Origin of the sequence: Streptomyces sp. NPDC046261 (assembly GCF_040646235.1) — a bacterium.
Taxonomy (GTDB): Bacteria; Actinomycetota; Actinomycetes; order Streptomycetales; family Streptomycetaceae; genus Streptomyces.
Genome location: NZ_JBEYZU010000005.1, coordinates 115343 through 171217 on the forward strand (window position 1 = coordinate 115343; position 55875 = coordinate 171217).

Below are 55875 nucleotides of genomic sequence, written 5' to 3' on the forward strand. Positions count from 1 at the left end.
CTGCGAGGCCGTCGGCCAGATCATCGACAAGCACCCGCTGGACCTGCTGCGGTCCGTGGTCGAGCAGACCCACGCCGACGAGGTGATCGTGCTGACCGCCCCCCACCTGGTGGAGGAGTTCTTCCACCGCGACTGGGCCTCGCGCGCCCGCCACAAGGTCGGCGTGCCCGTCCTGAAGCTCTACGCCCACGCCGACGAGGACGAAACCGGCGAGGAGTAAGCCCGGCCCGACGCCCGGGCACCACCACCGCGACCCCGGCCGCCAGCTCCACGCCCGCGCGCCGCGCCATGGCCCACCAGGGTCACCACCGGCCGCACGGCGGGCAGCGCGGCCCGGCCCGGCGCGACCGCGCCGGCCTCGGCCAGGCCCCCCGCGTCCGGGCGTGGCAGCAGTCGCCGCCACCGCCCGTGGCCCCGGAGGCCGGGCCTCGGCCTGCCGTCCGACGGGCGCGGGCGCCCGCCGGGCAGCGCGCCGGCGACGTCCACGCGCCGGTGCCCGCCGCCCGGCAGCTGAAGCGGACGAGGACTCCGTCGGCCCGGCGGGCCTGACCGACTCCAGCGGTGGCGCCGTGCGCCCGCGTCGACAGCCGCACCGCAGCCGACGCGGCGCGCCTGCGCGTCCCCGCCCCGAGGTGCCCTCTCGGCCGGCCGCACTGCGGTCGGCGCGGCGCGGCGCGGCCCCGCCCGGCGCCCCCGCCCCGACGCGCCCCCGACCGCCTTGGCCACGCCCCCCGCGTCCGGGCGCGGCAGCGTCGCCGCCTGCCCGTGGCCCCGGCGGCCGGGCCTCGGGCTGTCGTCCGACGGGTGCGGGCGCCCGCTGGGCAGCGCGCCGGCGGCGTTCATGCCCCGTGCCCGCCACCCAGCAGCTGAAGCGGACGAGGACTCCGTCGGCCCGGCGGGCCTGACCGGCTCCAGCGGCGGTGTGCCGTGGCGCCCGCGTCGAGAGCCGCACTGCGGCCGGCGCGGCCCGGCGCGCCAGCGCCGCGTGCCCGCCCGGGCCGTGGTCCACCAGCGTCACCGACGGCCTGCCGGGCAGCGCGCGGCGACTGCCCGGCAGCTGAAGCGGACGACGACTCCGCCGGCCAGAGCGGGCCTGACCGACTCCAGCGGTGGCGCGCCGTGCGCCCGCGTCGAGAGCCGCACTGCGGCCAGCACGGTCCGGCATGGGCCGGCGCGGCGCCCCCGCCCCCACGCGCCCCCGCCCGCCACGGTCACGCCCCCCCCGCGTCCAGGCGCGGCAGCGTCGCCGCCACCGCCCGCCGCCCCGGCGGCCGGGCCTCGGGCTGGCGTCCGACGGGCGCGGGCCGTGTCGGCGGTGGCGGGTGCGACAATCGGTGGGCTGTAGTCGCACCACGAACCCCAGGGAGCACCGCATATGGCACCGGCCGTCCCCACGACGATGGACCGACCGCACTTCATCGGCATCGGCGGCGCCGGAATGTCGGGCATCGCGAAGATCCTCGCCCAGCGGGGCGCGGCCGTCGCGGGCAGCGACGCGAAGGAGTCCGCTACCGCCGGTGCGCTGCGCGAGCTCGGCGCCACCGTGCACATCGGGCACGCGGCCGGCCATCTGGCCGAGGACGCCAGCTGCGTCGTCGTCTCCAGCGCCATCCGCGCCGACAACCCCGAGCTGGCCGCCGCCGCCGAGCGCGGCATCCCGGTCGTCCACCGCTCGGACGCGCTCGCCCGCCTGATGGACGGCCTGCGTCCGATCGCCGTCGCCGGCACGCACGGCAAGACGACCACGACGTCCATGCTCGCCGTCTCCCTCGACGCCCTCGGCCTGCAGCCGTCGTACGCCATCGGCGGCGACCTCGACGGCCCCGGCTCCAACGCCCGGCACGGCAGCGGCGAGATCTTCGTCGCCGAGGCGGACGAGAGCGACCGCAGCTTCCACAAGTACGCGCCCGAGGTCGCGATCATCCTCAACGTGGAGCTCGACCACCACGCGAACTACGCGTCGATGGAGGAGATCTACGAGTCGTTCGAGACCTTCGTCGGCCGGATCCGTCCCGGCGGCACGCTCGTGGTCTCCGCCGACCAGGCCGGCGCCCGTGAGCTCACCGAGCGCGTCTCCGGCCGCCACGACATCGAGGTCGTCACCTACGGCGAGGCCGAGGACGCCGACGTCCGCGTCCTGAAGGTCAACCCGCGCGGCCTGGCCAGCGAGGTCACCGTCCTGCTGAACGGCAAGATGCTGACGTTCGCGGTCTCCGTCCCCGGCAGCCACTACGCGCACAACGCCGTCGCCGCCCTCGCCGCGGGTGTCGCCCTCGGCATCCCCGCGCACAACCTCGCCTCCGCCCTCGGCAAGTACACCGGCGTCAAGCGCCGTCTGCAGCTCAAGGGCGAGGCGGGCGGCGTGCAGGTCATCGACTCCTACGCGCACCACCCCACCGAGATGACCGCCGACCTCGAGGCCATCCGCGGTGCCGCCGACGGCTCCCGGGTGCTCGTGGTCTTCCAGCCGCACCTGTTCTCCCGCACCCAGGAGCTGGGCACGGAGATGGGCCAGGCCCTCGCGCTCGCCGACGCCTCCGTGGTCCTGGACATCTACCCGGCCCGCGAGGACCCGATCCCCGGCATCACCAGCGCCCTGATCATCGACGCGGCCGAGAGCAGCGGCGCCCAGGTGCGCGCCGAGCACGACATGGCCGCCGTCCCGGACGTCGTCGCGGGAATGGCCCGCCCCGGCGATCTTGTTCTGACCATGGGAGCGGGCGATGTGACGGACCTCGGTCCGCGCATCCTGGCCCGCCTGGAGAGCTGACACCGGCAGGACACCAACAGGAACGGAAGGAACGCGCGACATGGCGTACGAGGTCGAGAAGACGGACGAGCAGTGGCGCGCGGAGCTGACCCCGGCGGAGTACCAGGTACTGCGCCGGGCCGGCACCGAACCCGCCTTCCGCGGTGAGTACACCGACACCAGGACGGCCGGCGTGTACGCCTGCCGGGCCTGCGGCGCGGAGTTGTTCCGGTCGACCGAGAAGTTCGAGAGCCACTGCGGCTGGCCGAGTTTCTTCGACCCCAAGGACAGCTCCGCCGTCGAGCTGGTCGAGGACCGCTCCCACGGCATGATCCGCACCGAGGTCCGCTGCGCCCGCTGCGGCTCGCACCTGGGCCATGTCTTCGAGGGCGAGGGCTACCCCACCCCCACGGACCAGCGGTACTGCATCAACTCCATCTCCCTGCGCCTGGAGCCGGCGGAGAGCTGAGCCGGCGCCCGGCGCCGGGCCGCGGGGCCCCTACTTCACTGCCGCCAGGCCCTTCTTCAGGTCGTCCGCGTTCATCACCGGGGACAGCTCTATCTCGGCCTCCATCTCGAGGAAGAGCTGCTCGCAGATGGCGGGCAGCTGCGAGGAGTCCTGCATGTCGAAGACCATGAGGCAGGTGCGGCCGCCGTCCAGCGGTGCGAAGTAGGCGGCCTCGGGGTGCAGCTGCTGCATCAGCCCCTCGACGACCTTCGACAACGTGCCGTTGCGGTACGCCTCGTTCCCTACGTGGGTGTCCATCCGGGCCCGCAGAAGTGTGCGCATGACCCTCACTCCTTCGGCGCGGCGCGCCGCACCCGGCGCCGACGGACCAGCGCTCACGAAGGAGCGGTCACGCCCCTTCCAGCGTCCCCCCGGCCCTCGGGGGGACGCAACCGCCCACCGCACCGCAGCACGGCGGCCGACTCCGCCGGCAGCGTCAGCACCCCGTCCCCGGCGGGGAGGTCCACCGGCCGCCAGGCGGCCAGGACCTCCGTGCCGGCCGGGCCGGTGCCGGCCGGCACGGACGCGGGCCGCCCGCCGAGGTTGACGGCGACGAGCAACGGGCCGCGCCGGAAGGCGACCGTGCCCTCGTCCGTCACCGTCAGCGACCCGTACGCCCACCGGGGGTCCGTCAGCGCCGGCTCCGCGTGCCGCAGGGCGATCAGCCGCCGGTGCCAGTCGAGCAGCGCGCGGTGCGGGGCGCGCTCCGGTTCGTCCCAGTCCAGGCAGGAGCGCTCGCGCGTCGCCGGGTCCTGGGGGTCGGGGATCTCCTCCGCCGGCCAGCCGTGTGCCGCGAACTCCCGCCGCCGGCCCGCCCGTATCGCCTCGGCCAGGCCGGGGTCGGTGTGGTCGGTGAAGTACTGCCAGGGCGTGCGGGCGCCCCACTCCTCGCCCATGAACAGCATCGGCGTGAAGGGCGCGCACAGCACGAGCGTCGCCGCGCACGCCAGCAGCCCGGGGGACAGGCGGGAGGACAGCCGGTCGCCCAGGGCCCGGTTGCCGATCTGGTCGTGGGTCTGGGCGTAGCCCAGCAGCCGGTACGCGGGCGTGGTGCGGGTGTCCAGGGGGTGCCCGTGGTGGCGGCCCCGGAAGGTGGAGTACGTGCCGTCGTGGAAGAAGCCGGACCGCAGCGTCTTGCCCAGGGCCCCGGCCGGGTCGGCGGCGAAGTCGGCGTAGTACCCGGCCGACTCGCCGGTCAGCGCGGCGTGCAGGGCGTGATGGAAGTCGTCGTTCCACTGGGCATGCAGGCCCAGGCCCCCGGCCTGGCGGGGGGTGGTGGTGGCGGGGTCGTTCAGGTCGGACTCGGCGATCAGGAACAGGGGCCGCCCCAGCCGCCCGGCCAGGGCGTCGACCGCGCCCGACAGCTCCGCGAGGAAGTGCTTGGGCGAGGTGTCGGCCAGGGCGTGCACCGCGTCCAGCCGCAGCCCGTCCAGCCGGTAGTCGCGCAGCCAGGCCAGCGCACTGCCCGTCAGATACGCGCGCACCTCCGCCGATCCGGGCGCGTCGAGGTTGACGGCCGCACCCCAGGGCGTGTGATGGGTGTCGGTGAAGTACGGGCCGAAGGCGGGCAGATGGTTGCCCGACGGGCCGAGATGGTTGTGCACCACGTCGAGGACCACGCCCAGGCCCAGCCCGTGGGCCGCGTCCACGAAGCGCCGCAGCCCGTCCGGGCCGCCGTACGGCTCGTGCACGGCCCACGGCGCCACACCGTCGTACCCCCAGCCGTGCCGGCCCGGGAACGGGCAGACGGGCATCAGCTCCACATGGGTGACGCCCAAGTCCGCCAGGTGACCGAGCCGTTGGGCGGCGGCGTCGAAGGTGCCCTCGCGGGTGTACGTGCCGATGTGCAGCTCGTAGAGCACCGCGCCCTGAAGGGGCCGGCCCGGCCAGTCGTGCCGCCAGGCGAAGCGGGAGAAGTCGACGACGGCGCCGGGCGCTTCGGGGCCGTCCGGCAGGCGGCGGGCGCGGGGGTCGGGCAGGACGGGCCCGCCGTCCAGCGCGAAGCCGTAGCGGCTGCCGTCGCCCGCCGGCGCCTCGCACCGCCACCACCCGCGGCGGGCCGGGTCGGCCGTCATGACGTACGTCCTCGCGTCCGCCCACAGCACGGCCTGCCCGGCCTTCGGTGCCCACACCTCGAACAGCACGGTCGGCTCCTCTCGACGAAAGGAGTTTCCCCCGCGTCGCGCCGGTTACGGCACCAGGTCGATGCGTTCCTGACTGACGGGGTAGCCCGCCCGCGCGAACGCGGCCGCCATCGGGAAGTTGCCCTGGTCGGTCGCGGCCGCGATCCGGGCGGCGCCCTCGGCCACCAGGTCATGGGTGCACTCCACGAGCAGGTCGTAGGCGTAGCCGTGGCCGCGCTGCCCGGGGAGCACGCCGATGTAGCCGACGCACGGCCCGTTGGGGTTGCGGGCGGGCACCTGGATGCCGACCGGCTCGCCGTCGGGCGTGAAGGCCAGCTTCCACCACTCGCGGGGCGAGGGCAGCCAGCCGAGGAAGCCCATGGCGTCGTCGAGGGCCGCCTCCAGGCCGCGCTCGGCGATGTTCGTGCGATCGCGCTCGTCCAGCGTGCCCTCCATCGTGCGGCGTACGACGTCCCGTACGACCGCGTCGTCGGGCTCCGGCCGGAACACCAGCCGCCCCGGGCGCGCGGGCAGTCCGCACTCGGGCGTCCACTCGTAGCGGTACCGCTCGACCAGGGGCCTCAGCCCGCCCGCGGCCGCCGCCGCGAGCCGGCCCTCGGCGGCGGCCCGCAGCTCGGGCACCTCCCGCCACCCGGACGGCACCAGCAGGCTGAACTCCGCCCGGAACGGCGCGGTCCGCAGCAGGTGGGCGGCCGCCTCCTCCTCGCCCTCGGCGAAGTCGAACCAGTCGAGGGCCTTGGGTGAGACGTCGTCCGGAGCGCCCCACCAGGCGGCACGGGCGACGACCCGGCCGTCACGCAGCGCCACCCAGGTCCAGTCGGGGCGGTACTCCCCGCCCTCGTGAACGGGCACATAGGTGTGACCGAAGGCGGCGCGGCCGACCAGGCCGGGGTCGGGCAGGGAGGAGAAAAGCGCGGTGTCGTGCTCGGTGAGCGCGCGGACGACCAACTCGGGCATGAAGCTCCTTAGGAGGGATGGCTCCGGCACCGTAGGCCACCCCACCGCCCACGTCGAACGCTTTTACGGCGCACCGCGGTCGGCGGCGCGCCGCCCGCTCACTGCTGGTGCAGCCCGCGCCCGGCCAGCGACAGCATGACCTCGCCGACCGCCTCCGAGAGGGTGGGGTGCGGATGGATGTGCTGTGCCACGTCCGCCGCCTCGGCGTCCCAGCCCACGGTCAGCTGACTCTCGGCGATCATCTCCGACACGTGCGGGCCCACCAGATGCACGCCCAGCACCCGGCCGCCGTCCTCCTCGGCGACCACCTTCACCACGCCGCCCTGCCCGTGCACCATGCCCTTGGCGACGGCCGTCAGCGGCATCGAGTTGACCCGCACCGCGTGACCCCGCTCGCGTGCCCCGGCCTCCGACAGCCCGACGGAGGCGGTCTGCGGGCTGGAGTAGGTGACGCGCGGTACGGCGGCGTAGTCGACGGGGCGCGGCGCGAGCCCGGCGAGGGTCTCGGCGACCAGCAGCCCCTCGGCGAACGAGGCGTGCGCCAGGCCGAGCGAGGGCGGCGGCAGCAGGTCGCCGACCACGTGGACGCCCGGCACCGCCGTCTCCAGCCGCGACCAGTCGGCGGGGACGACGAAGCCGCGCGCGTCCGTCGCCAGCCCCGCCGCCTCGAGCCCCAGCCCGTCGGTGACCGGCACCCGGCCCACCGCCACCAGCAGCCGGTCCGCGCGCAGTTCGCGCGCCTCGCCGCGTGCGGTGCGCACCGTGGCCCGTACGCCGCCGGCCACCGCGCGCGCCCCCTCCAGCCGCGCGCCCACCTGGACGTCGATGCCGCGCTTCTTCAGACCGCGCGTCAGATAGCGGCTGACCTCGGCGTCCTCCAGGGGCAGCAGCCGCTCGGCGGCCTCCACCAAGGTCACCGCGGCCCCCATCGAGCGGTGCAGCGAGGCGTACTCGACGCCGATCGCCCCACCGCCCAGCACCAGCACCGAACCCGGCAGGCCCGGCGCGAACAGCGCGTCGTCGCTGGTGACGACCCGGTCGCCGTCCGGCTCCAGGCCCGGCAGGGTGCGCGGCCGCGAGCCGGTGGCCAGGACGACGCCGCGCCGGGCCCGCCACCGCGTGCCCGCCTCCTTGCCCGACTCGACGCGCACGCTCCGGGCGTCCGTCAGCGCGGCCGAGCCGCGCACCACCCGCACCCCCGCATGGGAGAGATGGCCCTCCACCCCACGGTGGTTGCGGGAGACGATGTCGTCACGGGTCGCGGTCAGGGCCGTCCAGTCGATGGAGTCGAGGGTCGCCTTCACGCCCCAGCGCTCGCGAGCCTCCGCGATGCCGTCCACCAGCTCCGCCGCGTGCAGCATGGCCTTGCTCGGTATGCAGCCGCGGTGCAGGCACGTACCGCCCACCAGGTCGCGCTCGGCGAGGACGACGTCCAGGCCGAGGGCGGCGGCGCGCAGCGCGGTGCTGTACCCGCCGGTACCGCCGCCGATAACGATGACATCTGTCTCATGCATGTCCTCACCCTCCGCCCGCCGGGGATCATGAGTCCAACGCAATGTTTCGATCGAACCGATGAAGGCTCTTCATCGGTTCGCGAGGTGGGGGAGGGGCCGTGAGCCTGCGGCAGATGGAGTACCTGGTCGCGGTCGTCGAGGAGCAGTCCTTCAGCCGGGCGGCCCGCAACCTCAACGTCACCCAGTCCGCGCTCTCCCACCAGATCAAGGCCCTGGAGCGCGCCGTCGGCGGCACGCTGCTGGAGCGGCTGACCCGCGGCGTCGGGCTGACCCCGATGGGCCGCGCCTTCCTGCCGCACGCCGAGCTCGCCGTGCGCAGCGCCGGCCAGGCCCGCCGCGCGGCACGGGCCGCCGCCGGGGCCGAGGGCGGCGAGCTGCACATCGCGACGCTGCACGCACTGGCGCTCGGCGCGCTGCCACCGGTGTTCGCCCGCTGGCAGCGGGAGTTCCCCGGCGTCCGGCTGCGCCTGCACGAGTACACCACCACCGATGAGCTGCGCGAGCGGATGGAGCGCGGGGTCGCCGACGTCGCCCTCGGGCCGCGGCCGGAGGGCTGGCCCGGGCCGGTCGTCTCCCTCGGCCAGGAGGAGATCGTGCTGGTCACCTCCGCAAGCGATCCGCTGGCGGAGCGCACCGGGCCCGTGCGGCTGGCGGAGCTCGCCGACCGGGCGTGGGTGCGGTGCGCGCTCGAGCCCGTCATCGAGGGCCGGCGGTGGCTGGACTGGGTGTGCGAGCCCCACGGATTCACGCCGGTGACGGCCGTGGAGACCGAGCACGCGTCGACGGCGGTACGGATGGCGGCCGCCGGCGCGGGGATCGTGGCGGCCCCCGTCCATGTGGCCCGCACGACGACGGGCGCGGTGGAGGTGGCCGTCGATCCGCCGTGGCGGCGCGAGCAGACGGCGTTCTCCCGGGTGGAACTGACGGGTGCGGCGGCGACGTTCGTGGACCGGTGCGGTGGGATCTTCGCTAAATCCAGCCCGTCCGGCGTTTGAGGACACGGCACAGTCAGCCCGTCCGGCGATTGAGGACAAGAAACGGTGAAAGGGCGGGCGAGGGGAGAGTCTCAAGCTCGCACCAGCAGCGCCACCGGTGACGCCCCCAGCAGCTCCCCCAGGGCCGCCCGCCCCTCCCACACGTGTCCCGTCAGCAGCTCGCGCCACGCCCCCTCACCCGGCAAAGGAAGAACGGTCTCCCGCCACCCTCCGGCCGCGTCCAGCCGCCGGGGCAACCGCGTCACGGCCGCGACGACCTCGCCGGCCCGCGCGAACGCCACGCAGTGCTCCGCCGCCGGCCCGAGCGCGGCCAGCGGCTCGTAGGAGCCCGAGGGGGCCCGGAACCACTCCGGATGCGCCCGCCGCAGGCGCAGCGCGGCACGCGTGAGCCGCGTCTTCTCGCCGGACAGCTCGTCGGGGGCCTCGGCCGGGAACGTGGGCGGGCGCCGGTTGTCCGGGTCGACCAGGGCCCGGTACGTACGCTCCGTCCCCATGTACAGGTCGGGCACGCCCGGCATCGTCAGGTGCAGCAGCGTCGCGCCGAGCACGTTGGCCCGTACGGTCGGCGCCGCCTCGTGGGCGAGGGCGGCCAGCTCCTCGTGGGCCGGGCCGCAGGGGCCGGCGGCCACGAAGGATTCGACAGCGGCCTCGTAGGCGGCGTCCGGCTCGGTCCAGGTGGTCAGCAGTGCGGCCTCGCGCACGCTCTTGAGGACCGCCGGGGCGAGCCGGCGCGGGTCGGGGACGCCGAGGCCGAAGGCGCTCTGCCAGGCCGTCCACGCCACATGTGGGTCGGGCGCGGCGGCCTGCTGCCACAGCCGGTCCATCAGGGCCGCCCACCGCCCGGGGTACTCGCTCAGCGCGGCGATGCGCGCCCGGGCGTCCGCGCTGCGCTTGGTGTCGTGGGTGGAGAGCACGGTGCCGCCGGCGGGCCAGTCGCGCCGCAGGCGGGCGCAGTAGGCGTGGAACTCGGCGGGCGTGAGCGCCGGCCGGTCCGGGGTGCCGCCGACCTCGGTGGCCGAGATCAGGGGCGCGTAGCGGTAGAAGGCGGTGTCCTCGACGGACTTGGCGCGCAGCGCGGAGGCGGTCTGCGCGAACCGGGCGCAGAAGTCCCGCTGGTCCGGCCCGTCCCCCAGCCGCCCGAGGGCCGCGTCCCGGACGAACTCGACGGCTCGCGCCTCCTCGGGCACGGCGAAGGCGGTACGGGCCCCCTGGGCGGCCTCGTCCAGCAGCGCGGCGTCCGCCGGTGCGGGGGGACGGCCGGGCACGGCGTACGGGCGGTAGACGGGCAGCCGGACGAGGATCTCGCACAGCGCGGTGCGCAGCGCCCAGGGGGCGTGGTCGCGCAGCTGGTGGGAGGTCTCGCACAGCCGGCCGGCGGTGCGCACGAGCCGGGCGACCTCCGCCGCCAGTTCATGGGTGATGACCCGGTAGGCGGCGCGGCGCACGGTCGCGGGCCAGTCGCCGCCCCGGTCGGGCGCCGCGCCGGTGAAGGAGCGGTAGGCGGCCGTCAGTTCGGCGGCCCCCTCGGGGTCGGTGAAGAGGCCGTCGAGGTGGCGCAGGGCGTCGTAGCCGGTGGTGCCGGCGACGGGCCAGCCGGCGGGCAGCCGTTCGTCGCCGCTGAGGATCTTCTCCACGACCGTCCAGCGTCCGCCGGTGGCCTCCGCCAGCCTGCGCAGATAGCCGGCGGGGTCGGCGAGGCCGTCGGGGTGGTCGACGCGCAGCCCGTCGAGGACCCCCTCGCGCAGCAACTGGAGCACCTTGGCGTGGGTGGCGGCGAAGACCTCGGGGTCCTCCACGCGCACCGCTATCAGTTCGGAGATGGTGAAGAAGCGCCGGTAGTTCACTTCGGTGCGGGCCAGCCGCCACCACGCGGGCCGGTACCACTGGGCGTCCAGCAGTTCGGGTGTCGGCAGCCGTTCGGTGCCGGGCCGCAGCGGGAAGGCGTGGTCGTGGTAGCGCAGGACGCCGTCGGCGACGGTGAAGCGGGGCAGTTCGGTGCCGAGCGGGCCGGCCAGCACCGGCAGCAGGACCCGGCCGCCGTGCTCGGCCCAGTCGATGTCGAACCAGCGCGCGTACCGGGAGGCCGGGCCGTCCCGCAGCACTTCCCACAGCGGCCCGTTGAGGTGCTCGGGCGCGGGCACCGCCATGTGGTTGGGCACGATGTCGAGGACGAGCCCCAGGCCGTTCTCGTGCGCGGTGCGGGCGAGGGCACGCAGGCCCTCCTCGCCGCCCAGTTCGGCGCGGACGGCCGTGTGGTCGACGACGTCGTAGCCGTGCGTGGAGCCCGGCACGGCCTCCAGGACGGGGGACAGGTGCAGATGGGACACCCCGAGGGAGGCGAGGTGGGGCACGGCCCGCACGGCCGCGGCGAAGGGGAAGGCGGGCTGGAGCTGGAGCCGGTAGGTGGCGGTCGGCGGGGAGCAGCTGTCGCGCGTCACGGGAACATACGTACCCACAACTCGGCCTCATGCTGCAGGCCCGCTCCGTTCTCCGGCGGTCAGACGGGCCGCTGCAGCACCGCGAGGCTGCGGTCGGCGAGCGTCAGCCGGGCGCCGGCCGGCACCTTGGGGCCGTCGGCGGCGGCGCCGTCGGGGCGGGCGGTGTCGACGACGACCTGCCACTGCCTGCCGTGATTCATGGGCACGACGAAGTCGAGGGGCTGGTCGTGCGCGTTGAACATCAGCAGGAAGGAGTCGTCGACGATGGGCTCGCCGCGCGGGCCCGGCTCGGAGATGGCGCCGCCGTTGAGGAAGACCGTCAGCGACCGGGCGTGAGCGGCCTGCCAGTCGCCGTCCCGCATCTCCTCGCCCTCGGGGGTGAACCAGGCGATGTCGGAGAGCTTGTCGTGGGTGCCCTGCACCGGGCGGCCGTGGAAGAAGCGGCGGCGGCGGAAGACGGGGTGGTCGCGGCGGAGCCAGACCAGGGAACGGGTGAAGCGCAGCATCCGGCGCGCGAGGTCGGCGGAGGCGTCGTCCGGGTGCGGCCAGTGCACCCAGGACAGCTCGCTGTCCTGGCAGTAGGCGTTGTTGTTGCCGTGCTGCGTGCGCGCGAACTCGTCGCCGTGGCTGAGCATGGGCACGCCCTGCGACACCAGCAGGGTGGCGATGAAGTTGCGCATCTGCCGCTCGCGCAGCTCGAGGACCGCGGGGTCCTCGCTCTCGCCCTCGGCCCCGCAGTTCCAGGAGCGGTTGTGGCTCTCGCCGTCCTGGTTGTTCTCCCCGTTGGCCTCGTTGTGCTTGTCGTTGTAGGCCACCAGGTCGTGCAGGGTGAAGCCGTCGTGGCAGGTGACGAAGTTGATGGAGGCCAGCGGGCGCCTGCCGTCGCCCTGGTAGAGGTCGGAGGAGCCGGTCAGGCGCGAGGCGAACTCCGCGAGCGTGGCCGGTTCCCCGCGCCACAGGTCCCGGGACGTATCGCGGAATTTGCCATTCCACTCCGCCCACAGGGGCGGGAAGTTACCGACCTGATAGCCGCCCTCGCCCACGTCCCACGGCTCGGCGATCAGCTTCACCTGGCTGACCACCGGATCCTGCTGTACGAGGTCGAAGAAGGACGAGAGCCGGTCCACCTCGTGGAACTGCCGGGCCAGCGTCGCCGCCAGATCGAACCGGAATCCATCCACCCGCATCTCGGTCACCCAGTACCGCAGCGAGTCCATGATGAGCTGCAGCACGTGCGGGCTGCGCATCAGCAGCGAATTGCCGGTACCGGTGGTGTCCATGTAGTAGCGCGGATCGTCCGCCAGCCGGTAGTACGAGGCGTTGTCCAGCCCCCGGAACGAGAGCGTGGGCCCCAGGTGATTGCCCTCGGCCGTGTGGTTGTAGACCACATCCAGGATCACCTCGATGCCCGCCGCGTGCAGGGCACGCACCGCCGACTTGAACTCCAGCACCTGCTGCCCCCGGTCGCCCCACGAGGCGTAGGCGTTGTGCGGGGCGAAGAAGCCGATCGTGTTGTAGCCCCAGTAGTTCGCCAGCCCCGCGTCCACCAGCCGGTGGTCGTGCACGAACTGATGCACCGGCATCAGCTCGATCGCCGTGACCCCCAGCTCCGTCAGGTGCTCGATCACCGCCGGATGCGCCAGCGCCGCGTACGTCCCGCGCACCTCCTCCGGCAGCGCCGGATGCAGCATCGTCAGGCCCTTCACATGGGCCTCGTAGATGACCGTACGGTGGTAGTCCGTGCGCGGCGGCCGGTCGTCCCCCCAGTCGAAGTACGGATTGACCACCACGGACGTCATCATGTGCGGCGCGGAGTCCATGTCATTGCGCTTCTCCGGCCGCCCGAAGCGATAGCCGTAGACCTCCTCGCCCCAGGCGATCTCCCCGCTGACCGCCTTCGCATAGGGGTCGAGCAGCAGCTTGGCGGAATTGCAGCGCTGCCCCCGCTCCGGCTCGTAGGGCCCGTGCGCCCGGAAGCCGTAGCGCTGCCCCGGCATGATGCCGGGCAGATAGGCATGACGCACGAACGCGTCGCTCTCACGCAGCTCCACGGCGGTCTCCGAGCCGTCCTCGTGCAGCAGGCACAACTCGATCCGCTCGGCGGCCTCGGAGAAGACCGCGAAGTTGGTCCCGGCGCCGTCGTACGTGGCGCCGAGTGGGTACGCCTGTCCCGGCCAGACCTGCATGAGCGCCAGTCTTCCACCCCGGGCGGCCCTTTCCGCAGATCTTCCCCAAAACCCCGGCCGGAAGCCGCCGCCACCCCTCCCCGGCTCCGCCGACCGGGTGAGAGCCACCCTTCCGGCTATGAATCAGCTCACTCCCGCCACCGGGCCCCGGAACAACAGGCACGTCGGACACCTCAGTTGACCGGAAGGCGCCCGGCGGGCGCGTGCACCGCCTCCCGCCCGCACAGTAGTCTGCCTTGATCGTTGGACGGGGGCGGAAGGCGGTGCACTGGTGAGCTCGGGCGGGCTGGAGCTGCCCCCTGGGGACGGAGGTCCCGAGGGTGACGGATCCACCGACACATCACCGGGCGTGGTGTCCCTGACCCGCCCGAGGGAGATCGGCGCGGAACTGGACTGGGACGCCGGCGCCTGGGGCGAGGTGCGCACCCGCGCCCGCCGCGCGGGCCGGGCCTACATCTGGCTGAACCTCGTCGAACAGCGGCTGCGCGTCGTCGTCGCCGCCGTGCTGCGCCCGGTCTACGAACCGGTGCACGGCGAGGAGGAGTGGGTCGTCGCCGCCGCCGGGCCCGCCGGCCAGGAGTGGGTGCAGCGGGCCGTCGCCGTCCGCGAGGTCAGCCGCCGCAAGGGCTACCTGCTGGACCCGGCCGACGACAACGTCCTCAGCTTCCTCACCCTGCCGCAGCTGCGCGAGCTGCTCGTCCAGCACTGGCCCTGCTTCGAGCCGTACCTGGACGACCGGCGCGAACTCGAACTCGCACTGGACGAGCTGGAGGTGGCCCGCAACGTCGTCTCCCGCAACCGCGCGCTCTCCGAGGCCGTCCTCGCCCAGGCCGAGCGGGCCTCCGCCCGCCTGCTGGACATCCTCGGCGGTGGCGGCGCCTCCTCCGCCGACCGGCTGCCCATCGACGCCGTCGAGGACCTCGTCGGCGACCGCTACGCCGACGTCGTCGGCGTCCACCCCGACCGGGTGCGCCTGCAACGCCAGCTGCCCGTGGAGGACCTCTTCGGCAGCGCCCGCCGCCTCGACGCGGTCGGCATAGGCCTGAACCTGCTCGTGCAGAACTACTCCGGCCGGCGCCTGGTGCGCCTGGCGGAATCCGGCTGCCGCGCCCGCCTGCTCTTCCTCAACCCCGCCAGCAGCGCGGTACGCCGCCGCGAGCGGGAACTGGGGATCAAGAAGGGCGAGATGAGCCGGTCCGTGGAGATGAACATCATGCACATGCGGCGCGTGCGCGACCGGCTGCGCGACACCGCCGCCTTCGAGATCCGCGTCTTCGACGAGACCCCGCGCTTCACCGCCTACCTCGTCAACGGCGACGGCGCGGACGGGCTCGCCGTCGTCCAGTCCTACCTGCGCAAGGCGCGCGGCATGGAGTCCCCCGTGCTCGTGCTGCGCGGCGGGAACCGGGACGTGCTGCGCCAGGGCCGGCCCTGCGACGACACCGGCGGGCTCTTCGAGACCTACCGCGAGGAGTTCGAGGGCGTGTGGAGCGACTCGCGGCCCGTGTCCTGACCGCCTCCTTTTGACTCCTGACGACCCCTCGGCAGCGGGCGGGACCCGGACCGTTGTCAGTGGCGCGTGGCAGGCTGGTGCACCAGACGGGGGAAGCACCACCGAAGGGGGAACCGCCATGGCGTGGCACGAGGAAGCGCTGATCGGCTTCGACCTGGAGACGACGGGCACCGATCCCGCGCAGGCCCGGATCGTGACGGCCGCGGTCGTGGAGACCAAGGGCGGTGAACCGGTGCGCGGCCTGCACTGGCTGGCCGACCCGGGCGTCCCCATCCCGGCCGAGGCCGCCGCCATCCACGGCATCACGGGCGAACGGGCCGCCGAGCAGGGCCGCCCGGCCCGCGAGGTGGTGGAGGAGATCGCGGACGCGCTGACCGGGCACTGGGCGCTGGGCGTCCCGGTCGTCGCCTACAACGCCTCTTTCGACCTCAGCCTGCTCCAGGCGGAGCTGCGCCGGCACGGCCTGCGCCCGCTGGATGAGCGGCTGGGCGGGGCGCTGGGGGCGCCGGGGGAAGCGCCGACGGTGGGGCCGGTTATCGATCCGTACACCATGGACCGGGCCGTCGACCGCTATCGCAAGGGCCGGCGCACGCTGGAGGCGGTCTGCCGGGAGTACGGCGTGGTCCTCGACGAGGCGCACGAGGCGGGCGCGGACGCGCTGGCGGCGGTGCGCGTGGCCCGGGCGATAGCCGCACGCCATTCCCGCATAGCGGAGGCGGGGCTGTGGGAGCTCCACCGCGAGCAGGTGCGCTGGTACGGCGAGTGGGCCGAGGGCTATCAGAAGTGGCTGCGCCGCCAGGGGGATCCGCGGGCCGTCGTCGACGGGTCCTGGCCGCTGCGCTGACCGGGGGCGCCGGCGCCTGGCGCCCCCGGGCCCGTCACTCCCGCAGCCTGAGCAGCGTGGGGTCGCAGGCGAGGATCTCCAGGAGACGGCCGGCCCGGCCGGTGCCCGGGAAGGAGAGGGTGAGGTGCCGGCCGTCCTCGGTGTGCCAGGATCCGCGCACCGCGTCCGGGGCGTCGCCCCGCCCGATGGGGTGGTCGACGAAGGTGCCGTCCGCGGCGAACTCCATCCCGCGCCGGCCGCGGGCGGGTGGAAAGGCGTAGCCGCCGGGCCGGTAGACCGTCACACCGTCGCCGTCCTCCTCGCGGGAGTGTGTCCAGCGCCGGAAGAGGGCGTCGGGCGGGCCGGCCGGGGGCCGCTCCGGCCCGGTGGGCCCCGCTGGCTCGTTCATGCCTCATGCACCTCCGAAATCACCCGGAACCACCAGGGTTTACCCGGGTTTCCCCCAATATGGAATCCCGCTGTGTACTTCCTGCGGGTTCTGCGATGTCCCTAGATGTCGGGGCTGTGCGGGTCTACGGTAATCCGTACCGGGCCCGCCTTCACCGTCCTGCCGTGTTCGCACGGCGATCCGAGGAGGGCGCAGCATGCCCGAGAACCAGCCCCCCACGCCCCGGCCGCCCGGGCGCAGACTCTGCGCGACCATGACGGTCCACCGCAGGCTGCTCACCGAGAACTCCGCCTACGCCGCCGCCAGGGCGGCCGTGGAGAACCGGGCGTTCGCCTACGAACGAGGGATGGAGCGGCCGGCCCGCACCGGCATCACCTGCCTTCCCGTCGTCGTGCACGTCGTCCACCACACCGACGAGCAGAACATCGACGACGCGCAGATCACCAGTCAGATCGCCGTCCTCAACGCGGACTTCCGCAGGCGCAACGCGGACGTCGGCCGGGCGCCGGACGTATGGCGGCCGCTGGCGGCCGACGCCCGGGTGGAGTTCCGCCTGGCCACGGTCGACCCCGACGGGCGGCCCACCACGGGCATCACCCGTACCCGGACGGAGGTGACGGAGTTCCCCACCGACGACTCGGTGAAGTTCACCGCGCAGGGCGGCCACGACGCCTGGCCCGCCGACCGCTACCTCAACATCTGGGTCTGCCCGCTGGGCGAGTCGCTCCTGGGGTACGCCCAGTTCCCCGGTGGTCCGGCCGCCACCGACGGCGTGGTCGTCCTGCACTCGGCGTTCGGCACGTCCGGCACCGCGACCGCGCCGTTCGACCTCGGGCGTACCACGACCCACGAGGTGGGGCACTGGCTCAACCTGTTCCACATCTGGGGCGACGACGGCACCGGCTGCAGCGGCGGCGACTTCGTCGCCGACACCCCCAACCAGGGCGGCCCCAACTTCGGCAGCCCGGCCTATCCGCAGGTCTCCTGCGGCAACGCCCCCCACGGCGACATGTTCATGAACTACATGGACTATGTCGACGACGCGGCCATGTTCATGTTCACGCAGGGCCAGGTGACCCGCGTGGACGCCACCTTCGACGGCCCCCGGAGCAGCTTCCCCGCCGCCGGCCCCTGCTGACCGGGGTCCAGGGGTGCAGGGGCCGCAAGGGGTAGCCGGCTCAGAAGGGGTACCAGCGCACCGCCGGATCGCCGTCCCGCAGGGAGGCGACCCGGCGGGCGAACTCCGCCCGCGCCGCCGGGTTTCCCGGCGCGTGCTGGGCTACCCAGGCGCAGCTCGCCGTCTCCCTCGCCCCGCGCAGCACGGCGCAGCCGTCCCACTCCCGCACGTCCCAGCCGTAGGTGTGGACGAAGGCGTGGTAGGACTCCGGGGCCAGCCCGTACCGGTCGCGGCTGAGGGCCATGACGACCAGGTCGTGCTCGCGCAGGTCGGTGGCGAACGTCTCCAGGTCGACCAGGACCGGTCCGTCCGGTCCGACGTGGACATTGCGCGGGAGCGCGTCGCCGTGGACCGGGCCCGGCGTCAGACGCGGCGTCAGCGCGGCGGCCGCGGCGGCGAAGCCGTCCCGGCGCTCGCGCAGATAGTCGGCGTCGGCCGGGTCGATCGCGTCCCCGGCCAGCCGCAGCCACCGTTCGACTCCGCCGAGCAGCTCCCGGCGGGGCAGCGCGAAGCCGGGCTCGGGCAGCGCGTGGACCTGCCGCAGCAGTGCGGCCAGGTCGGCGGGGTCCGCCGGGCGCACGGCCGCCGGCAGCCGGTGCCACAGGGTGACCGGATGGCCGTCGGCGACCCGCACCCGCGGCTCGGCCGCCCGTACGGCCGGAATGCCGCTCTCCGCGAGCCAGGCGGCGATGCGCAGCTCCCGGTCGGCGCGCTCGCGCAGGGAGGCGTCCCGGCCGACCTTGGCGACGAGGCCGTCGGCGGCGAAGACCGCGTTCTCGCCGAGGGCGAGCAGCTCCGCGTCGGCCGCCGGCAGCGGCGTCCCGGCAGCGGCGAGGAGCGCGCGTGCCCGCTGTTCCGTGAATGCCCCGCCCATCACGTCCGCCACGTCCGCCACATCCTGCCTTCCGTGCCCTGCGATTCCCGCCGATCACGGCAAGTGTCCCCTCCGGCGGCGGGTGGGGCGGCACCGGGTGGCCGGTACGGGAGGGAGGTGGCGCGAATAAAACCATTGAACGAGACGTATCGTCTTGTTTAGAGTGTGCGCATGACTGCTCCCGCCGCCGTTCGGCCCGCCCATATCGCCATGTTCAGCATCGCCGCCTCCGGCCACGTCAACCCCAGCCTCGACGTCATCCGGGAACTGGTCGCCCGCGGCCACCGGGTCACCTACGCCATTCCCGCCTCCTTCGCCGACGTCGTGGCCGGCACCGGCGCCGAGCCGAAGATCTACGAATCGACCCTGCCCACCGGCGAGGACCCCGACGCCTGGGGATCGGAGCTGCTCGACCACTTCGAGCTGTTCCTCGACGACGCCATCCACGTCCTGCCGCAACTGACCAAGGCGTACGAGGGCGACGAGCCGGACCTGGTCCTGTACGACATCACCGCCTACCCCGCCCGCGTCCTCGCCCACCGCTGGGGCGTGCCCATCGTCCAGCTGTCACCGAACCTGGTGGCCTGGGAGGGCTACGAGGAGGAGGTGGCGGCCGCGATGATCGAGCCGATCAAGCGGTCCCCCCGCGGCATCGCCTACTACGAGCGCTTCACCGAGTGGCTGCGCGGCAACGGCGTCCCCCTGGACCCCGACACCTTCAAGGGCCGGCCCGACCGGTGCCTGGCCGTCATCCCGCGTGCCATGCAGCCCCACGCCGACCGGGTCGACGAGACGGTCACCACCTTCACCGGGCCCTGCCAGGGCGACCGCGCGGACGAGGGTGACTGGCAGCGCCCCGCCGACGCGGAGAAGGTCCTGCTCATCTCCCTGGGCTCGACGTTCACCAAGCAGCCCGGCTTCTACCGCGAGTGCATCGAGGCGTTCGGCGACCTGCCGGGCTGGCATGTGGTGCTGCAGATCGGCAAGCACGTCGGCCTCGGCGAACTGGGCGAGATACCGGCCAACTTCGAGGTCAGCCGCTGGGTCCCCCAGCTCGCCGTCCTCAAGCAGGCCGACGCCTTCGTCACACACGCCGGCATGGGCGGCTCCCAGGAGGGCCTGGCCTGCGGCGTTCCCATGGTCGCGGTGCCGCAGGCCGTCGACCAGTTCGGCAACGCCGCCATCCTTCAGGAGCTGGGCGTCGCCCGGCACCTGCCGACGGAGGAGGCCACGGCGGCGGCGCTGCGGGAAGCGGTGCTGTCCCTGACCGGCGACCCCGCGGTGGCCGCGCGCTCGGCGGAGCTGAAGGCCGAGCTCGCGGCGGAGGGCGGCACTCCGTATGCGGCCGACCTCATCGAGGCGGAGCTGCGGACCGCCCGCTGACCCCTGGTACGGTCCCGTGCCACCGGCCGCCACGCCCACCCCCACGGGCGTGGCGGCCGGCCGTTCCCGTGGGCGGTGCCGAAGGTGTCGCCGGTGCTCACCCGGACAGCGCGACAGCCGCCGAGGTGTCGGACACCTCGTCGTACCGCCGCAGCAGCAGCGAGACCACCTCCGGCGCCGGCCCCAGCACCTCCGCCAGCACATCGGCCCCCGCGGCCCGGGCGCCCGCGGCGATGCGGTCCGGCAGCCGTCCGGGAGCCAGGGCGTACGGCGCCACCGCCACCCGGCGTATCCCCTCCGCGCGCAGCGCGCGCACGGCGTCCTCGGTGCGCGGCGGGGAAGCGGAGGCGAACGCGGGCCGCACGGCGCACCAACCGGTGTGCCACCACTCCCGCGCGATGTCAGCGATCACCGCGTTCGCCTCCGGGTCGGAGGAGCCCGCCGAGGCCAGGACGACCCCGGTCGAGCCCCGTTGGCCGGGGCACACCCCGGCCTCGTACAGCCGCCGCTCCAGCGCGGCCGTCAGCAGCGCGGACGGTCCGAGCACGCCCGCCTGACGTAGCGTCATGCCCGGCAGCGCGGCCCTCGCCCGCTCCAGGACGGCGGGGATGTCGGACTTGGCGTGGAAGGCGCGGGTCAGCAGCAGCGGCACCGCGGTCACCTCCCGCTCACCCGCCGCGGCCAGGCGGGCCAGCACCTCCTCCACGCCCGGCGCGCAGAAGTCCAGGAACCCCGCCGCCACGCGCAGCCCCGGCCGCCGGGCCGCGAGCCGGGCGCGCAGCGCGGCGACGGTCGCCGCGTGCCGGGGATCGCGGCTGCCGTGCGCGACGATCAGCAGGGCCATGGCCCGGCCCTACCGCGTCGCCAGGCCGCGCGTGCGCAGCACACGGCGTTCCAGCGGGCTGAAGACGATCAGGTCGATGGCGATGCCGACCAACAGGATGAGCAGGATGCCCAGCAGCACCCCCGGCATGTCGGAGTCGGTACGGGCGTTCTCCAGGTACTGCCCCAGGCCCAGCCCCAGATCCGGGGAGGAGGCGATGAGTTCGGCCGCCATCAGCGAGCGCCACGAGAACGCCCAGCCCTGCTTGAGCCCCGCGATGTAGCCCGGCAGGGCCGCCGGCAGCAGGACGTGCCGCGCCCCGCGCACCCCCGTCGCGCCCATCGTGCGGCCCGCCCGCAGATACAGCGGCGGCACCTGGTCGATGCCGGAGACCAGGCCGTTGGCGATGGACGGCACCGCGCCCAGCAGGATCACCGCGTACATCGCCGCGTCCGTGATGCCCAGCCAGATCACGGCCGCCGGCACCCAGGCCACCGACGGCAGCGACTGCAGCCCCGACAGGATCGGCCCGAGGGCCGCCCGTACCACCGGCACCCGGGCCACCAGCAGCCCCAGCGGAGTGCCGAGGGCGAGCGCGGCGAGAAAACCCAGCAGCCCGCGCGAGACGCTGGTCCAGATGATGGACAGCAGCGTGCCGTTCAGCCACAGTTCGCGCAGATCGCCCCAGACCGCGGCCGGGTCGGGCAGCTTGTAGTCGTCGGTGACCTCCGCCAGCACCAGCAGCTTCCACACGGCCAGCACCAGCACCACGGCCACCAGGGGCGGCAGCACCTTCTGCAGCAGCACCTGGCGCAGCGGTGTCCGCTTGACCTGGACCGCGTCCAGCGCGTCGAGTCCGGCCTCCAGGCCGGCGAGGTCGCCCTCGGCGACCTTGGTGCTCTCAAGCCCGGCCATGGCGGCGGATCTCCCCACGCAGTTCCTCGGTTATCTCCACCGACAGGTCGGCCACCGCCGCGTCCTCGATGCGTCGCGGCTGCGGGATGCCGACCTCCCACTCGCGCACCACCCGGCCCGGCCGGGACGACAGCAGCACCACCCGCTGGCCCAGCCGCACCGCCTCGCGGACGTTGTGCGTCACGAACAGCACCGACAGCCGCGTCTCGGACCAGATACGGGTCAGCTCGTGGTGCAGCACGTCCCGGGTGATGGCGTCCAGCGCCGCGAACGGCTCGTCCATCAGCAGCAGACGGCTGTCCTGCGCCAGCGCCCGCGCCAGGGCGACGCGCTGGCGCATGCCGCCCGACAGCTCGTGCACGCGCTTGCCGTACGAGCCGCCGAGCCGGACGAGGTCCAGCAGCCGCTCGGCCTCCGCCTGCCGGGCGCCCCGGGGCACCCCGCGCAGCCGCAGGGCCAGTTCGATGTTGCGGCCCGCCGTCAGCCACGGGAACAGCGCGTGCTCCTGGAACATCAGCGCGGGCCGGCCGCCGGGCACCTCGATGGTCCCGGCGGACGGCCGGTCCAGCCCCGCGACCAGGTTCAGCAGCGTGGACTTGCCGCAGCCGGACGCCCCCAGGAGACAGACGAACTCACCGGGCCGCACCTCCAGCGTGATGTCGTCGAGGACGGGCCGGTCCGCGCCCGGGCGGCCGTAGCTCTTGTGGACGTTCTCGATCCGGACGGCCGCCGGTGTGTCGTCGTCGACGGCCGTGCCGGAGGTCGCGGTGGTCAACGCCGGGGTCATCCGGTCACCTCCTTGAGTGCGGACGGGCATGCGCGCCCCTACTGCCGTGTACACGCTCACCGCCTGCCGGACGGCGCGGCGCCGACCGCCGGTCTGCCCTCGGCCCTGAGCACCTTCTCGAGCAGCGTCAGGTCGTAGATGCCGGACAGATCCGGCCGCTCGAGCAGCCCGGCCGCCACCGCGTGGTCCGCCTGGGCCCGCAGCGTCGCCGCCAGCGGGTCGTCGGTCGTCGCGATGGACTGCCACGCCGCATCGAGTACCTCCGCCGGCAACTCCTTGCCGGAGAGCCGCTTCAGCGCCGCGTTGGCCGAAGCCTTCGCCTTCCGAGGGTTCGCCGCGATCCAGGCGTTCGTGCGCACCGAGCCGCGCAGCACGGCCTCGACCACGTCCGGGTGCGCGGCGAGGAACTTCTGCGACACGACCACATTGGTGATCACGAACTTCCCGTCCGGCCACAGTGTGCTCTCGTCCAGCAGCACCTTGCCGCCCTGCGAGACCAGCCGGGAGGCCGTCGGCTCCGGCACCCAGGCGCCGTCGACGGAACCGGACGCGAAGGCGTCGGGCGTGACCTTGTTGTCCATGCGGACGACGGACACATCGCCCTTGCCGCTGCGCGGATCGACCTTCCAGCCCTTCTCCGCGATCCAGTGGAGGAAGGCCACGTCCTGGGTGTTGCCCTTCTGCGGGGTGGCGATGCGCTTGCCCCTGACGTCGTCGGGCGAGGAGATCCGGTCCGGGTTCACCACGAGCTTCACACCGCCGGAGGCGGAGCCGGAGATGATCCGCAGGCTCTTGCCCCTGGACTTCACATAGCCGTTGATCGCCGGCGACGGGCCGATCCAGCCGATGTCGATGGAGCCCGCGTTGAGCGCCTCGATCTCCGACGGCCCGGCGTTGAAGGTGGTCGACCTGAGCCGGGTTCCGCCCAGTTCCTTCTGCAGGAGCCCCTCCCGCTCGCCGACCAGCGCCGTGGCGTGGGTGATGTTGGGGAAGTAGCCGATGCGCACGGTGTCGGCGGACAGCTTCCGGCCCTCGGCGGCGACCTTCACCCCGGCGTTCGAGGCGTCCTTCTGCGACCCGTACCCACAGGCCCCGAGCAGACCGGCCAGCAGCGCAAGGACGGCCGCGGCCACCAGGGCACGACGGCGGCCGGAGCGAGCGGCAGCAGACATCTCAGAAGTCCCAGCCCTCGTCGTCGGCGCCCGCCCGCGGCGCCCCCGCCCCGAAAGCGCCTGCCGCCTCGCCCGCCATGCCCGCCGTCAGCGTCGTCCCGTCCGCCGGGTCGACGAGCAGGAACGAGCCGGTGCGCCGGGAGTCGGCGTACGCGTCGAGCGCCAGCGGCTCGGCGGTGCGCAGCACCACGCGGCCGATGTCGTTGGCGGCCAGCTCGCCGGGGGCGGGGTGCTGGGACAGGTCGTCCAGCGTCAGCCGCGAGGGGATGTCCTTCACGATCGCCTTGACCGTGCGGGTGGTGTGCTTGAGCAGCACCCGGTCCCCGGTCCGCAGCGGCCGGTCGGCCACATGGCAGACGGTCGCCTCGACGTCCCGGGTGGGGACGGGCGCGCCGGCCGTGGGGGCGATCAGGTCGCCGCGGGAGACGTCGAGGTCGTCGGCCAGGAGCACGGTCACCGACTGCGGTGCCCACGCCAGGTCCACGCTCGCGCCCAGCGCGTCGATGCCGGCGATGGTGCTGACCTGTCCCGAGGGCAGCACGGTGACGGACTCGCCCACCCGCAGCACCCCGGAGGCCAGCTGGCCGGCGTAGCCGCGGTAGTCGCGGTGCCCGGGCGTCTGCGGCCGGATGACGTACTGGACGGGGAAGCGGGCCGGGTCGCCGGTGGGGTCGGCGACGACGGGGACGCTCTCCAAGTGCTCCAGCACGGTCGGGCCGCCGTACCAGTCCATGTGCGCCGAGGGCGTCACCACGTTGTCGCCGGCCAGGGCCGAGATCGGGATCGCGGTGACGTCGCGCACGCCGAGCGAGGCGGCGTACGCCGTGAACTCCCCGGCGATGGCGGCGAAGACGGGCTCCGCGTAGTCGACGAGGTCCATCTTGTTGACGGCCAGCACCACATGCGGCACGCGCAGCAGCGCCGCGACGGCGGCGTGCCGCCGGGTCTGCTCGACGACGCCGTTGCGGGCGTCGACCAGCACCACGGCCAGCTCGGCGGTCGAGGCGCCGGTGACCATGTTGCGGGTGTACTGCACGTGCCCGGGGGTGTCGGCGAGGACGAACCGGCGGCGCGGGGTGGCGAAGTAGCGGTACGCGACGTCGATGGTGATGCCCTGCTCGCGCTCCGCGCGCAGCCCGTCGGTCAGCAGCGCCAGGTCCGGTTCCCGCTGCCCGCGGCCCCGCGAGGCGCGGGCTACGGCCTCCAGCTGGTCCGACAGCACCGACTTGGAGTCGTGCAGCAGCCGCCCCACCAGCGTGGACTTGCCGTCGTCCACCGAGCCGGCGGTGGCGAAGCGCAGCAGCGAGGTCGCCGCCGGGTCGATCGTTTGGCTCATGGCTAGAAGTACCCCTCGCGCTTGCGGTCCTCCATCGCGGCCTCCGACAGTTTGTCGTCGGCCCTTGTCGCGCCCCGCTCGGTGAGCCGGGACGCGGCGATCTCGGCGATGACCTCCTCGATCGTCACCGCGCCGGAGTCGACGGCCCCGGTGCAGGACATGTCGCCGACCGTGCGGTAGCGCACCAGCCGTCTCTCGGTCCGCTCGCCCTCCCTGGGGCCGCCCCACTCGCCCGGCGCCAGCCACATGCCGTTCCGGGCGAACACCTCGCGCTCGTGGGCGTAGTAGATGGCCGGGAGCTCGATCTTCTCCCGGGCGATGTACTGCCACACGTCCAGCTCGGTCCAGTTCGACAGCGGGAAGACCCGCACGTGCTCGCCGGGGGAGTGGCGGCCGTTGTACAGCTGCCACAGCTCCGGGCGCTGCCGGCGCGGATCCCAGCCGCCGAACTCGTCGCGCAGCGAGAAGACGCGCTCCTTCGCGCGCGCCTTCTCCTCGTCCCGGCGGCCGCCGCCGAAGACGGCGTCGAAGCGGTGCGCCCCGATCGCCTCCAGCAGGGGAACGGTCTGCAGGGGGTTGCGGGTGCCGTCGGGGCGCTCGCGCAGCCGCCCGTCGTCGATGAACTCCTGGACGGACGCCACGTGCAGCCGCAGGCCGTGCTCGGCGACCGTGCGGTCGCGGTAGGCCAGGACCTCGGGGAAGTTGTGCCCGGTGTCCACGTGCAGCAGCGAGAACGGCACCGCCGCCGGCGCGAACGCCTTCAGCGCCAGGTGCAGCATGACGATCGAGTCCTTGCCGCCGGAGAACAGGATCACCGGCCGTTCGAACTCCCCCGCCACCTCGCGGAAGATGTGCACCGCCTCGGACTCCAGGGCGTCCAGATGCGTCAGGGCGTAGGGGCTCTCGCTCACAGCAGCCCCCGCCCGGCCAGGAGTTCGTACACGGCCGCCGCCGACTCCGTGACGCTCTGCTCGTGCGCCTCGACACGCAGATCCGGGTCGAGGGGCGCCTCGTACGGGTCGTCCACCCCCGTCAGCCCGGACAGCTCGCCCGCCGCCTGCCGCGCGTACAGGCCCTTGACGTCCCGTACGGAGCACACCTCCACCGGCGTCGCCACGTGCACCTCCACATACCCGGTGCCGTGTTCCTGATGGTGCTTGCGGACCGCCTCGCGCGAGTGCGTGTACGGCGCGATGACCGGTACGAGCACGGTCACGCCGTGCGCGGCCAGCAGCCGGGCGACGAAGCCGATCCGCCGCACGTTGGTGTCGCGGTCCTCGCGGGAGAAGCCGAGACCGGCCGAGAGGAACTCCCGTATCTCGTCCCCGTCCAGCACCTCCACCCGGCGCCCCTCCGCACGCAACCGCGCCGCCAGCGCCCGGGCGATCGTCGTCTTGCCCGCGCTCGGCAGCCCGGTGAGCCAAACCGTGGCCCCACTCATCACCTGCACCCCGTTCCCTGTCATCCGTGCAACCCGCACTCGGTCTTGCCGCGCCCCGCCCAGCGGCCGGCCCTCGCGTCCTCGCCCGCGGCGACCGGCCGGGTGCAGGGCGCGCATCCGATGGAGGCGTAGCCCTCCGTCAGCAGCGGATTGGTGAGCACGCCGTGCTCCGCGACGTAGGCGTCCACATCGGCCTGCGTCCAGCGGGCGATCGGCGAGACCTTCACCTTCCGTCGGCGCGCGTCCCAGCCCACGACCGGAGTGCCCGCCCGGGAGGGGGACTCGTCGCGGCGCAGGCCCGTCGCCCAGGCGTCGTAGGCCGTGAGCCCCTCCTCCAGTGGGCGGACCTTGCGCAGCGCGCAGCACAGGTCCGGGTCCCTCTCGTGCAGCGCCGGCCCGTACGCGGCGTCCTGTTCGGCGACGCTCTGGCGCGGGGTGAGGGTGATGACGTTGACGTCCATCACCGCCGCCACGGCGTCCCGGGTCCCGATGGTCTCCGGGAAGTGATAGCCGGTGTCCAGGAAGACCACGTCGACGCCGGGCAGGACGCGGGAGGCGAGGTGGGCGACCACCGCGTCCTCCATGGAGGAGGTGACGCAGAAGCGCTCGGCGAAGGTCTCGGCCGCCCAGCGCAGGATCTCCTGCGCCGGCGCGTCCTCCAGCTCGCGGCCCGCCCGCTCGGCCAGCCGCTCATGCCCGCTCATCAGGGCCCCCCTTGGCCAGGCCCCGGGCGAGGAGCCCGAGGAAGGAGAGCTTGAAGGCCCGGTTGCAGGCGCCGCACTCCCAGGCGCCGTGGCCCTGTTCGCCGGGGCGCAGGTCCTCGTCACCGCAGTACGGGCAGTGGAAGGGCGCGGCACGCTCACTCATGAGAGGTCCTCCTCACTGGCACGCGTCACCCACTGCGCGAAGCGCTCGCCGTCCGCGCGCTGCTCCGTAAAGCGCCGCAGCACGCGCTCGACGTAGTCGGGCAGCTGTGCGGAGGTCACCTTCAACCCCCGCACCTTGCGGCCGAATCCGGCCTCCAGGCCCAGCGCGCCGCCCAGGTGCACCTGGAAGCCCTCGACCTGGTGGCCGTCGTCGTCGACGACCAGCTGGCCCTTGAGGCCGATGTCGGCGACCTGGATGCGGGCGCAGGCGTTGGGGCAGCCGTTGATGTTGATGGTCAGGGGCTCGTCGAAGTCCGGCAGGCGCCGCTCCAGTTCGTCGATGAGCGAGGCGCCGCGTGCCTTGGTCTCCACGATCGCGAGCTTGCAGAACTCGATGCCGGTGCAGGCCATCGTGCCGCGCCGGAAGGGGGAGGGGCCGACCCGCAGGTCCAGCGCCTCCAGGCCCGCCACCAGCGAGGCGACCTGCTCCCCGGGGACATCGAGGACGATCATCTTCTGCTCGGCGGTGGTCCGCAGCCGGCCCGAGCCGTGCTCCTCGGCGAGTGCCGCGATCTTGGTGAGGGTGGCGCCGTCGACGCGGCCGACGCGCGGGGCGAAGCCCACGTAGAAGCGGCCGTCTTTCTGCCGGTGCGCGCCGACGTGGTCGCGCCAGCGCTCCACGGGCTGGTCGGGGGCCGGGCCGTCGGTGAGCGGGCGGCCGAGGTACTCCTCCTCCAGCACGCGGCGGAACCGTTGCGGACCCCAGTCGGCGAGGAGGAACTTCAGCCGGGCGCGGTTGCGCAGCCGCCGGTAGCCGTAGTCGCGGAAGATGCCGATGACGCCGCCGTAGACGTCCGCCACGTCCTCCAGCGGCACCCAGGCGCCCAGCCGGACGCCGATCCTGGGGTTGGTGGACAGGCCGCCGCCCACCCACAGGTCGAAGCCCGGGCCGTGCTCGGGGTGCCGGACGCCGACGAAGGCGACGTCGTTGATCTCGTGCGCCACGTCCAGCAGCGGTGATCCGGAGACGGCCGACTTGAACTTGCGGGGCAGGTTGGAGAAGTCGGGGTTGCCGATGAAGCGGCGGTGGATCTCCTCGATGGCCGGGGTGCCGTCGAGGATCTCGTCCTCGGCGATCCCGGCGACCGGCGAGCCGAGGATGACCCGGGGCGTGTCGCCGCATGCCTCGGTGGTCGAGAGGCCGACGGCCTCCAGCCGCCGCCATATCTCCGGCACGTCCTCGATCCGGATCCAGTGGTACTGGATGTTCTGCCGGTCGGTGAGGTCGGCGGTGCCGCGCGCGAACTCCTGGGAGATCTCGCCGATGACGCGCAGCTGCGTGGTGGTCAGCCGGCCGCCGTCGATGCGCACCCGCAGCATGAAGTACTCGTCGTCCAGCTCCTCCGGCGCCAGGACGGCGGTCTTTCCGCCGTCGATGCCGGGCTTGCGCTGGGTGTACAGACCCCACCAGCGCATCCGCCCCCGCAGATCGCTGGGGTCGATGGAGTCGAAGCCGGCCTTGGAGTAGATCGTCTCAATGCGTGTCCGCACATTGAGACCGTCGTCATCCCTTTTGAACTGTTCGTTGGCGTTGAGGGGCGTGAAGTGGCCGACGGCCCACTGGCCCTCGCCGCGGTGGCGGCCGGTTTTGCGCCGGGGCGGGGCGGCGGGGGAGGCGGAAGGGGAGTCAGCCATGGCGAAATGTCCTTAAAGTCCGCATGCGTGCCTAAGGAGGGCATGGGAAAAGGGAGGGGGAAACCCTCGTCGGCGGCAGCGGCGACGAGAGGTGGAGCGGCGGTGGTGCTGTGACTGTCAGCCCGCCGGACAGATGGCGCTGGACATGCGGCAGAGATCGACGTGACGCCGACTCACCAAGGCGATTCCAGCACGGGACATGGGGGAAGCGTGGCATGGCGCTCTTCGGCCAGTCCACTGTTGTCCGTATAATGAGAAAAGCCGTCCCGAATGGCGGGACGGCCTCTGTGGTGGTCTCGGGTGCGGCTCAGTGCGTGCCGGCCTGGTGGGCGCCGGGCCAGGGACCGGGCGCGGGGATGTCCGGCTCCTCCTCGGTCCGGGTCTCGAACACCCGGAAGCCGCGCCGCCCGTAGTTGGCCAGCGCGTGCGGCCCGTCCTTGCTGCAGGTGTGCAGCCAGACCCGCTTGGTGGGCTCCCGCTCCGGCCACCGCTCGGCCAGGTCCCAGGCCCGCGCCGTCCCGAACGCCAGCAGGTGCCCGCCGATGCCGCGGCCCTGGAACTGCCGCATCAGACCGAAGTAGACGATCTCGACGGCCCCCTCGGGCTGCGGATCCAGCTCGATGTACCCGGCCGGCGTCCCGTGCTCGTACGCCACCCAGGTCTCGACGCCGGGCCGCTCCAGATGGGCCCGCCACCGCTCGTACGACCACGGCAGCCGGTCCGTCCAGCTCAGCTCCCCGCCCACGGCCGTGTAGAGGAAACGGCTGAACTCCGGCGAGGGCACCTCCGCCCGTTCGATCCGGATCCCGGACGAAGCGTCCGGAACGCGGGCGGGCCGCAGGTCGGCCGGCGAAGTCTGCTCCATGGACCAGGTGGTCACCCTCGTCGTGCTGTCGCTCATGTACCGAAGCCAACCACGGTCGCCGCCCTAATCCGTCGCCGGCCCCCGCCGCGCCGCCACCACCGCCGGCGCCGTGGAGGCGGGCAGCAGGTCCCCGGCCTGGCGTGGTGCCAGCAGCCGGACCTCCAGGCCGTCGGCGAAGCGGTACGGGCGGTGGCTGAGCACCCCCGCCAGCGTGCGCCGTATCCGCGACAGCTCCGCCCGCACCGTCACCGTGCGCGTCGGGTCGCCGAACAGATCCGCCGCCAGCTCCGCGGCCGTCCGCCCGGCCGGGTGCCGGGCCAGCACGTACAGCAGCTCCGCGTGGCGCGGGCTGAGCTCGTGCGACCAATCGCCCGCCGCGCCGCAGACGGTGACCGTCCACTCGCGGGGCCGGCGCAGGTCCAGCACCAGCCGGCTCGGCGGGGCGTCCTCGCCCCGGCCCTCCTCCAGCCGCACCAGCCAGCCGTCCGGCAGGGGTTCGAGCAGGCACGGCCCCAGCGAGGGCAGCCACACCCGGCCGGGGCGCACGGACCGGGGCAGCACCACCCGGCCGACGGGGGCCATGCCCGTCACCGCCGCCGTCCAGCCGTCCCGGTCCACGGCCAGCGCCCGGCCGGGCAGCCGCGCCAGCATCGGCGCGGCGACCGTGCGCAGCCGGTCCACGGACTCCCAGTGCCGGGCGCGCAGCTCCGCCTCGCCCACCTTGGCGACGGCGGTCACCAGCGCCAGCGTCGCCGGATTGAACGCGGGCGCCGGCCCGCTGACGTTCAGCACCCCCAGCAGCCGCCCGTCGCGCGGATCGTGCAACGGCGCCGCCGCGCACGTCCAGGCGTGATGGGAGCGGACGAAGTGCTCCGCGGAGTGCACCTGCACCGGCCGGCGCTCCACCAGCGCCAGCCCGATGCCGTTGGTGCCCACCAGCTCCTCAGTCCAGGAGGCCCCCACCTCGAAGCCCAGCCGGTCGGCGGATCTGCGCACCCCCGCGCTGCCCTCCCGCCACAGCACCCGGCCCTCCGTGTCCGTGACGGCGATCAGGTGCCGCACGGCGTCGGCCGCCTCCAGCAGCCCCTCGCGCAATTGCGGTAACAGCTCGCCCAGCGGGGAGGTGTGGCGGCGGTGCTCCACCTCCTCGGCCGAGATCAGCGGGACCGGCCGCCCGTTGTCCGGGTCCACGCCGTGGCGGCGCACACGGTGCCACGACTGTCCGATCACCGGCCTGGGCCGCGCCGGGGGTCGCGAGCCGGCGAGGGCCGCCTCCCGGATGGCGGGAAGCAGCCCCGCGTCGATTGGTATGCGCTTCACGCTGCAATGGTGCCCGGCGGAGGGCTCTCCGCGCCGGGGCATCGGCGATATTGCAACGCGATGCAACCATTGCGAGCGCACCCGCTCCGGGCGGAGGCTGACGTCGAGCGGCCGGAGGGTGGTGCCGAGTCGGCGCAGCACCACCCTCCGCGGCCTCCCACCAGCGGTGTCCGTGCCTCCGCCCGCCGGGCCGCCGGATGAACCGACCCGCCCGCGGCCGATACGGTTAGGGCGTGCAGGCAGCAAAAGAACATTCGGCCCGGCAGGTCGGCCGGCTCCACAGGGCCAGGGCTCTGTACCGAAATGTCTCCAAACGCAGGATGACGTGGCTGCTCCTGAAGGACACCGTCAACTCCTGCATGGAGTACCGCGTCACCGGCCTCGCCGCCGAAGCCGCCTTCTTCACCCTGCTGTCGTTGCCGCCGCTGCTGCTCGGCCTCCTCGGCCTGCTCCGCTACCTCGACGACTGGACCGGCACCGACACCATCGGCGCCATCCAGCAGAACATCCTCACCGCCTCCGCGGCGGTCCTGTCGGAGAAGGGCACCGAGGAGATCGCCCAGCCCCTGGTGCGGGAGGTCATCAAGCTCGGCCGCCCGGATTTGATCTCGGTCGGCTTCGCCGTCGCCCTGTGGTCCGGCTCCCGGGCCGTGAACGTCTTCGTCGACACCATCACGATCATGTACGGGCTGGAGGGCAAGCGCGGCATCGTCAAGACCAGGCTGCTGGCCTTCCTCCTCTATGTCGTGGCGCTCGTCGTCGGGGCGGTCGCCCTGCCGCTGATGGTGGCCGGGCCCGAGGCCGTCGTCGACATCGTGCCGTGGAGCGCGGACGTCGTGCGGTTCCTGTACTGGCCCGTCGTCATCGTCCTGTCCATCGCCTTCCTCACCACCCTCTACCACGTGTCCGTACCGGTGCGCTCGCCCTGGGCCGAGGACATCCCCGGAGCGCTCGTCGCCCTGGGCATGTGGGTGCTCGGCAGCTTCCTGCTGCGCCTGTACCTGACGCACACGGTCGAAGGCGTCACGATCTACGGCTCCCTGGCCGCCCCCGTCGCCGTACTGCTGTGGATCGGGGTCTCCGCCTTCGCGGTGCTCGTCGGCGCCGCGGTCAACGCCGCGCTGGACCGCGTCTGGCCGTCGGTCGCCACCGCCGCCGCCCGCGCCGAGGTCGACCGCCAGCGCGAGGCCGCCGCGGCCCAGGCGGCCGCCGAACGCGCCGCGCTGGCGCTGGTGCACGAGCTCGAGGACGACCCCTTCGAGGAGCCCGTGGACGACGGCGTCATGGGCCAGGACCGCGAACCCCCCTCGGAATTCCCCGAGCGCTGGGCCCAGTTCCTGCCGCACGACGACGTCCGCTCCCGCATCCAGAAGCCCGACTACCAGCCCAAACACGCCAAGCCGACCCGGCGGGAGTAAAAAAACCCTTGGCGAGGGGGCACCTGGCCCCCCTACGATCGCCGCACCAGTACAAGGTCCCCACAGGAGGTGAGTACGCGATGACTGTCACGGCAACGGGCACCGCCCGCACTCGGAAGCAGATTCATTCCACCTCCCTCCCGAAGGACCACAGTCTTGTCCGAGCTCAACGCCGCACACCCCCTCACCGCCTACGGCTGGGACGCGGGGTTCGCTGACAGCTTCGCCCCGCACGCCGCCGACGGCCTCGTGCCCGGGCGGATCGTCCGCGTCGACCGCGGCCGCTGCGACCTCGTCGTCCCCGACGGCGACGGCGTCCGCACGGTCCTGGCCGACACCGCGCTCGTCACCACCGGCGACCCGCTGAACATCATGTGCACCGGCGACTGGGCCGTCGTCGACCCCGCCGGGGGATACGTACGGGCACTGCTGCCGCGCCGCACGGCCTTCGTACGGTCCACCTCCTCCAAGCGGTCCGAGGGCCAGGTCCTCGCCGCCAACGTCGACCACGCCGTCGTCGCCGTCTCGCTCGCCCTCGAGCTCGACCTCGGCCGGATCGAGCGGTTCCTGACCCTGGCCTGGGAGAGCGGCGCCGAGCCGCTCGTCGTCCTCACCAAGGCCGACCTCGTCCCCGGGCCCGACGTCCTGGGCCACCTGATCGCCGACACCGAGGCCGCTTCGCCGGGGGTACAGGTGCTGGCCGTCAGCGCCGAGACCGGTGAGGGCGTCGACGTCCTCGCCGCCGTGCTGGCCGGCGGCACCTCCGTGCTGCTCGGCCAGTCCGGCGCCGGCAAGTCCACCCTCGCCAACGCCCTCGTCGGCGAGGACGTCCAGGCCGTGCGGGCCGCGCGCGACCGGGACGGCAAGGGACGGCACACCACCACCACGCGCAACCTGCTGCCGCTGCCCGGCGGCGGCGTCCTCATCGACACCCCCGGGCTGCGCGGCGTGGGGCTGTGGGACGCCGAGGGCGGCGTCGCGCAGACCTTCTCCGAGATCGAAGCGCTCGCGGCCGACTGCCGCTTCCAGGACTGCGGCCACGCGTCCGAGCCGGGCTGCGCGGTCCTCGAGGCGGTCGCCGGCGGCGCACTGCCCCAGCGGCGCCTGGACAGCTACCGCAAGCTGCTCCGCGAGAACGCGCACATCGCGGCCCGCACCGACGCCCGGCTGCGGGCGGAGATGCGCCGCGAGTGGAAGCTGAAGGTGACCGCCGGACGGCACATCGCGGCCCACAAGAGGGGCGGCGCCCACTAGCCGGCCCCACACCATGGCCCTCGCCCCCGGGCGAGGGCCATGTCCGTTTTCCGCCAGTGACGACCCCGTGCGTGGCGCAGACTGGAACGCATGACGGACCTCGCGAGACAGCTCGACGACTCCCGCTACCAGGCGGTGAGCAGCCGGGACGCGCGCTTCGACGGAGAGTTCTACTTCGCCGTGGCCACCACCGGCATCTACTGCCGCCCGAGCTGCCCCGCCGTGACCCCCAAGCGCGTCAACGTGCGCTTCTACCCCTCGGCCGCGGCCGCCCAGGGCGCCGGCTTCCGCGCCTGCCGCCGCTGCCGGCCCGACGCCGCCCCCGGCTCCGCCGAGTGGAACGTACGGGCCGACCTGGCCGGCCGCGCGATGCGGCTGATCGGCGACGGAGTCGTCGACCGCGAAGGCGTCGAGGGCCTCGCCGACCGCCTCGGCTACAGCTCCCGCCATGTGCACCGCAGCCTCATCGGGGAACTGGGCGCGGGCCCCGTCGCCCTCGCGCGGAGCCGGCGGGCCCACACCGCGCGGGTGCTGCTCGAGACCACCGGCCTGCCGGTCACGGAGATCGCCTTCGCGGCGGGCTTCGCGAGCGTCAGGCAGTTCAACGACACGATCCGCGAGATCTACGCCCGCACCCCCAGCGAGCTGCGGGCCCGCCCCGCCCACCGGCGCACCGGCGACGGCGCGCCGGGCGGCATCCCGCTGCGGCTCGCCCACCGCGGACCCTACGCGGCCCGCCAGGTCTTCGACTTCCTCCAGCGCCGGGTCATCACCGGCATCGAGGAGATGGCCGGCGAGAGCGGCGCCCGCCGCTACCGCCGCACCCTGAGGCTGCCGTACGGCACCGGCGTCGCCGAGGTCCACGAACCGCGGCCCGCCGGCTCCCGGCGCGGCGACTGGCTCGACTGCCGCCTCCACCTCACCGACCCCCGCGACCTGTCGACGGCCGTGCAGCGCGTGCGACGGCTCTTCGACCTCGACGCGGACCCCTACGCCGTCGCCGAGCGGCTCGGCGCCGACCCCCGGCTGCGGCCCCTGGTCGCGGCCCGCCCGGGGCTGCGCTCGCCCGGCGCGGCGGACGCCGACGAACTGGCGGTACGGGCCGTGCTGGGCCAGCAGGTGTCGGTGGCCGCGGCCGCGCGGCTCGCGCGCACGCTCGTGGCCGCCTACGGAAAGCCGCTGGCCGCACCGGACGGCGCGCTCACCCATGTCTTCCCCGACCCCGGCACGCTGGCCGGCGCCGCCCTCGACGAGCTGGGCATGCCGGGCGCGCGCCGCCGCGCCCTGCGCACGCTCGCCGCGGCCCTGGCGGACGGCTCGGTCCGGCTCGACCCGGGCGCCGACCGGGACGCCGCCGAGCGCGACCTGCTCGCCCTGCCGGGCATCGGCCCCTGGACGGCCGGCTACATCCGGATGCGGGCGCTCGGCGACCCGGACGTCTTCCTGCCGGGCGACGCGGGCGTACGCCACGGGCTCGCCGCGCTCGGTGCCACCGCCGGCGACGCCCAGGGCTGGCGGCCCTGGCGCTCGTACGCCCTGCACCACCTGTGGAACGCCCCCGGGCACCTCCCGGACACCCCGAAGGACATCTGACATGCTCTACACCGACTTCGACAGCCCCCTCGGACGGCTGCTCCTGACCGGCCTCCCCTCGGCCACCGCTCCCGGCGGGACGGCCATCGCCTCCCTGTCCGTACCCGGGCAGAAGAACGCCCCGGCCACAGGCCCGGACTGGCGGCGCGACGACGGCGCGTTCGCGGAGGCACGACGGCAGCTCGCGGCCTACTTCGCGGGTCAGGCCCAGGGCTTCACCCTCGCCTACGCGGTCCAGGGCACCGAGTTCCGCCGGAAGGTGTGGGACGCGCTGGACGCCGTCCCGTACGGCGCCACCACCAGCTACGGCGCGCTGGCCGCCCGCATCGGCGCACCGTGCGCCGCCGTGCGCGCCGTGGGCGGGGCGATCGGAGCCAACCCGCTGCTCGTGCTGAGGCCCTGTCACCGGGTGATCGGCGCGGACGGCTCCCTCACCGGCTACGCGGGCGGCCTGGAGCGCAAGCGGCTGCTGCTCGCGCTGGAGAACAGCCCGCGGTGAGCCGTGCGGGCGGGCCCGTCAGCGGCGCGTGGTCCAGCCGTGCTCGGCGGCGTGCCAGCCCAGCTGCAGCCGGGTGGTCACCCCGGCGAGCTCCATCAGCCGCTTGACCCTGCGCTGGACGGTGCGCAGGCCGAGCCCGAGCTGCTTGGCCACGCTGGCGTCGGTCAGGCCGGCCAGCAGCAGCGCCAGCACCGCGAGGTCGGTGGCGTCGGGACCGGGCACGGCGCCCGCGCAGCCCGCGGCGGGCAGGCCGGGGCGCAGGGGGCGGCCCTCGTGCCAGACGTCCTCGAAGAGGTCGACCAGGCAGTTCAGCAGCCGGCCGTCGTGGACGACCAGGGCGGCGGCCCCGTCGGGGCCGCAGGGCAGGGGCAGCAGCGCGACCCGGCGGTCGGCGATGACCAGTTCGGCGGGTATGCGGTCGACCACCCGCAGGCGTCCGCCGCGCACACCGCCCGGCGCGAGGGCGGCAGGGTGTTCGACGACGGTGCGGTGGGGCACCGCGTGGGCGCCGTCCGGGACGGCGCCGCCGGGTCTTTGCGTCAACCCCCCGGCTCTGCCCGTCAACATGACGCACACCTCGTCCGCCGCGCTCAGCCACAGTCGCAGCAGCCGCCGGGCGACCGCTTCGGTGCCCGCCACCACCTCCACCGGATCCCCGCCGACGGGCCGCTCCACCCGCTTTTCCCCGTGTGCCGCCTGCCGGATGGTGTCCACACCTATGGAACCGAGCATCCGCGACTCCCTCCCCGTCCCCGTCACCGCGTTGCGACTCGGGACATCATCCCTGGGGTGGTGTTCGCCGTGCACTCTTCCTGAATGCCCCGCAGTGTGGACAATAAGGGCATGAGTCAGCAGGGGGACCAGTACGCCGAACAAGAGGACGCCTGGTGGCGCGAGTTGTACGGCAGGAGTGAACCCGACACGGGAGCGGTCGCCGGGGGCGACAGCCTCGACGAGAGATTCTCCTCCGCCTCGGCGGTGGTCGGGCCGGAACCGGCACGGCCGAGGGCGGAGCCCAAGCGGCCGCGCCCCGCCGAGCCGCCCGGCCGGCCCGACCAGCGCGTGCTGCCCGGGCCGCCGTCCGCCTCTCCGTCCGGGCTCTCGCCGGCCCTCTCGCGCGGGGTGCCGCGGCAGACCAAGCGCTGGGTGTCGCCCGCCAACGGCTCCCTGCCCGTCCCCGCCGACCCGGCGGCCGGCCGGCAGCCCCCGGCCCCGCCGCCCGCCGCCGGCCCTCCCGAACCGCGCCCGCCGCTGGGCCCGGACCGGATGCCCGAGGGACCGCCGCCCCCCGACCCCCGCACCCGGGTCTGCCCGCCGTCCCCGCCGGCGCCGGAAGCCGTCGATGTGCCGGAGGCCCCCCGGACCCCACAGGCCCCCCAGGCTCCGCGACCCCCGCGGGTACCGGAGGTGTCCGGGCCCGCCCGGGGCGACGCACGGCAGGCCAGGGCGGCGGGCCAGGCCCGTGACGCCGCGGAGGTGCGGGAAGAGATCGAGGTCAGGGAGGCCCGGGAAGTCACCGGTTTCACCGACGTCACCGGCTTCACGGACTTCACCGACCTCGCCGACTTCACGGACTTCGCGGACTTCGCGGAGTTTTCTGAAGCGGCCGGCGCCCTCGACACCACCGAGATGTCCGAGGTGCCCCCGCCCGTGCCCCCGTCCCGCCCCGCACCCGCGCGCAGGAACGGGACACGGCTGCGCGCGGCCGAGTACGTCGGCCGGCGGCCCCCCACCTACGAGGCCGAGCCGACCGCCTGGCCGCCCGCCGACCCCGGCGCGCTCGAGGACCTCGTGCCCGACACCGTGCTCGACGGCGCGCGCTACGGCGCCATGGTCCTGCGGGCCGTCTCGCTGCGCGGCGACTCCGCGCGCTACCGGGGCGAGCCCCGCCGCGACGCCCTGCTCACCGCCCGGTTCGGCACCGGGGAGGACGCGCTGCTCCTCGTCGCCCTGGCGAGCGGCGCCCGCGCCGCGGAGGGCGCCCACCGCGCGGCACGCGAGGTCTGCGAGTGGATCGGCGGCGCGGTGGGGCGCAGCCATGCCCGGCTCGCCGAGGACATCCACGCGGGCCGCCGCGACGAGCTGAAGTCCGGGCTGCACCGGCTGACCGACCGCACCTACGGGCGGCTGCGCGTCCGCGCGGGCGAACTGGGCCTGCGCCCGGCCGAGTACACCGCGAGCCTGCGGTGTCTGCTGCTGCCCGCCGATGTCCGCTGCCGCACCCGCGTCTTCTTCGGCGTCGGCGTGGGCGGCCTCTTCCGGCTGCGCGACGGCTCCTGGCAGGACCTGGACCCGGAGCCGCACGAACCGGACCCCACGGGCGAGCCCGTCGCCGGCTACGGCGCCGGTGACCGGATCACCGTGGACCTGGGCATCCCCACCCCCGGCATCACCCCCGTCATAGACCCCGCCGAAGTCCCCAGCGAACCCTTCCGCTTCCGGGCGTCGATCGCGCGGCCCGGCGACGCCCTGCTGCTGTGCACCGCGGGCCTGGCCGACCCCCTGCGCGGCGAGCCGGAACTGGGCGTCCGGCTCGCCGAGCGGTGGGCGCGCGAGGAGCCGCCGGGGCTCGCCGAGTACCTCGCGGACGTCCAGCTGCGCGTGAAGGGCTACGCCGACGACCGCAGCGCCTGCACCGTCTGGGAGGGATAGCCGGCGACCCCCTGGGCACGAGCCCCGGGCGCGGTGGCGCTCAGAACCCCGTGGCGCCGTCGACGCGCTCGCGGAGCAGGTCGGCATGGCCGTTGTGCCGGGCGTACTCGGCTATGAGCTTGACCAGGACGACCCGCAGCGAGATGGGCTGCCCGGTCGCGACGATCCGGCCCGTGTCCTCCAGCGACGGCGTGGCGGCGACGATCTCACGGGACCGCTCGCACTCCGCCCGCCACACCGCGAGGGCCTCGGCGGGGTCGCCGTCCAGCGCGTCGAAGTCCTGGTCCGGATCGTCGTCCGCATAGTAGAGATCCGGCACGTCCTCACCGGCGAACTGAGTGCGGAACCACCAGCGTTCCACGCCCGCCAGGTGCCGGATCAGTCCGTGCAGGCTCATGCCGGAGGGCGGCACGCCCTTGTCGGAGAGGCGCTCCGCGGGAACACCCGAGCATTTGAGCGCGAACGTCTCACGGTGCCAGTCGAGGAAGGCGGTGAGCACTTCGCGCTCACTGCCGATCGTGGGCAGATCGGGACGGGATCCTTCCGGCCAGGCCGGGGCGTAGTTCTCCACGGGAATCTCGGTCATGCGGCGAGTCTCGCAGGGGGCACTGACATTCGGTGCCGGCGCCCGCCGCGGGGCGCCTGGCAGCTCCGTGCGAAAGGCACAAGATGCGCCTCCATGCCGGTCATATAACCATGTTGATACGTCAACAGGCGTCGATTCACCTGGCGCGGGGCATGCACTTGCCGTGAGCCTGTTCGATGCCGGGGCGCCGGGGAGGGGTCGGGGCGGCGAAGGATGAAGCGGCGGACTGCACACTGGGTGGGCGCGGAGCGGCGCGAGGGCAGCGGAGGGTCCGCCGAGGGGATCGCTCAGGAGGCGACGGGGGAAAGCGATCCGGCGGCCCCGGGGCGGTGCTGGGAGAGACGGCTCCGGCGCAAGGAGCTGGCGGCCGTCGCGGACGTGCGCTCGGGGCTGCGCGAACTGCTCGCCCGGTGGGGCGGGCCCGGGCGGGCGGACACCGCCGAGCTCCTGGTGAGCGAGCTGGTGACCAACGCGCTCATGCACACCGACGGCGCGGCGGTGGTCACGGCCAGGCTCGTCGGCGGCCCGGAAGCGCCCGAGAAGGGCCGGCTGCGCGTGGAGGTGCGGGACTTCCTCTCCCGGCACCCGACGCTGCGCCCGCCCCCGGCCGGCTCCCCCCACGACAACGGCGCCGGCCCCGCGGGGCCGGAGGTGACCGCCACCTCGGGGCGCGGCCTGCTGCTGGTGCACGCCCTGGCGGACGGCTGGGGGGTGCGGGCCCACGGGGTGGGCAAGGCCGTGTGGTTCGAGCTGGACGCGCAAGAGCCCTGAGCCGGTCGCGTGCGACGGCTCAGGGCTCTAGGGCGTCAGCCGAACTGGCGCTCGATCTGGGCCAGTTTGGCCTCCAGCGAGTCGAGTCGCGGGATGGCCTGGGTATCGTCCTCGGCGGTCAGGTCGATGGGGTCTGGCTTGCCCACCGCCTGTAGTGGGCGGGAGCGTACCGGAAGCTGACCCGGCTCGACTATGGAGGGCTCCGACCCCGCTTGCGAGCCGATCTGGGCGGGTTGCGCGGCCGACGGCATGGCGGGCCCGGTGACCTCGACCTGCCGGCCGCCGCGGCTGCGGCCCCACACGCGGTGCTGCCGGTTGTACGCCTTGATGCGGGCCCGTTCCAGCTTGCCCGCCTCCCTGCGGCGCATCCGGTGCTGTGCTTGCTGACGTTTGTCCTCGCGGACCTCCTCCACGGCTTCGTCCAGCGTGCGTACCCCCTCGAGGAGCATCAGCGACCAGGCGCCGAAGGTCTCGCGCGGCGCCCGCAGCCAGCGCACTATGCGGATCTGGGGCAGGGGGCGCGGTACGAGCCCCTGTTCGCGCAGCGCGGCCCGGCGCGTCTGCTTGAGCGCCCGGTCGAAGAGCACCGCCGCCGACAGCGACATGCCGGCGAAGAACTGCGGCGCCCCCGCGTGGTCCAGGCCCCTCGGGGCGTGCACCCAGTTGAACCAGGCCGCCGCGCCCGCGAACGTCCACACCAGCAGCCGGGAGCCGAGCGCGGCATCGCCGTGACTCGCCTCGCGCACCGCCAGTACCGAGCAGAACATCGCCGCACCGTCGAGACCGAAGGGCACCAGGTATTCCCAGCCGTCCGTCAGTCCCAGATTCTGCTGGCCGAATCCGACCAGCCCATGGAAGGACAGGGCCGCGGCGACCGCGGCGCAGCAGAAGAGAAGTACGTACGAGGCGCTGCCATAAATGGCCTCTTTGCGGCGTCTGCGCTCCTCATTGCGTTCCCAGGAGTCCGTGCCGGCCGCTGTGTCCTCCGAGCCGGATTGCCGGCCGCGCGCGTACACCGTCACCGCCACGACTGCCCCGATGAGTGCCACGGCACTGGGGAGCACCCAATTCAGCGGTATGTCGGTCACTCTCATCTTGCGTCCCTTGCGTGCAGTACGGTTTCGCGCGCCATCCTGACGGAATCCGGCCGGACGCCAAGGGGTTTCGCAGCAACTCACCGCGAATGGACGGCAAGGATATACGGAGAGCGACGATGAATTTCGAACGCCCCTCAGGGAAAAGGTCATTGAGTTCTATTCAATCCACCTGATCGGGTGGCTTAGGCGATTCACTGCGCTGACAGCCGCTCCACGCGGTCGGCATCACTGGTGCGGGGGCAGGTGACGCAGGTGTCGTCGCGGCGCAGCGTGTAGAAGAAACAGCAGCTCGCGCGGTCGCGGGTGGGCCACGACTCGCCCCGGGGGCCGATCAGTTCGCGGAAGGCGGCGCCCCCGACGTACGGCGCCGTGGCGCCCGGCAGCAGCAGCCCCAGTTCGTGCCGCGCGCGCTCCTCCTCGCCGAGCAGCCGCCCCACGTGCCACAGGCCCTCGGCGACCTCGTCCGTCGCCATGCCCCACAGCGCCCGCGCCCCGCGCCGCATGCGCGGACGGAAGGCTTCCAGTACGGGCTCCAGGTGGGCGGCCACCGCCGCGCGCACCTCCGCCCGCAGCGCCTCGGCGTCCGGCAGCGGCCGGGCCCCCGGCAGCTCCGCGGCCGGGTCGCCGGGCAGGCAGGCGAATTCCGCGACGTCCGCGGTGATCCGCCCCGTGCTCCGGTGCAGCGACACGGCCCCGGCCGGCAGCCGGGGCACGCGCCGGTCCAGGAACCAGGGCAGGGTGATCAGCAGGCACGCGTGCCAGGCGTAGCGGTGCAGCCCGAACGAGGCGACGACGTCGGGGCGGGCCCGCTGCCCGTAGTCGCGCAGCACCTGCGCGTCGTCCCACGCGAGGAAGGCGTCGAGCTCGGCGCCGCCCGCCGCGAGCCCCGCCCCCGTCACCCAGCCCTCGCCGCGGCGGGGCGGTCCGGGCAGCACGGTCACCGTCGGGAGGACCTCCGTGAGCCGGGCGTAGGCGGCTGCGAAGGGGGCGGCGGCCGGGAGGCCGTACGAGAGCGGGGCAGCCGAGGCAGCGGACATGCGAGGGACCACCGAATCTCGATCGTTAACAGGTAAGGCTTACCTTACCCGTGCTGCCCGGGGTTTGAACTGCGGGAGGGGCCGCCTATGGTTCCGATGGACACCAGGAGGACCCCAATGGAGCAGTGCAGACCCAACGGCACCACAGCACGGCCGCCCGCCGCGGTCCCGGCACAGCCCACGTCGTCCGCGCGGGGGGAGCACACCCACGACGCGAGCGAGTACGACTACGGCCGCGCGGCCCGGCCCGCCCGCCGGGTCCCCCAGCGGTACTCCGTGCGGGGACAGGTGCTCGACGCGCTGCGCAAGGCGCTCGTCAGCGGGGAGCTCGTCCCCGGCGAGGTCTACTCCGGCCCCGCCCTCGGCGAGCGGTTCGGCGTCTCCGCCACGCCCGTCCGCGAGGCCATGCAGCAGCTGGCCCTCGAGGGCGCGGTCGAGGTCGTCCCCAACCGCGGCTTCCGCGTCACCAGCCGCACCCCGCGCGACGTGGCCGAGCTCGCCGAGGTCCGCGCGCTCCTCGAGGTCCCCGCCCTGCTGCGGATGGCCCGGACCGTGCCGGCCGCTCGCTGGTGCGAGCTGCGGCCCCTGGCCGAGACGGCGGCCGTCGTGGCCGCCGGCGGCGACCGGGCCGCGTACGCCGAGGCCGACCGGGCCTTCCACCGGGCGCTGTTCGCCCTGGGGGGCAACCAGCAACTGGTGCTCGTCGCGGACGAGTTGCACCGGCGGGCGCAGTGGGCCGCGCCCGGTGGGCGGGGCGAGGGGCTGGTGGCCGACGCCGCCGAGCATCTGCGACTGCTCGACGCGCTGGCCGCGCGGGACGTGGTGGCCGTGGAGGCCCTGGCCGCGAAGCACTGCGGAGCCTGCCCCTGACCTCCCCCGGCCACCGCCGGGAGGTGCCCCCACCCCGGCCACCGCTGGGAGGTTCCCCCTCACCCCCTCCCGTCAGGGGAGGCGTTTGGCCAGCCAGGCCGGGACGTCGCCCAGGAGACGGACCAGGCGGCGGGCCTCCTCGCGCAGGCGGGACGCCTCCTCCGCGTCCGGCAGGACCGCCGCCAGGGAGGCCAGCGCCGGGGCGATCCCGACCAGGTAGCCCAGTTCCTCCCGGATGCGCAGCGATTCGGCGAAGCCGTGCCGCGCCTCGGCGAGCTTGCCGTCGTGCTCGGCCATCGCCGCCACGTGCCGCCACGTGAACGACAGCAGCAGCTGGTGCCCATGGGACGCGGCGCCCGTGTGCGCCCGCTGGAAGGCCGCGGTCGCGTCGGACGGATTGTCGGACAGATGCTGGGCGATCAGGCCCCGCCGGAAGTCCAGCAGGGGCCGCGTCGGTGAGCGCGGCGTGAGCAGGGCCGCCGCGCGCCCCAGGGCGGACCGGGCCTCGTCGGCCCGGTCGCGTACCCCCAAAAGAGTGGACGCGTAGGCGAGGTGACCGCGTTCGCACGCCGCCGCCCCGCGCTCCTCGTCGTCCGTGGCCAGGGCCTCCGCCGCACGCAGGGAATCCTCGGCGGCCGCCCAGCCCTCGGACGTGAACACGCACCGTTCGATCAGGACCGCCGTCCGGCGCAGCGCCGGGCCGGCCTCGGCCGCCGCGCGCGGGGCGAGCAGCGCGGCCGCGTCGTCCCAGCAGGCCCGCGAGCGCAGCCGCCACACGGCACGTTCGAGCGGATCTTCCTCCAGCGGGTCCAGTGGTTTCCGTGGTCCTGGTGGCTCCGACAACCCAGAATTCCGCATGGCGGTGTCCGCCACAGTGCCCTCCCCAAGCGCGCCGTCGAGCTGGAAGCCTGCTCCGATCACAGCACGAAGGCACGGGCGCGGCCAAGGGTCAGGTGTGAACCAATTCACAAACCCGGGGGCCCGTGCGCCGAAGGGATGGCCGCCGACGCGCCCCGCGCCTCGTGGTGACGGGCGCAGGCTACCCAGGATCGAACCGCTCCATGAGCGCGTCCGACGCCCCCTCAGCTCATGCGCAGCGCCAGGAAGAAGTCCAGCTTGTCCTCGAGGCGGGAGAGATCACGGCCGGTCAGCTGCTCGATGCGGCCCACCCGGTACCGCAGCGTGTTCACATGCAGGTGCAGGCGGGTCGCGCAGCGCGTCCAGGAGCCGTCGCAGTCCAGGAACGCCTCCAGCGTCGGGATGAGCTCCGCGCGGTGCCGGCGGTCGTAGTCGCGCAGGGGGTCCAGCAGGCGGGCGGTGAAGGCGCGCCGGACGTCGTCCGGGACGAAGGGCAGCAGCAGCACGTGCGAGGCCAGCTCCTGGTGGCCCGCCGCGCAGACCCGGCCCGGGCGGGCGGCGGCGACGCGGCGGGCGTGCCGGGCCTCCTCCAGGGCGCCGCGCAGGCCCTCCGCCGAGTGGACGGCGGCGCTGACGCCGAAGGTCAGGCGCCCGTCGTCGGCGAGGCCCTGGGCGAGCGGGTCGCGGACGGCCGTCAGGAGCGTGTCGGCGTGCAGGCTGGGTACGGCCGGCTCCTCGGCACCGGTGAGCACGGCCGGCAGCGGCAAGAGGGCCACGGCCTCGTCGCCCGTATGGGCGACGGCGATGCGGTCGGAGGGCTCGGGGCCGGAGGTGTCGGGGTCGACCAGCACCTCCTCCAGCAGCGCCTGGGCCACCGGGCCGCCGGGGATGTCACCGCCCTCCCACTCGACGCGCGCCACGACGACCTGCCAGTGCGGGGCCGTGCCCAGCCCGGGCAGCAGCACCGGCGCGGCCACCCGCAGGCGGGCCGCGATCTCGGCGGGCGCGGCGCCCGCCTGGACCAGTTCGAGGACCTCCTGGGCGAGCCGGCGCCGCACCGTACGGGCCGCCTCCCGGCGGTCGCGCTCGACGGCGATCAGCTGGGTGACGCCGTGCAGCAGGTCGAGCCGCTCCTCGGGCCAGTCCCCGGCGTCCGCCTCGACGGCCAGCAGCCAGTCCGACAGCACCGTCTCGCGCACGTCCCGGGCGGACGCGGCCCGGCCGCTGCTGCGGACGGGGAACAGGGAGTACGTGCTCCCGGCCGCCGTCACCCGGTGCGGGCCGCGCCGGCCCGTGCGCGCGGCGGCCAGGTGCTCGCCCGCCAGGGCGGCGCCGACGGCGGCGGGCAGGCCGGGGCCGGAGTCCGCCAGCGAGGAGCCGGCGATCTGCCGGCCGGTGGGGGACAGCACCCAGGCCCGCAGGTCGAGGTCGGAGCCGAGCAGGTCCAGGACGACCTCCGGGCCGCCGCCCGCCGGGCCGCCCGTCATCAGACGGCGGTGGCGGTCCACGACGGCCGCCAGGTCGCCGGCCCGCTCGCTGGAGACCTGCCGCACGACGTGCTCGGTGATGGAGGCGAAGGAGACCTTCTCGTTCACCGAGAACAGCGGCATCCGGTGCCGGGCGCAGGCCTCGATGAGGTCGTCGGGCGTCGAGGCGATCTCCGCCTCGCCCGCGGCGAGCCCGGCCACGCCCGCGGCCGTCAGGATGCGGACGAACCGCTCGGAGTCCTCCGGCTCCCGCCGCCACGCGAGCCCGGTGAGCACCAGCTCGCCGCCGGAGAGGTAGCGGCTGGGGTCGCGCAGGTCGGTGGTCATCACGCCGCGCACGGTGCGGTCCAGCTCGTCCTCGCCGCCGAGCAGCCGAAGGCCCAGGGCATCGGTCTCCAGCAGTGCGCGCAGCCGCATCGTCGTCGCCGCCGATCTGTCTTCTTGTAACCAGTGGAATGCAGTGAGGTTTCTGAACCCCGTCTTTCGTTCGAATCTACAAGACCGGGGGCCTGGCCAGCCAACCGCTTCATGTTTTCGGTGACTGCACCGGCGGGTCCGTCCGTCGCTCTACTGGGCCCACGCCGCGAGAAACCGTCTCGGAACCGCCAGGAACGACCCGCCGCAGCCCCCCTCGAGAAGAGACATTCATGGACTTCCTGCGCCCCGCCAGCTGGGAGGAGGCTCTGGCCGCGAAGGCCGAGCACCCCTCGGCCGTGCCCATCGCGGGCGGCACGGACGTGATGGTCGAGATCAACTTCGATCACCGCCGGCCGGAGTACCTGCTGGACCTCAACCGCATCGGCGAACTCCACGAGTGGCAGACAGGCGAACACGACGTCCGCCTCGGCGCCGCCGTCCCGTACACCCGCATCCTCGAGCACCTGCGCACCGAGCTGCCCGCGCTCGCGCTGGCCGCCCACACCGTCGGCTCCCCGCAGATCCGCAACCGCGGCAGCGTCGGCGGCAACCTCGGCGCCGCCTCCCCGGCCGGGGACAGCCACCCGGCGCTGCTGGCGGCGGGCGCCGAGGTGGAGGCCGCCTCCGTGCGCGGCACCCGGCTCATCCCGGTCGAGGAGTTCTACACCGGCGTCAAGCGCAACGCGCTCGCGCCCGACGAGCTGATCAGGGCCGTGCGCATCCGCAAGGCCACCGGACCGCAGCAGTTCTCCAAGGTCGGCACCCGCAACGCCATGGTCATCGCCGTGTGCGCCTTCGGTATCGCCCTGCACCCCGGCAGCCGCACCGTGCGCACCGGCATCGGCTCGGCCGCGCCCACGCCCGTACGGGCCCGCGTGGCGGAGGAGTTCCTCGGCGCCGCGCTGGCGGACGCCGGACTGTGGGATTCGGGCCGGCCCCTCGCGCCGTCCGTGGCGGGGGAGTTCGGCCGGCTGGCGGCCGGCGCCTGCAGTCCCATCGACGACGTACGCGGCAGCGCCGCCTATCGCAGGCGCGCGGTCGCCGTCATGGCCCGCCGCACGCTGGGCTGGGTCTGGGACGCCTACCGGGGAAGCGAAGGGAGGGGAGTACGGTGCGCGTGAACTTCACCGTCAACGGCAAGCCCCAGGAGGCCGACGACGTATGGGAGGGCGAGAGCCTGCTGTACGTCCTGCGCGAGCGCGTCGGCCTGCCGGGCTCCAAGAACGCCTGCGAGCAGGGCGAGTGCGGCTCCTGCACCGTCCGCCTCGACGACGTCCCGGTCTGCGCGTGCCTGGTGGCGGCGGGGCAGGTCGAGGGCCGCGAGGTGGTCACCGTCGAGGGGCTCGCCGGCCGCGCCGGGGCGCAGGAGGGTCAACTGGCCCCGGTCCAGCAGGCGTTCGTCGACGCCGGCGCCGTCCAGTGCGGCTTCTGCACCCCCGGCCTCCTCGTCGCCACCGACGAGCTGCTGGAGCGCAACCCCGGCCCCTCCGACGCCGACATCCGCGAGGCCCTCTCGGGCAACCTGTGCCGGTGTACGGGCTACGAGAAGATCCTCGACGCCGTGCGCCTGGCCGCGGCCCGCGCCGCCGAGGCGGGCCGGCGATGAGCGAGGTGACACGTACCCCCACCGCCCTCACCCAGGGCAGCCGCACCCGGGGCGGCATCGGCGAGTCCACCTTGCGCCCGGACGGCACCCTCAAAGTCACGGGAGAGTTCGCCTACGCCTCCGACCTGTGGCACGAGGACATGCTGTGGGGCTTCACCCTCCGCAGCCCCCACGCCCACGCGCGGATCCGCTCCGTCGACGTCTCCGCCGCGCTCGCCACGGCGGGCGTGCACGCCGTCATGACGCACGAGGACCTCCCGGCCGCGACCCGCTACGGGCTGGAGATCGAGGACACCCCCGTCCTCGCCGACGGCGTCGTGCGCCACCACGGCGAAGCGGTGGCCCTCGTCGCCGCCGACCACCCCGAGACGGCCCGCCGCGCCGCCGCCAAGATCAAGGTCGACTACGAGCCCCTGCCCGTCGTCACCGACGAGGAGAGCGCCACCGCCCCCGGCGCCCCGGTGCTCCACCCCGGCCGCACCGATGACCACGCCCCCCACGTGCCGCATCCCAACATCGTCCACCGCCAGCCCATCGTGCGCGGCGACGTGACCGCCGCCCGGGCCCGTGCCGACGTCGTGGTCAGCGGCGAGTACACGGTGGGCATGCAGGACCAGGCATTCCTCGGCCCCGAGTCGGGCCTGGCCGTGCCCGCCGAGGACGGCGGCGTCGACCTCTACATCGCCACCCAGTGGCTGCACGCCGACCTGCGCCAGATCGCACCCGTCCTCGGCCTGCCCGAGGACAAGGTGCGCATGACCCTCTCCGGCGTCGGCGGCGCCTTCGGCGGCCGCGAGGACCTGTCGATGCAGGCCCACGCCTGCCTGCTCGCCCTGCGCACCGGGCGCCCCGTGAAGATCGTCTACAACCGCTTCGAGTCCTTCTTCGGACACGTCCACCGCCACCCCGCCCGGCTCCGCTACGAACACGGGGCCACCCGCGACGGCAAGCTGGCCTACATGACGTGCCGCATCGTCCTGGACGGCGGCGCCTACGCCTCCTCCTCACCGGCCGTCGTCGGCAACGCCGCCTCGCTCTCCGCCGGCCCGTACGTCGTCGACGACGTCGACATCGAGGCGCTCGCGCTCTACACCAACAACCCGCCCTGCGGCGCGATGCGCGGCTTCGGCGCCGTCCAGGCGTGCTTCGCCTACGAGGCCCAGATGGACAAGCTGGCCGCCGCCCTGGAGATGGACCCGGTGGAGTTCCGCCGGCTCAACGCCATGTCCCAGGGCTCGACCATGCCCACCGGACAGGTCGTCGACTCGCCCGCGCCCGTCGCCGAACTCCTGCGCCGCGTCAAGGCGATGCCGATGCCGCCGCAGCGGCAGTGGGAGAGCGCCGGCGGCCCGCCCGACCTCCGCGCGCTGCCGGGCGGGCTGTCCAACACCACCCACGGCGAGGGCGTGGTCCGGGGCGTCGGGTACGCCGTCGGCATCAAGAACGTCGGCTTCTCCGAGGGCTTCGACGACTACTCCACCGCCCGCGTCCGGCTGGAGGCGGTGGCCGGCGAGCCCGTCGCCACCGTCCACACCGCGATGGCGGAGGTCGGTCAGGGCGGCGTCACCGTGCACGCCCAGATCGCCCGCACCGAGCTGGGCGTCGCCCAAGTCACCATCCACCCCGCCGACACCCGCGTCGGCTCCGCCGGCTCCACCTCCGCCTCCCGCCAGACCTACGTCACCGGCGGCGCCGTCAGATGCGCCTGCGAGGCCGTGCGGGAGCGGGTGCTGGAGCGCGGCCGGGCCAAGTTCGGCACGTACCACCCGGCGTGGGCCTCTGCCGAACTCCTGCTGGAGGGCGGCAAGATCGTCACCGACGGGGGCGAGGTCCTCGCCGGCCTCGCGGACGTCCTCGAGGACGAGGCCGTCGACGTCGAGCTGGAGTGGCGGCACCGCCCCACCGAGCCCTTCGACCGGCGCACCGGCCAGGGCTTCGGGCACGTCCAGTACTCCTTCGCCGCCCACCGCGCGGTCGTCGAGGTCGACACCGAACTGGGCCTGGTCAAGGTCGTCGAGCTGGCCTGCGCCCAGGACGTCGGCAAGGCCCTCAACCCGCTGTCCGTCGTCGGCCAGATCCAGGGCGGCAGCACCCAGGGCCTGGGCCTCGCGGTCATGGAGGAGATCGTCGTCGACCCGGCGACCGCGAAGGTCCGCAACCCCTCCTTCACCGACTACCTCATCCCCACCATCCTCGACACCCCCGCCCAACCCGTCGACGTGCTCGAACTCGCCGACGACCACGCCCCGTACGGTCTGCGCGGCGTCGGCGAGGCACCCACGCTCTCCTCGACCCCCGCCGTCGTGGCGGCCATCCGCCAGGCCACCGGCCTGGCCCTGGACCGGGTCCCGGTCCGCCCGGAACACCTCACGGGCACCCAGAGCGTCTCCTGAAGCACCCTCACTCCTCCTCCGCCTCGGGCCGTCCCCCGGGTCGCGCAGCCCCCACCGCAACCTGGAGTTGGCACCATGACCCATACATCCGTGCGGCCGGGGAACCCGGCGCACGGCACGGGCGACGGCCCGTGTCCGCCCGCCGCACTCTCCCGGCTCGACCGGTACTTCCACATCACCGACCGGGGCTCGACCGTCGCACGCGAAGTACGCGGCGGCATCACCACCTTCATGGCGATGAGCTACATCCTGCTGCTCAACCCGCTGATCCTGGCCGGCCCCGACGTGGAGCGGCACACCCTCGGCCGGGCCGGGCTGATCACCGCCACCGCCTGCGCCGCGGCGGCCTGCACGCTGCTGATGGGGCTGGTCGGCAAGGTGCCGCTCGCGCTCGCGGCCGGGCTGGGCGTCTCGGGGGTGGTCTCCACCCAGGTCGCGCCCCACATGACCTGGCCCCAGGCGATGGGCATGTGTGTGATCTACGGTGTGGTGATCATGCTGTTGGTGCTCACCGGGCTGCGCGAGCGCGTCATGAACGCCATCCCGGTCGAGCTGAAGCACGCCATCACCATGGGCATCGGCATGTTCATCGCCCTGATCGGGCTGGTGAAGGCCGGCTTCGTGCACGCCTCGAAGGCCGGCGGCCCGGTCACGCTGGGCCCGGCCGGCGAGCTGGCCGGCTGGCCCGTGCTGCTGTTCTGCGTGACGCTGCTGCTGATCTTCATGCTGCAGGCGCGCGAGGTGCCCGGGGCGATCCTCATCGGCATCGTCGTGGGCACCGTGCTCGCGGTCGTCGTCAACGCCGTCGCCGGCCCGAACCCCCGCAGCTGGCAGAACGGCGCCCCCGAACTGAAGGGCGGCGCCGTCTCCCTGCCCGACTTCTCGCTCTTCGGGAAGGTGGAGTTCGGCGGCTGGGACGCGGTGGGCGGAGTGACCGTCGGCATGATCGTCTTCACGCTGGTGCTGGCCGGCTTCTTCGACGCCATGGCCACCATCATCGGCGTGGGCACCGAGGCCGGCCTCGCAGACGAGCGGGGCCGGATGCCCGGACTGAGCAGGGCCCTGCTCGTCGACGGCGCGGGCGGCGCCATCGGCGGCGCGGCGGGGGCGTCGGGACAGACGGTCTTCATCGAGTCCGCGACGGGGGTGGGCGAGGGCGCCCGCACCGGACTGTCCTCCGTCGTCACCGGGCTGTTCTTCGCCGCCTGCCTGTTCTTCACCCCGCTCACCCGCATCGTCCCCGGCGAGATCGCGGCCGCGGCCCTGGTGGTGATCGGCGCCATGATGATGAGCCACGCCCGGCACATCGACTGGACGGACCGCGCGGTCGCCATCCCGGTGTTCCTCACCGTGGTGCTGATGCCGTTCACCTACTCGATCACGGTGGGCGTCGGCGGCGGCGTCATCGCCTACACGGTCATCAAGGCCGGACAGGGCAGGTGGCGCGAGCCGGGCGCCTTCATGTGGGTCCTGAGCGTGGTCTTCGCCGGCTACTTCGCCCTGCACCCCATCGAGCACTGGCTCGGTGTGAAGTGACACACGAGTGAGGGGAGCGCTGCTGTGCTGGACATCGCCGGAGAACTGCACCACTGGTGCGCGCAAGGACGTGACTTCGCGGTGGCCACCGTGGTGGCTGTGCGGGGCAGCGCGCCCCGTCAGGTGGGCGCGGCGCTGGCCGTCGACGCGGCCGGCAGGGCGATCGGCTCGGTCTCCGGCGGCTGCGTGGAGGGCGCGGTGTACGAGCTGTGCCGCGAGGCCCTCGCGAGCGGCGAGCCGGTGCTGGAACGCTTCGGCTACTCCGACGAGGACGCCTTCGCGGCCGGTCTGACGTGCGGCGGCGTCATCGACGTGCTGGTGATGCCGGTACGGGCCCGGGCACCCGGGCGCCCCGTGCTGGCCGCGGCGTCGGCCGCCGCCGCGCGCGGGGAGGCGGCGGCGCTCGCCCGCGTGGTGACCGGGCCGCCCGGCACCACCGGCCGCGCCCTGCTCGTCCGCGCCGACGGCACCGCCACCGGCGGCCTCGGCGCCGGCGCGGCCCTGGACCGCCGCGCCGCGGCCGAGGCGGCCGCCCTGCTGGACGCGGGCCGCACCGCCACCGTGGAGCTGGGGGCGGACGGCGCGCGGTGCGGCGAGCCAGTGGTGCTGCTGGTCGAATGCAGCGTGCCACCGCCCCGCATGATCGTCTTCGGGGCCGTCGACTTCGCCGCGGCGCTGGTGCGGGCCGGGTCCTTCCTCGGCCACCACGTCACGGTCTGCGACGCCCGGCCGGTCTTCGCCACCGCCGCCCGCTTCCCCACGGCGGACTCGGTCGTCGTGGACTGGCCGCACCGCTACCTCGACTCCCAGAACCTCGACGCCCGTACAGTCCTGTGCGTGCTGACCCACGACGCCAAGTTCGACGTGCCGCTGCTGAAGCGGGCCCTGGCCCTGCCGGTGGCGTACGTCGGGGCGATGGGCTCGCGCCGCACGCACGAGGACCGGCTGGCGCGCCTGCGGGAGGCGGGGGTGACGCAGGAGCAACTGGCCCGGCTGCACTCCCCGATCGGCCTGGACCTCGGGGCCCGGACACCGGAGGAGACGGCGCTGTCCATCGCCGCCGAGATCGTCGCGGTCCGCCGCGGCGGCTCGGGCCTGCCGCTGACGGCCGTCTCGACACCGATCCATCGCCGGGCGGGGACGGCGCTGGTGGGGGCCAGGGTGTGAGGCGACGGCCGTTGTCCGCGGGGCCGGGGCGACCTAGCGTGGCGGCATGTACCGACGAGATCTCTCCCGACCCGTCCGGGCGGCACTGACCGCCGCCACGGCCCTGGTTCTCTGTGTGGGTTGCGCGAGCGGGCCGGAGACGACGAACGCCCGCGAGGAGGCCACATCGCCGGCGGCGGCCGCGGCACGGGCCGCGGGCGGGAAGGAGAGCGCGGCGACCGCGGGGGACCTCAGGCGACAGGCCAGGGGCCTGACCTCCTACCAGGAGGCCGAGCGGGACCTGTGCGAGGCGGGTGAGGAGGGCTCGTTCAACCAGGGGCGCGACGCGTACCGGTTCCGCTGCGTCCGTACGCTCCTGCTGTACTTCGGGGCGGACGGCGGCGTCGAGGACCGCATCCGGGAGGTGGACGCGGCCGTCAAGGACGTCGTGAGGAAGCGGACCGGGGACGCGCCGCGCACGGACCTGCCGACCGAGACGGCGGAGGCGGCCCTGCGGTTCTACGCGAGGGGCGGGGAGGGTTCGGCGCCGACGCTGACCTACCGGTGGTCCGTCGGGGGCGGCGCGCAGAACGCGTTCACGGCACGGGTGGACTGGGAGGACGCGCTCAAGGACAAGCACGGCTTCACCCTGTCCGACCCGGAGAACCGGCTCTGCGACACCAGCGGCGTCGGGTCCCGCGCACAGCGCACGGCCGTGCAGAAGTGCCGGACCGTGGACCAGAAGGCCGAGGTGGCGAAGATCCGGGAGCGGCACCGCCAGGTGTTCCGGGTGACCCTGGAGGACACCTACTACGAGCTCGGCTGGTGACAGCACGGTGGGGCAGACGCGAGCCGCGCCTGCCCCACCGTGGGGTTCATCGCCCGGACCGTCAGCGCATGGTCTTCAGCGTGGCCTCGAGGGAGTCGGCGTAGTTCCGCGCTCCCTCGATCTTCGGGTGGAAGGACTGCGCCGAGATGCCGAAGTCCAGCGGACCCCAGCTCTTCATCGGCTTGTCGCCCGGGGTCAGGTCCGTGACGATGCCGTGGATCGTCTCCGGGCTGCCGCAGATGGCCTTGTTCGTGAAGAACTCCTTGGGGTTGGAGAACGTCACCTTGCCCTTGGACGCCTTGGCAGCCGCCAGCATGTTCTCCGACAGGTGGTCGGCGATGCCGTTCAGCCACATGGACTCGGACGTGCTGATGCCCACGGTCGGGGACAGGATGCCCAGGTTCAGGCACTTGGCGTTGTTCGACAGCAGAGGCGGATAGCCCATCAGGACGATCCTGGCCTTGGGGGCCTTCTCGGCGATCCTGTCGAGCGTCTCGGTGATCGCCGGGCGCACCTTGTCCGTGATCAGGGCCCGCTCGTCCTTGTCCTGCGTCTCACAGGTCGCGGACTTGAAGCACTCCTGGAACACCTTGGTGAACTCGGAGTCGTTGCCGCCGATCGAAATGGTGACGAGGGTGGTGTTGTTGTCCAGGTAGCCCTGGTCGAGCTGCGGGAGCTCCCCGTACTGGCCCTCCTTGGTGATGTTGTACGTCCTCGCTCCCGAGCAGGCGATCATGTGGTAATCCATGTCGCTGTCGCGCAGGTCGGCGTCGTTGCCGATGGACGCGTTGGCGCCCGGCAGCCTGGCCTGGCGGGACCAGGCGTACTTGGACCGGTGGCAGGCCGCCCGCAGGTTGCCGTTCTTGCCGTTGTTGTCGGTCTCGGGGTAGTAGTCGCCGCCCCCGGACTTGGACGCGCCCTCGCCGGAGGAGTACGAGTCACCCATCGCGACGATGAAGTTCTTCGGCTTGCCGGGCAGCTTCTGGAAGCCGACGGCGTCCCAGGCGATGTCCTCGGTGCTGTCGCCGTCCTGGGTGCCGGTGGAGAGCGAGACCTTCGGGGTGCCGGTCATCTCGAACACGCCGAGGTCGACCCAGCGGTTCTCGCCGGTGCGCTGCTGCGCGACCCGGTGGACGGGCTTGCCGTTGCCGGTGTCGATCAGGTACTTGGCCTGGCGGGTGTGCGCGCCGTGGTCGGGCATGTGCACCATGACGCGGGTCCAGCCGTTGATGGCCTGGTTCAGCTTCCAGGTGCCGGTGATCTTCCACTGGTCATTGCCGGGCACGTCCAGCCGGGTGTGGCTGAAGTAGAAGTGGCCACCGAGGCCCGCGGCCAGCTGGTGTGTGTCGATCTTCGACGGGTAGGTGCCGTCACCGCGGCTGCCGAAGTCGAAGGAGAAGGTGCCGTTCGAGAACGTGCTGCCGCACCGGGTGCTCGGGGTGCCGTTCGGGACGTTGTCGACGATCAGCGTGTCGTGCATGCTGGGCTGCTCGACGGTGCACTGCGGCGGGTAGGCGTCCCCGTCCGCCTCCTCCTTGTATGTGTCGTTGAAGCGCAGGATCTCGGTGCCGCACTGCGCCATGCGGCCGCAGTCCTTCCACTGGACCGGCTGGTTCCAGAAGCAGTGGAGGTCCTTGCGGGTGCAGGCGCCCTTGCCCTCGTCGTTCGAGTCGAGGTCGGCGATCTTGCTGGGGTCGCAGCTGTTGGCCGCGGTGCAGAAGAGGCTTTCCTTCGGCTTCACGGTGGTGCGGTCGGCGTTGGTGGTCCACCCGGCCGGCCGGAAGCCGCTGACCATCTTGCCCGGGGACTCCAGACCCTCCAGGGGATGGCCGGCCCAGCCCAGGACCTTCTCCTGGTAGGGCCAGTCCTGGGGGTGCTTGGCGTGGGAGTAGTCGTCCTTGCCGTTGGAGTTCTCCAGGAAGGGGGTGCGGTTGGCCTTCCACAGCGGGTTGGCGGGGTTGTTGGTGAAGCCGACGCCCCACACGCCCTTGTTCTTCGCCGCGTCTTCCTTCGGGTAGAAGCCGGCGTTGTACGCCCAGAGAGCGAAGAACCAGTTCTCGATGTACTTCGGGTCGCCGCCGTTGACGGTCATGCCCGCCGCACGGGTCTTGTTCCACTTCTCGATCAGGATGTTGACGCCCGCGGCGATGTTGGCCGTGTAGTCGAGGGCGATGGCTTCCTGCTTCAGCGGGGAGAGGGCCTTCTCGCCCTTCTTCTCGTGGCCGGCGATGCGCATGCCGTCGGTGACCTGGGTGATGCCGTAACCGCAGTCGGCCTCGTCCCAGTTGACCTTCCACGGGTCGGTCTGCTGGCCGTCGGAGGCGTAGCTGACGCCGTAGTAGTTACCGATCAGCGGGTTGGCGGAGACGCCCGGCACGGCCAGGCGGGTGGCCTGCCACATGTTGGACTCCTGCGCCGTGATGCCCAGCATCACCTGCGCCGGCACCCGGCCGCCGCCCTCCAGCGGGGTCAGCGGGAACAGGCTCTGCGGCTGGTAGGCACCCATGCCGAGGTTCTTCCAGTCCTCGGACCGGGAGATGTGCTTGTTCAGGTTGTTGGTGATGGCCTGGTCGACGGCCCACTCGACCTGGCGCGGCTTGGGCTGCATGGCCATCTTGCGGGGGTCGTTGCGCGGGACCGAGCAGTACCGCTCGGCCTCGACGACCTGGCCGGGGGACCCGGCGGCCACGGCGGCGCGCCCCTTCGCCGCCGGCTTGGCGCCGCCCTTGGCGCCGGTCAGCGCCGGGGACAGCTCACGGCCCTCCGCGGCGTGGGAGCCGGACGAGGTGGGGGGCACCTCGAACTGCGCGCTCCTGCCGGTGCCCAGGCTCTTCAGCTTGATCTTGGTGGTACGGGCGGTGAGGGCCTCCTCCGGACGGATCCGGGAGTCCTTGCCGTCGGCCCACGCCGTTTCGGTGACCATGCCCCGGCCGCGC

Annotated in this window: 49 protein-coding genes (2 of these 49 only partly in view); 21 read left to right on the forward strand and 28 right to left on the reverse strand. The window is 73.8% G+C overall.

The features are described from left to right. From ABZ956_RS11895 to msrB, 3 genes are all read left to right on the forward strand, one after another. Positions 1-220 carry the end of an indole-3-glycerol phosphate synthase gene (locus ABZ956_RS11895; RefSeq protein WP_361890747.1) on the forward strand. The gene continues 266 nt to the left of window position 1, outside the view, so 220 of the gene's 486 nt are visible here — the last part of the coding sequence; the start codon falls outside the window, past its left edge; it ends in the stop codon at positions 218-220. 1155 nt (positions 221-1375) lie between these two features. Continuing rightward, positions 1376-2770 carry a UDP-N-acetylmuramate--L-alanine ligase gene (gene murC, locus ABZ956_RS11900; protein ID WP_361890750.1) on the forward strand — a complete coding sequence of 465 codons (1395 nt, stop codon included), beginning with the start codon at positions 1376-1378 and terminating at the stop codon, positions 2768-2770. Positions 2771-2810: 40 nt separating this feature from the next. Continuing rightward, on the forward strand, positions 2811-3218 hold the full coding sequence (gene msrB, locus ABZ956_RS11905) for a peptide-methionine (R)-S-oxide reductase MsrB (protein WP_361890753.1): 408 nt from the start codon (positions 2811-2813) through the stop codon (positions 3216-3218). Between the two features lie 30 nt (positions 3219-3248). Here msrB and ABZ956_RS11910 read toward each other — a convergent pair whose 3' ends face one another. From ABZ956_RS11910 to lpdA, 4 genes are all read right to left on the reverse strand, one after another. Then, a complete protein-coding gene (locus ABZ956_RS11910) occupies positions 3249-3539 on the reverse strand; it encodes a hypothetical protein (RefSeq protein ID WP_361890756.1) in 291 nt (96 codons plus the stop codon). A 53-nt stretch (positions 3540-3592) separates the two neighbouring features. Beyond that, positions 3593-5401, reverse strand: a complete 1809-nt coding sequence (gene treZ, locus ABZ956_RS11915) for a malto-oligosyltrehalose trehalohydrolase (RefSeq protein WP_361890759.1) — start codon at positions 5399-5401, stop codon at positions 3593-3595. Between the two features lie 45 nt (positions 5402-5446). Then, the gene (locus ABZ956_RS11920) at positions 5447-6358 is read right to left on the reverse strand and encodes a GNAT family N-acetyltransferase (RefSeq protein WP_361890762.1); all 912 of its coding nucleotides are present in this window, start codon (positions 6356-6358) and stop codon (positions 5447-5449) included. A gap of 98 nt (positions 6359-6456) precedes the next feature. Further along, on the reverse strand, positions 6457-7872 hold the full coding sequence (gene lpdA / locus ABZ956_RS11925) for a dihydrolipoyl dehydrogenase (protein ID WP_361890765.1): 1416 nt from the start codon (positions 7870-7872) through the stop codon (positions 6457-6459). A gap of 113 nt (positions 7873-7985) precedes the next feature. On the opposite strand from lpdA, the gene ABZ956_RS11930 reads away from it, so the two are divergent. Then, positions 7986-8867 carry a LysR family transcriptional regulator gene (locus tag ABZ956_RS11930; RefSeq protein ID WP_361891441.1) on the forward strand — a complete coding sequence of 294 codons (882 nt, stop codon included), beginning with the start codon at positions 7986-7988 and terminating at the stop codon, positions 8865-8867. A gap of 71 nt (positions 8868-8938) precedes the next feature. Here the strand turns inward: ABZ956_RS11930 and treY are convergent, their stop codons facing one another. Together treY and glgX are read right to left on the reverse strand one after the other, a co-directional pair. After that, positions 8939-11305 carry a malto-oligosyltrehalose synthase gene (treY, locus tag ABZ956_RS11935; RefSeq protein WP_361890768.1) on the reverse strand — a complete coding sequence of 789 codons (2367 nt, stop codon included), beginning with the start codon at positions 11303-11305 and terminating at the stop codon, positions 8939-8941. Between the two features lie 59 nt (positions 11306-11364). Next, positions 11365-13491, reverse strand: coding sequence for a glycogen debranching protein GlgX (glgX, locus tag ABZ956_RS11940; protein ID WP_361890771.1), 2127 nt, complete (start codon positions 13489-13491; stop codon positions 11365-11367). 271 nt (positions 13492-13762) lie between these two features. Between glgX and ABZ956_RS11945 the strand changes: the two genes are divergently transcribed. Together ABZ956_RS11945 and ABZ956_RS11950 are read left to right on the forward strand one after the other, a co-directional pair. Beyond that, positions 13763-15004 carry an SAV2148 family HEPN domain-containing protein gene (locus ABZ956_RS11945; RefSeq protein WP_361890774.1) on the forward strand — a complete coding sequence of 414 codons (1242 nt, stop codon included), beginning with the start codon at positions 13763-13765 and terminating at the stop codon, positions 15002-15004. Between the two features lie 118 nt (positions 15005-15122). Next, positions 15123-15848, forward strand: coding sequence for a 3'-5' exonuclease (locus tag ABZ956_RS11950; RefSeq protein ID WP_361890777.1), 726 nt, complete (start codon positions 15123-15125; stop codon positions 15846-15848). 34 nt (positions 15849-15882) lie between these two features. Here ABZ956_RS11950 and ABZ956_RS11955 read toward each other — a convergent pair whose 3' ends face one another. Continuing rightward, positions 15883-16236 (reverse strand): hypothetical protein, encoded by a 354-nt coding sequence (locus tag ABZ956_RS11955; RefSeq protein ID WP_361890780.1) that lies wholly within the window; start codon positions 16234-16236, stop codon positions 15883-15885. A gap of 196 nt (positions 16237-16432) precedes the next feature. Here ABZ956_RS11955 and ABZ956_RS11960 point away from each other — a divergent pair, with 196 nt between their 5' ends. Further along, positions 16433-17374: a zinc metalloprotease gene (locus ABZ956_RS11960; RefSeq protein WP_361890783.1), complete on the forward strand. Its 942-nt coding sequence runs from the start codon at positions 16433-16435 to the stop codon at positions 17372-17374. A gap of 40 nt (positions 17375-17414) precedes the next feature. Here the strand turns inward: ABZ956_RS11960 and ABZ956_RS11965 are convergent, their stop codons facing one another. Continuing rightward, the gene (locus ABZ956_RS11965) at positions 17415-18287 is read right to left on the reverse strand and encodes an aminoglycoside phosphotransferase family protein (RefSeq protein ID WP_361891443.1); all 873 of its coding nucleotides are present in this window, start codon (positions 18285-18287) and stop codon (positions 17415-17417) included. 171 nt (positions 18288-18458) lie between these two features. Between ABZ956_RS11965 and mgt the strand changes: the two genes are divergently transcribed. Further along, the gene (gene mgt, locus ABZ956_RS11970; protein ID WP_361890786.1) at positions 18459-19670 is read left to right on the forward strand and encodes a macrolide-inactivating glycosyltransferase; all 1212 of its coding nucleotides are present in this window, start codon (positions 18459-18461) and stop codon (positions 19668-19670) included. Positions 19671-19767: 97 nt separating this feature from the next. Here mgt and ABZ956_RS11975 read toward each other — a convergent pair whose 3' ends face one another. The 13 genes from ABZ956_RS11975 to ABZ956_RS12035 all read right to left on the reverse strand — a co-directional run bounded on the left by ABZ956_RS11975 (position 19768) and on the right by ABZ956_RS12035 (position 30890). Continuing rightward, entirely contained in the window at positions 19768-20514 is a 747-nt protein-coding gene (locus ABZ956_RS11975) for a sirohydrochlorin chelatase (RefSeq protein ID WP_361890789.1), read from the reverse strand. A gap of 9 nt (positions 20515-20523) precedes the next feature. After that, on the reverse strand, positions 20524-21408 hold the full coding sequence (locus ABZ956_RS11980; RefSeq protein ID WP_361890792.1) for an ABC transporter permease subunit: 885 nt from the start codon (positions 21406-21408) through the stop codon (positions 20524-20526). Further along, entirely contained in the window at positions 21395-22195 is an 801-nt protein-coding gene (locus ABZ956_RS11985) for an ABC transporter ATP-binding protein (protein ID WP_361890795.1), read from the reverse strand. Before ABZ956_RS11985 ends, ABZ956_RS11980 begins: the two co-directional genes overlap by 14 nt. 56 nt (positions 22196-22251) lie before the next feature. Then, positions 22252-23367 carry an aliphatic sulfonate ABC transporter substrate-binding protein gene (locus ABZ956_RS11990; protein WP_361890798.1) on the reverse strand — a complete coding sequence of 372 codons (1116 nt, stop codon included), beginning with the start codon at positions 23365-23367 and terminating at the stop codon, positions 22252-22254. Position 23368: 1 nt separating this feature from the next. Continuing rightward, positions 23369-24703 carry a GTP-binding protein gene (locus ABZ956_RS11995; protein WP_361890801.1) on the reverse strand — a complete coding sequence of 445 codons (1335 nt, stop codon included), beginning with the start codon at positions 24701-24703 and terminating at the stop codon, positions 23369-23371. A 2-nt stretch (positions 24704-24705) separates the two neighbouring features. Then, positions 24706-25614 carry a sulfate adenylyltransferase subunit CysD gene (gene cysD / locus ABZ956_RS12000; protein WP_361890804.1) on the reverse strand — a complete coding sequence of 303 codons (909 nt, stop codon included), beginning with the start codon at positions 25612-25614 and terminating at the stop codon, positions 24706-24708. Then, a complete protein-coding gene (gene cysC / locus ABZ956_RS12005; protein ID WP_361890806.1) occupies positions 25611-26144 on the reverse strand; it encodes an adenylyl-sulfate kinase in 534 nt (177 codons plus the stop codon). The genes cysD and cysC overlap by 4 nt, the downstream gene beginning before the upstream one ends. A 20-nt stretch (positions 26145-26164) precedes the next feature. Further along, entirely contained in the window at positions 26165-26848 is a 684-nt protein-coding gene (locus tag ABZ956_RS12010; RefSeq protein ID WP_361890809.1) for a phosphoadenylyl-sulfate reductase, read from the reverse strand. Then, a complete protein-coding gene (locus tag ABZ956_RS12015) occupies positions 26835-27011 on the reverse strand; it encodes a hypothetical protein (protein ID WP_361890812.1) in 177 nt (58 codons plus the stop codon). Before ABZ956_RS12015 ends, ABZ956_RS12010 begins: the two co-directional genes overlap by 14 nt. Next, positions 27008-28705, reverse strand: a complete 1698-nt coding sequence (locus tag ABZ956_RS12020) for a nitrite/sulfite reductase (RefSeq protein WP_361890815.1) — start codon at positions 28703-28705, stop codon at positions 27008-27010. Before ABZ956_RS12020 ends, ABZ956_RS12015 begins: the two co-directional genes overlap by 4 nt. Positions 28706-28822: 117 nt before the next feature. Beyond that, positions 28823-28906, reverse strand: a complete 84-nt coding sequence (locus ABZ956_RS12025) for a putative leader peptide (protein ID WP_360907560.1) — start codon at positions 28904-28906, stop codon at positions 28823-28825. Positions 28907-29012: 106 nt separating this feature from the next. Then, the gene (locus ABZ956_RS12030) at positions 29013-29606 is read right to left on the reverse strand and encodes a GNAT family N-acetyltransferase (RefSeq protein ID WP_361890817.1); all 594 of its coding nucleotides are present in this window, start codon (positions 29604-29606) and stop codon (positions 29013-29015) included. A 27-nt stretch (positions 29607-29633) separates the two neighbouring features. Further along, positions 29634-30890 carry a GAF domain-containing protein gene (locus tag ABZ956_RS12035; RefSeq protein ID WP_361890820.1) on the reverse strand — a complete coding sequence of 419 codons (1257 nt, stop codon included), beginning with the start codon at positions 30888-30890 and terminating at the stop codon, positions 29634-29636. 233 nt (positions 30891-31123) lie between these two features. On the opposite strand from ABZ956_RS12035, the gene ABZ956_RS12040 reads away from it, so the two are divergent. The 4 genes from ABZ956_RS12040 to ABZ956_RS12055 all read left to right on the forward strand — a co-directional run bounded on the left by ABZ956_RS12040 (position 31124) and on the right by ABZ956_RS12055 (position 35654). Then, positions 31124-32308, forward strand: a complete 1185-nt coding sequence (locus ABZ956_RS12040; protein ID WP_361890822.1) for a YihY/virulence factor BrkB family protein — start codon at positions 31124-31126, stop codon at positions 32306-32308. Positions 32309-32464: 156 nt separating this feature from the next. Further along, entirely contained in the window at positions 32465-33562 is a 1098-nt protein-coding gene (gene rsgA, locus ABZ956_RS12045; RefSeq protein WP_361890824.1) for a ribosome small subunit-dependent GTPase A, read from the forward strand. A 90-nt stretch (positions 33563-33652) separates the two neighbouring features. Beyond that, positions 33653-35155, forward strand: coding sequence for an AlkA N-terminal domain-containing protein (locus ABZ956_RS12050; protein WP_361890827.1), 1503 nt, complete (start codon positions 33653-33655; stop codon positions 35153-35155). A 1-nt stretch (position 35156) separates the two neighbouring features. Further along, positions 35157-35654: a methylated-DNA--[protein]-cysteine S-methyltransferase gene (locus ABZ956_RS12055; RefSeq protein WP_361890830.1), complete on the forward strand. Its 498-nt coding sequence runs from the start codon at positions 35157-35159 to the stop codon at positions 35652-35654. Positions 35655-35672: 18 nt separating this feature from the next. On the opposite strand, the gene ABZ956_RS12060 is transcribed toward ABZ956_RS12055, so the two are convergent. Then, positions 35673-36386 carry a winged helix-turn-helix transcriptional regulator gene (locus ABZ956_RS12060; protein ID WP_361890833.1) on the reverse strand — a complete coding sequence of 238 codons (714 nt, stop codon included), beginning with the start codon at positions 36384-36386 and terminating at the stop codon, positions 35673-35675. A gap of 111 nt (positions 36387-36497) precedes the next feature. Between ABZ956_RS12060 and ABZ956_RS12065 the strand changes: the two genes are divergently transcribed. Next, a complete protein-coding gene (locus ABZ956_RS12065) occupies positions 36498-38306 on the forward strand; it encodes a protein phosphatase 2C domain-containing protein (protein WP_361890836.1) in 1809 nt (602 codons plus the stop codon). A gap of 40 nt (positions 38307-38346) precedes the next feature. Here ABZ956_RS12065 and ABZ956_RS12070 read toward each other — a convergent pair whose 3' ends face one another. Then, positions 38347-38892 (reverse strand): DinB family protein, encoded by a 546-nt coding sequence (locus tag ABZ956_RS12070; protein WP_361890839.1) that lies wholly within the window; start codon positions 38890-38892, stop codon positions 38347-38349. A 213-nt stretch (positions 38893-39105) separates the two neighbouring features. Here ABZ956_RS12070 and ABZ956_RS12075 point away from each other — a divergent pair, with 213 nt between their 5' ends. Further along, positions 39106-39663, forward strand: a complete 558-nt coding sequence (locus ABZ956_RS12075) for an ATP-binding protein (RefSeq protein ID WP_361890842.1) — start codon at positions 39106-39108, stop codon at positions 39661-39663. Positions 39664-39698: 35 nt separating this feature from the next. Here ABZ956_RS12075 and ABZ956_RS12080 read toward each other — a convergent pair whose 3' ends face one another. Both ABZ956_RS12080 and ABZ956_RS12085 read right to left on the reverse strand, forming a co-directional pair. Next, positions 39699-40757, reverse strand: a complete 1059-nt coding sequence (locus ABZ956_RS12080; protein WP_361890845.1) for a DUF2637 domain-containing protein — start codon at positions 40755-40757, stop codon at positions 39699-39701. 194 nt (positions 40758-40951) lie between these two features. Then, entirely contained in the window at positions 40952-41797 is an 846-nt protein-coding gene (locus ABZ956_RS12085) for a (2Fe-2S)-binding protein (RefSeq protein WP_361890848.1), read from the reverse strand. Positions 41798-41914: 117 nt separating this feature from the next. On the opposite strand from ABZ956_RS12085, the gene ABZ956_RS12090 reads away from it, so the two are divergent. Further along, entirely contained in the window at positions 41915-42667 is a 753-nt protein-coding gene (locus ABZ956_RS12090) for a GntR family transcriptional regulator (RefSeq protein WP_361890851.1), read from the forward strand. A 72-nt stretch (positions 42668-42739) separates the two neighbouring features. Here ABZ956_RS12090 and ABZ956_RS12095 read toward each other — a convergent pair whose 3' ends face one another. Further along, positions 42740-43525, reverse strand: a complete 786-nt coding sequence (locus tag ABZ956_RS12095) for a hypothetical protein (RefSeq protein WP_361890853.1) — start codon at positions 43523-43525, stop codon at positions 42740-42742. 224 nt (positions 43526-43749) lie between these two features. Next, complete coding sequence (locus ABZ956_RS12100) at positions 43750-45429, reverse strand: PucR family transcriptional regulator ligand-binding domain-containing protein (protein WP_361890856.1); 1680 nt, start codon at positions 45427-45429, stop codon at positions 43750-43752. 230 nt (positions 45430-45659) lie between these two features. Here ABZ956_RS12100 and ABZ956_RS12105 point away from each other — a divergent pair, with 230 nt between their 5' ends. From ABZ956_RS12105 to ABZ956_RS12130, 6 genes are all read left to right on the forward strand, one after another. After that, entirely contained in the window at positions 45660-46550 is an 891-nt protein-coding gene (locus ABZ956_RS12105) for a xanthine dehydrogenase family protein subunit M (protein WP_361890859.1), read from the forward strand. After that, positions 46541-47035, forward strand: a complete 495-nt coding sequence (locus ABZ956_RS12110; RefSeq protein ID WP_361890862.1) for a (2Fe-2S)-binding protein — start codon at positions 46541-46543, stop codon at positions 47033-47035. The genes ABZ956_RS12105 and ABZ956_RS12110 overlap by 10 nt, the downstream gene beginning before the upstream one ends. Next, a complete protein-coding gene (gene pucD, locus ABZ956_RS12115) occupies positions 47032-49428 on the forward strand; it encodes a xanthine dehydrogenase subunit D (RefSeq protein ID WP_361890865.1) in 2397 nt (798 codons plus the stop codon). Before ABZ956_RS12110 ends, pucD begins: the two co-directional genes overlap by 4 nt. A 75-nt stretch (positions 49429-49503) precedes the next feature. Next, positions 49504-50964, forward strand: a complete 1461-nt coding sequence (locus ABZ956_RS12120) for an NCS2 family permease (protein WP_361890868.1) — start codon at positions 49504-49506, stop codon at positions 50962-50964. Between the two features lie 24 nt (positions 50965-50988). Beyond that, positions 50989-52131 (forward strand): XdhC/CoxI family protein, encoded by a 1143-nt coding sequence (locus tag ABZ956_RS12125; RefSeq protein ID WP_361890871.1) that lies wholly within the window; start codon positions 50989-50991, stop codon positions 52129-52131. Positions 52132-52177: 46 nt separating this feature from the next. Next, on the forward strand, positions 52178-52939 hold the full coding sequence (locus ABZ956_RS12130) for a hypothetical protein (RefSeq protein ID WP_361890874.1): 762 nt from the start codon (positions 52178-52180) through the stop codon (positions 52937-52939). A gap of 61 nt (positions 52940-53000) precedes the next feature. Here ABZ956_RS12130 and ABZ956_RS12135 read toward each other — a convergent pair whose 3' ends face one another. Next, on the reverse strand, positions 53001-55875 hold the 3' portion of the coding sequence (locus tag ABZ956_RS12135) for a GDSL-type esterase/lipase family protein (protein ID WP_361890877.1). The gene runs 1079 nt beyond the window's last position; only the last 2875 of its 3954 coding nucleotides appear in the window; its start codon lies beyond the right edge, outside the window; it ends in the stop codon at positions 53001-53003.

What these genes read in the sequence shown, in the direction of transcription:
- murC (WP_361890750.1), top strand. Translation starts at nt 1,376, where the DNA reads ATGGCACCGGCCGTCCCCACGACGATGGACCGACCGCACTTCATCGGC.
- msrB (WP_361890753.1), top strand. Translation starts at nt 2,811, where the DNA reads ATGGCGTACGAGGTCGAGAAGACGGACGAGCAGTGGCGCGCGGAGCTG.
- ABZ956_RS11910 (WP_361890756.1), bottom strand. Translation starts at nt 3,539, where the DNA reads ATGCGCACACTTCTGCGGGCCCGGATGGACACCCACGTAGGGAACGAG.
- ABZ956_RS11920 (WP_361890762.1), bottom strand. Translation starts at nt 6,358, where the DNA reads ATGCCCGAGTTGGTCGTCCGCGCGCTCACCGAGCACGACACCGCGCTT.
- lpdA (WP_361890765.1), bottom strand. Translation starts at nt 7,872, where the DNA reads ATGCATGAGACAGATGTCATCGTTATCGGCGGCGGTACCGGCGGGTAC.
- ABZ956_RS11930 (WP_361891441.1), top strand. Translation starts at nt 7,986, where the DNA reads ATGGAGTACCTGGTCGCGGTCGTCGAGGAGCAGTCCTTCAGCCGGGCG.
- glgX (WP_361890771.1), bottom strand. Translation starts at nt 13,491, where the DNA reads ATGCAGGTCTGGCCGGGACAGGCGTACCCACTCGGCGCCACGTACGAC.
- ABZ956_RS11950 (WP_361890777.1), top strand. Translation starts at nt 15,123, where the DNA reads ATGGCGTGGCACGAGGAAGCGCTGATCGGCTTCGACCTGGAGACGACG.
- ABZ956_RS11955 (WP_361890780.1), bottom strand. Translation starts at nt 16,236, where the DNA reads ATGAACGAGCCAGCGGGGCCCACCGGGCCGGAGCGGCCCCCGGCCGGC.
- ABZ956_RS11960 (WP_361890783.1), top strand. Translation starts at nt 16,433, where the DNA reads ATGCCCGAGAACCAGCCCCCCACGCCCCGGCCGCCCGGGCGCAGACTC.
- ABZ956_RS11965 (WP_361891443.1), bottom strand. Translation starts at nt 18,287, where the DNA reads ATGGGCGGGGCATTCACGGAACAGCGGGCACGCGCGCTCCTCGCCGCT.
- mgt (WP_361890786.1), top strand. Translation starts at nt 18,459, where the DNA reads ATGACTGCTCCCGCCGCCGTTCGGCCCGCCCATATCGCCATGTTCAGC.
- ABZ956_RS11975 (WP_361890789.1), bottom strand. Translation starts at nt 20,514, where the DNA reads ATGGCCCTGCTGATCGTCGCGCACGGCAGCCGCGATCCCCGGCACGCG.
- ABZ956_RS11980 (WP_361890792.1), bottom strand. Translation starts at nt 21,408, where the DNA reads ATGGCCGGGCTTGAGAGCACCAAGGTCGCCGAGGGCGACCTCGCCGGC.
- ABZ956_RS11985 (WP_361890795.1), bottom strand. Translation starts at nt 22,195, where the DNA reads ATGACCCCGGCGTTGACCACCGCGACCTCCGGCACGGCCGTCGACGAC.
- ABZ956_RS11990 (WP_361890798.1), bottom strand. Translation starts at nt 23,367, where the DNA reads ATGTCTGCTGCCGCTCGCTCCGGCCGCCGTCGTGCCCTGGTGGCCGCG.
- ABZ956_RS11995 (WP_361890801.1), bottom strand. Translation starts at nt 24,703, where the DNA reads ATGAGCCAAACGATCGACCCGGCGGCGACCTCGCTGCTGCGCTTCGCC.
- cysC (WP_361890806.1), bottom strand. Translation starts at nt 26,144, where the DNA reads ATGAGTGGGGCCACGGTTTGGCTCACCGGGCTGCCGAGCGCGGGCAAG.
- ABZ956_RS12010 (WP_361890809.1), bottom strand. Translation starts at nt 26,848, where the DNA reads ATGAGCGGGCATGAGCGGCTGGCCGAGCGGGCGGGCCGCGAGCTGGAG.
- ABZ956_RS12015 (WP_361890812.1), bottom strand. Translation starts at nt 27,011, where the DNA reads ATGAGTGAGCGTGCCGCGCCCTTCCACTGCCCGTACTGCGGTGACGAG.
- ABZ956_RS12020 (WP_361890815.1), bottom strand. Translation starts at nt 28,705, where the DNA reads ATGGCTGACTCCCCTTCCGCCTCCCCCGCCGCCCCGCCCCGGCGCAAA.
- ABZ956_RS12025 (WP_360907560.1), bottom strand. Translation starts at nt 28,906, where the DNA reads ATGTCCCGTGCTGGAATCGCCTTGGTGAGTCGGCGTCACGTCGATCTC.
- ABZ956_RS12030 (WP_361890817.1), bottom strand. Translation starts at nt 29,606, where the DNA reads ATGAGCGACAGCACGACGAGGGTGACCACCTGGTCCATGGAGCAGACT.
- ABZ956_RS12050 (WP_361890827.1), top strand. Translation starts at nt 33,653, where the DNA reads ATGACGGACCTCGCGAGACAGCTCGACGACTCCCGCTACCAGGCGGTG.
- ABZ956_RS12055 (WP_361890830.1), top strand. Translation starts at nt 35,157, where the DNA reads ATGCTCTACACCGACTTCGACAGCCCCCTCGGACGGCTGCTCCTGACC.
- ABZ956_RS12060 (WP_361890833.1), bottom strand. Translation starts at nt 36,386, where the DNA reads ATGCTCGGTTCCATAGGTGTGGACACCATCCGGCAGGCGGCACACGGG.
- ABZ956_RS12065 (WP_361890836.1), top strand. Translation starts at nt 36,498, where the DNA reads ATGAGTCAGCAGGGGGACCAGTACGCCGAACAAGAGGACGCCTGGTGG.
- ABZ956_RS12070 (WP_361890839.1), bottom strand. Translation starts at nt 38,892, where the DNA reads ATGACCGAGATTCCCGTGGAGAACTACGCCCCGGCCTGGCCGGAAGGA.
- ABZ956_RS12075 (WP_361890842.1), top strand. Translation starts at nt 39,106, where the DNA reads ATGAAGCGGCGGACTGCACACTGGGTGGGCGCGGAGCGGCGCGAGGGC.
- ABZ956_RS12080 (WP_361890845.1), bottom strand. Translation starts at nt 40,757, where the DNA reads ATGAGAGTGACCGACATACCGCTGAATTGGGTGCTCCCCAGTGCCGTG.
- ABZ956_RS12085 (WP_361890848.1), bottom strand. Translation starts at nt 41,797, where the DNA reads ATGTCCGCTGCCTCGGCTGCCCCGCTCTCGTACGGCCTCCCGGCCGCC.
- ABZ956_RS12090 (WP_361890851.1), top strand. Translation starts at nt 41,915, where the DNA reads ATGGAGCAGTGCAGACCCAACGGCACCACAGCACGGCCGCCCGCCGCG.
- ABZ956_RS12095 (WP_361890853.1), bottom strand. Translation starts at nt 43,525, where the DNA reads ATGCGGAATTCTGGGTTGTCGGAGCCACCAGGACCACGGAAACCACTG.
- ABZ956_RS12100 (WP_361890856.1), bottom strand. Translation starts at nt 45,429, where the DNA reads ATGCGGCTGCGCGCACTGCTGGAGACCGATGCCCTGGGCCTTCGGCTG.
- ABZ956_RS12105 (WP_361890859.1), top strand. Translation starts at nt 45,660, where the DNA reads ATGGACTTCCTGCGCCCCGCCAGCTGGGAGGAGGCTCTGGCCGCGAAG.
- pucD (WP_361890865.1), top strand. Translation starts at nt 47,032, where the DNA reads ATGAGCGAGGTGACACGTACCCCCACCGCCCTCACCCAGGGCAGCCGC.
- ABZ956_RS12120 (WP_361890868.1), top strand. Translation starts at nt 49,504, where the DNA reads ATGACCCATACATCCGTGCGGCCGGGGAACCCGGCGCACGGCACGGGC.
- ABZ956_RS12130 (WP_361890874.1), top strand. Translation starts at nt 52,178, where the DNA reads ATGTACCGACGAGATCTCTCCCGACCCGTCCGGGCGGCACTGACCGCC.